Annotated in this window: 44 protein-coding genes and 1 pseudogene (2 of these 45 only partly in view); 17 read left to right on the plus strand and 28 right to left on the minus strand. The window is 72.7% G+C overall.

From position 1 onward, the window contains the following. The 3 genes in view from FH608_RS07135 to FH608_RS07145 are tightly spaced (at most 2 nt apart) and all read right to left on the minus strand, a layout consistent with a single transcriptional unit that may run on beyond the window. Positions 1 to 3054: the 5' portion of a DNA repair ATPase gene (locus tag FH608_RS07135; RefSeq protein ID WP_139629915.1), read on the minus strand. 1803 nt of this gene lie to the left of the window's left edge; the window shows 3054 of its 4857 coding nt (coding positions 1-3054); it begins with the start codon at positions 3052 to 3054; its stop codon lies beyond the left edge, outside the window. A 2-nt stretch (positions 3055 to 3056) separates the two neighbouring features. Beyond that, entirely contained in the window at positions 3057 to 5150 is a 2094-nt protein-coding gene (locus FH608_RS07140) for a flotillin family protein (RefSeq protein WP_139629565.1), read from the minus strand. Beyond that, a complete protein-coding gene (locus FH608_RS07145) occupies positions 5150 to 5701 on the minus strand; it encodes a hypothetical protein (RefSeq protein ID WP_139629566.1) in 552 nt (183 codons plus the stop codon). Before FH608_RS07145 ends, FH608_RS07140 begins: the two co-directional genes overlap by 1 nt. Positions 5702 to 5831: 130 nt before the next feature. Here FH608_RS07145 and FH608_RS07150 point away from each other — a divergent pair, with 130 nt between their 5' ends. Next, positions 5832 to 6758 (plus strand): NADP-dependent oxidoreductase, encoded by a 927-nt coding sequence (locus FH608_RS07150; RefSeq protein ID WP_226899095.1) that lies wholly within the window; start codon positions 5832 to 5834, stop codon positions 6756 to 6758. 31 nt (positions 6759 to 6789) lie between these two features. Here FH608_RS07150 and FH608_RS07155 read toward each other — a convergent pair whose 3' ends face one another. From FH608_RS07155 to FH608_RS07165, 3 genes are read right to left on the minus strand one after another with little or no spacing between them, the layout of a single operon-like run. Further along, positions 6790 to 7704 carry an aminoglycoside phosphotransferase family protein gene (locus FH608_RS07155; RefSeq protein WP_139629567.1) on the minus strand — a complete coding sequence of 305 codons (915 nt, stop codon included), beginning with the start codon at positions 7702 to 7704 and terminating at the stop codon, positions 6790 to 6792. 2 nt (positions 7705 to 7706) lie between these two features. Next, the gene (locus FH608_RS07160; protein WP_139629568.1) at positions 7707 to 8585 is read right to left on the minus strand and encodes a 1,4-dihydroxy-2-naphthoyl-CoA synthase; all 879 of its coding nucleotides are present in this window, start codon (positions 8583 to 8585) and stop codon (positions 7707 to 7709) included. A gap of 10 nt (positions 8586 to 8595) precedes the next feature. Continuing rightward, entirely contained in the window at positions 8596 to 9108 is a 513-nt protein-coding gene (locus FH608_RS07165) for a PadR family transcriptional regulator (RefSeq protein WP_139629569.1), read from the minus strand. 75 nt (positions 9109 to 9183) lie between these two features. Between FH608_RS07165 and FH608_RS07170 the strand changes: the two genes are divergently transcribed. After that, entirely contained in the window at positions 9184 to 9738 is a 555-nt protein-coding gene (locus FH608_RS07170) for a DUF3159 domain-containing protein (RefSeq protein WP_139629570.1), read from the plus strand. Here FH608_RS07170 and FH608_RS07175 read toward each other — a convergent pair. Continuing rightward, positions 9731 to 10063, minus strand: coding sequence for an ArsR/SmtB family transcription factor (locus tag FH608_RS07175; protein ID WP_043615149.1), 333 nt, complete (start codon positions 10061 to 10063; stop codon positions 9731 to 9733). The two genes, FH608_RS07170 and FH608_RS07175, sit on opposite strands and share 8 nt — an antisense overlap. Positions 10064 to 10150: 87 nt before the next feature. Here FH608_RS07175 and FH608_RS07180 point away from each other — a divergent pair, with 87 nt between their 5' ends. Beyond that, complete coding sequence (locus FH608_RS07180) at positions 10151 to 10324, plus strand: DUF3073 domain-containing protein (RefSeq protein WP_139629571.1); 174 nt, start codon at positions 10151 to 10153, stop codon at positions 10322 to 10324. On the opposite strand, the gene FH608_RS07185 is transcribed toward FH608_RS07180, so the two are convergent. Next, positions 10287 to 11555, minus strand: coding sequence for a cytochrome P450 (locus tag FH608_RS07185; protein WP_193318275.1), 1269 nt, complete (start codon positions 11553 to 11555; stop codon positions 10287 to 10289). The two genes, FH608_RS07180 and FH608_RS07185, sit on opposite strands and share 38 nt — an antisense overlap. A 64-nt stretch (positions 11556 to 11619) precedes the next feature. Between FH608_RS07185 and FH608_RS07190 the strand changes: the two genes are divergently transcribed. Continuing rightward, positions 11620 to 12216 carry a TetR/AcrR family transcriptional regulator gene (locus FH608_RS07190; protein ID WP_193318276.1) on the plus strand — a complete coding sequence of 199 codons (597 nt, stop codon included), beginning with the start codon at positions 11620 to 11622 and terminating at the stop codon, positions 12214 to 12216. A 57-nt stretch (positions 12217 to 12273) separates the two neighbouring features. On the opposite strand, the gene FH608_RS07195 is transcribed toward FH608_RS07190, so the two are convergent. From FH608_RS07195 to FH608_RS07210, 4 genes are all read right to left on the minus strand, one after another. Then, a complete protein-coding gene (locus FH608_RS07195) occupies positions 12274 to 13680 on the minus strand; it encodes an LCP family protein (RefSeq protein WP_139629574.1) in 1407 nt (468 codons plus the stop codon). Between the two features lie 11 nt (positions 13681 to 13691). Further along, positions 13692 to 14495 (minus strand): zinc ribbon domain-containing protein, encoded by an 804-nt coding sequence (locus FH608_RS07200; RefSeq protein WP_139629575.1) that lies wholly within the window; start codon positions 14493 to 14495, stop codon positions 13692 to 13694. 217 nt (positions 14496 to 14712) lie between these two features. Beyond that, the gene (locus FH608_RS07205; protein ID WP_139629576.1) at positions 14713 to 15372 is read right to left on the minus strand and encodes a response regulator; all 660 of its coding nucleotides are present in this window, start codon (positions 15370 to 15372) and stop codon (positions 14713 to 14715) included. Further along, positions 15369 to 16565: a sensor histidine kinase gene (locus FH608_RS07210; RefSeq protein ID WP_139629577.1), complete on the minus strand. Its 1197-nt coding sequence runs from the start codon at positions 16563 to 16565 to the stop codon at positions 15369 to 15371. Before FH608_RS07210 ends, FH608_RS07205 begins: the two co-directional genes overlap by 4 nt. Positions 16566 to 16759: 194 nt before the next feature. Between FH608_RS07210 and FH608_RS07215 the strand changes: the two genes are divergently transcribed. Genes FH608_RS07215 through FH608_RS07225 form a run of 3 tightly spaced genes read left to right on the plus strand, consistent with a single transcriptional unit; the run spans position 16760 to position 20501 of the window. Beyond that, positions 16760 to 17770 (plus strand): carboxymuconolactone decarboxylase family protein, encoded by a 1011-nt coding sequence (locus tag FH608_RS07215; protein WP_139629578.1) that lies wholly within the window; start codon positions 16760 to 16762, stop codon positions 17768 to 17770. Beyond that, complete coding sequence (locus FH608_RS07220) at positions 17767 to 18156, plus strand: hypothetical protein (RefSeq protein WP_139629579.1); 390 nt, start codon at positions 17767 to 17769, stop codon at positions 18154 to 18156. The genes FH608_RS07215 and FH608_RS07220 overlap by 4 nt, the downstream gene beginning before the upstream one ends. 59 nt (positions 18157 to 18215) lie before the next feature. Beyond that, on the plus strand, positions 18216 to 20501 hold the full coding sequence (locus FH608_RS07225) for a xanthine dehydrogenase family protein molybdopterin-binding subunit (RefSeq protein WP_139629580.1): 2286 nt from the start codon (positions 18216 to 18218) through the stop codon (positions 20499 to 20501). A gap of 45 nt (positions 20502 to 20546) precedes the next feature. Here FH608_RS07225 and FH608_RS51310 read toward each other — a convergent pair whose 3' ends face one another. Continuing rightward, positions 20547 to 20717 carry a hypothetical protein gene (locus FH608_RS51310; protein WP_193318277.1) on the minus strand — a complete coding sequence of 57 codons (171 nt, stop codon included), beginning with the start codon at positions 20715 to 20717 and terminating at the stop codon, positions 20547 to 20549. Between the two features lie 204 nt (positions 20718 to 20921). Between FH608_RS51310 and FH608_RS07230 the strand changes: the two genes are divergently transcribed. After that, positions 20922 to 21389, plus strand: a complete 468-nt coding sequence (locus FH608_RS07230) for an ATP-binding protein (protein WP_193318278.1) — start codon at positions 20922 to 20924, stop codon at positions 21387 to 21389. Here the strand turns inward: FH608_RS07230 and FH608_RS07235 are convergent, their stop codons facing one another. Next, positions 21390 to 22802 (minus strand): MFS transporter, encoded by a 1413-nt coding sequence (locus FH608_RS07235; protein WP_139629582.1) that lies wholly within the window; start codon positions 22800 to 22802, stop codon positions 21390 to 21392. Between the two features lie 85 nt (positions 22803 to 22887). Here FH608_RS07235 and FH608_RS07240 point away from each other — a divergent pair, with 85 nt between their 5' ends. The 5 genes from FH608_RS07240 (at position 22888) to FH608_RS07260 (ending at position 28910) form a co-directional block, all read left to right on the plus strand. Continuing rightward, positions 22888 to 23868 carry an Lrp/AsnC family transcriptional regulator gene (locus FH608_RS07240; protein WP_139629583.1) on the plus strand — a complete coding sequence of 327 codons (981 nt, stop codon included), beginning with the start codon at positions 22888 to 22890 and terminating at the stop codon, positions 23866 to 23868. 114 nt (positions 23869 to 23982) lie between these two features. Further along, positions 23983 to 26133 carry a polysaccharide lyase 8 family protein gene (locus tag FH608_RS07245; protein ID WP_226899097.1) on the plus strand — a complete coding sequence of 717 codons (2151 nt, stop codon included), beginning with the start codon at positions 23983 to 23985 and terminating at the stop codon, positions 26131 to 26133. 120 nt (positions 26134 to 26253) lie between these two features. Then, positions 26254 to 27360, plus strand: a complete 1107-nt coding sequence (locus FH608_RS07250; protein WP_226899099.1) for a DUF418 domain-containing protein — start codon at positions 26254 to 26256, stop codon at positions 27358 to 27360. A 90-nt stretch (positions 27361 to 27450) separates the two neighbouring features. After that, positions 27451 to 28080 (plus strand): DUF7711 family protein, encoded by a 630-nt coding sequence (locus tag FH608_RS07255; RefSeq protein WP_139629585.1) that lies wholly within the window; start codon positions 27451 to 27453, stop codon positions 28078 to 28080. 122 nt (positions 28081 to 28202) lie between these two features. Beyond that, on the plus strand, positions 28203 to 28910 hold the full coding sequence (locus tag FH608_RS07260; RefSeq protein ID WP_139629586.1) for a DUF4097 family beta strand repeat-containing protein: 708 nt from the start codon (positions 28203 to 28205) through the stop codon (positions 28908 to 28910). A 314-nt stretch (positions 28911 to 29224) separates the two neighbouring features. Here the strand turns inward: FH608_RS07260 and FH608_RS07265 are convergent, their stop codons facing one another. The 3 genes from FH608_RS07265 to FH608_RS07275 all read right to left on the minus strand — a co-directional run bounded on the left by FH608_RS07265 (position 29225) and on the right by FH608_RS07275 (position 34007). After that, the gene (locus tag FH608_RS07265) at positions 29225 to 31591 is read right to left on the minus strand and encodes an ExeM/NucH family extracellular endonuclease (RefSeq protein WP_139629587.1); all 2367 of its coding nucleotides are present in this window, start codon (positions 31589 to 31591) and stop codon (positions 29225 to 29227) included. Between the two features lie 111 nt (positions 31592 to 31702). Beyond that, positions 31703 to 32917 (minus strand): hypothetical protein, encoded by a 1215-nt coding sequence (locus FH608_RS07270; protein ID WP_139629588.1) that lies wholly within the window; start codon positions 32915 to 32917, stop codon positions 31703 to 31705. Position 32918: 1 nt separating this feature from the next. Next, positions 32919 to 34007: a HesA/MoeB/ThiF family protein gene (locus tag FH608_RS07275; RefSeq protein ID WP_139629589.1), complete on the minus strand. Its 1089-nt coding sequence runs from the start codon at positions 34005 to 34007 to the stop codon at positions 32919 to 32921. Between the two features lie 289 nt (positions 34008 to 34296). On the opposite strand from FH608_RS07275, the gene FH608_RS07280 reads away from it, so the two are divergent. The 3 genes from FH608_RS07280 (at position 34297) to FH608_RS07290 (ending at position 39479) form a co-directional block, all read left to right on the plus strand. After that, a complete protein-coding gene (locus FH608_RS07280) occupies positions 34297 to 37560 on the plus strand; it encodes an AfsR/SARP family transcriptional regulator (RefSeq protein ID WP_193318279.1) in 3264 nt (1087 codons plus the stop codon). A 69-nt stretch (positions 37561 to 37629) separates the two neighbouring features. Then, a complete protein-coding gene (locus FH608_RS07285) occupies positions 37630 to 38652 on the plus strand; it encodes an ATP-binding cassette domain-containing protein (protein ID WP_139629591.1) in 1023 nt (340 codons plus the stop codon). After that, the gene (locus tag FH608_RS07290) at positions 38649 to 39479 is read left to right on the plus strand and encodes an ABC transporter permease (protein ID WP_139629592.1); all 831 of its coding nucleotides are present in this window, start codon (positions 38649 to 38651) and stop codon (positions 39477 to 39479) included. Before FH608_RS07285 ends, FH608_RS07290 begins: the two co-directional genes overlap by 4 nt. A gap of 1689 nt (positions 39480 to 41168) precedes the next feature. On the opposite strand, the pseudogene FH608_RS52475 reads toward FH608_RS07290, so the two are convergent. The 6 genes and pseudogenes from FH608_RS52475 to FH608_RS07320 all read right to left on the minus strand — a co-directional run. Then, positions 41169 to 42539 (minus strand): annotated as a pseudogene (locus FH608_RS52475) (ATP-binding protein); the annotation flags it as partial. Between the two features lie 103 nt (positions 42540 to 42642). After that, positions 42643 to 43749, minus strand: coding sequence for a serine hydrolase domain-containing protein (locus FH608_RS07300; RefSeq protein ID WP_193318280.1), 1107 nt, complete (start codon positions 43747 to 43749; stop codon positions 42643 to 42645). 87 nt (positions 43750 to 43836) lie between these two features. Then, positions 43837 to 44481 carry a response regulator gene (locus FH608_RS07305; protein ID WP_139629593.1) on the minus strand — a complete coding sequence of 215 codons (645 nt, stop codon included), beginning with the start codon at positions 44479 to 44481 and terminating at the stop codon, positions 43837 to 43839. Continuing rightward, positions 44472 to 45557: a sensor histidine kinase gene (locus tag FH608_RS07310; RefSeq protein ID WP_139629594.1), complete on the minus strand. Its 1086-nt coding sequence runs from the start codon at positions 45555 to 45557 to the stop codon at positions 44472 to 44474. The genes FH608_RS07305 and FH608_RS07310 overlap by 10 nt, the downstream gene beginning before the upstream one ends. 121 nt (positions 45558 to 45678) lie before the next feature. Continuing rightward, positions 45679 to 48387 carry an exo-rhamnogalacturonan lyase family protein gene (locus FH608_RS07315; protein WP_226899100.1) on the minus strand — a complete coding sequence of 903 codons (2709 nt, stop codon included), beginning with the start codon at positions 48385 to 48387 and terminating at the stop codon, positions 45679 to 45681. Positions 48388 to 48452: 65 nt separating this feature from the next. After that, positions 48453 to 50291 carry a rhamnogalacturonan lyase family protein gene (locus FH608_RS07320; RefSeq protein WP_193318281.1) on the minus strand — a complete coding sequence of 613 codons (1839 nt, stop codon included), beginning with the start codon at positions 50289 to 50291 and terminating at the stop codon, positions 48453 to 48455. Between the two features lie 275 nt (positions 50292 to 50566). Between FH608_RS07320 and FH608_RS07325 the strand changes: the two genes are divergently transcribed. Further along, complete coding sequence (locus FH608_RS07325; protein ID WP_139629595.1) at positions 50567 to 51631, plus strand: LacI family DNA-binding transcriptional regulator; 1065 nt, start codon at positions 50567 to 50569, stop codon at positions 51629 to 51631. An 82-nt stretch (positions 51632 to 51713) separates the two neighbouring features. Here FH608_RS07325 and FH608_RS07330 read toward each other — a convergent pair whose 3' ends face one another. From FH608_RS07330 to FH608_RS07350, 5 genes are all read right to left on the minus strand, one after another. Further along, positions 51714 to 52652 carry an aldo/keto reductase gene (locus tag FH608_RS07330; RefSeq protein WP_139629596.1) on the minus strand — a complete coding sequence of 313 codons (939 nt, stop codon included), beginning with the start codon at positions 52650 to 52652 and terminating at the stop codon, positions 51714 to 51716. Positions 52653 to 52657: 5 nt separating this feature from the next. Then, positions 52658 to 53437 (minus strand): sulfotransferase family protein, encoded by a 780-nt coding sequence (locus tag FH608_RS07335; protein WP_226899102.1) that lies wholly within the window; start codon positions 53435 to 53437, stop codon positions 52658 to 52660. Positions 53438 to 53713: 276 nt separating this feature from the next. Further along, complete coding sequence (locus FH608_RS07340; RefSeq protein ID WP_226899104.1) at positions 53714 to 55438, minus strand: ABC transporter ATP-binding protein; 1725 nt, start codon at positions 55436 to 55438, stop codon at positions 53714 to 53716. A 1-nt stretch (position 55439) separates the two neighbouring features. Next, the gene (locus FH608_RS07345) at positions 55440 to 57272 is read right to left on the minus strand and encodes an ABC transporter ATP-binding protein (protein ID WP_226899106.1); all 1833 of its coding nucleotides are present in this window, start codon (positions 57270 to 57272) and stop codon (positions 55440 to 55442) included. A 34-nt stretch (positions 57273 to 57306) separates the two neighbouring features. Beyond that, positions 57307 to 57671: the final stretch of an ABC transporter ATP-binding protein gene (locus FH608_RS07350; protein WP_139629599.1), read on the minus strand. It continues 409 nt past the right edge of the window; 365 of the gene's 774 nt are visible here — the last part of the coding sequence; its start codon lies off the right edge, out of view; it ends in the stop codon at positions 57307 to 57309.

The following is a 57671-nucleotide window of genomic DNA, read 5'->3' on the forward strand; positions in this document are numbered from 1 at the left end:
GGCGTCCAGCTCGGTGGCGAGGGCGGACAGGGCCGGGGTGGGGCCGAAGACGGCGCGGGCGCGGACCAGGGACACGGCCCGGGTGGCGAATGTTTTACGTGAAACGTCGTCCACCCCGAACGCCCAGAACAGCTGGGCCGCCGCCCGTACCTCGGCCGGGTACCGCAGCAACCCGGCTCCCGACCGCAGCCGCACCAGCACGTCCAGGATGGCGGCGGCGTCGTGGTCGTGGACGCCACGCTCGTACCCCTCGTCGTAGCGCGACGAGGCGGCCTGCTGTACGACGTCCTGGAGCGGGACCCCGGCGGGCAGCGAGTCGAGGAGCGAGGCGGCCAGGTGTTCGGCGCGGTAGACCTCGGGCGTCTCCGAGACGAGCAGCTGGTCCCAGAAGGGCCGGGTGTCGGAGAAGGAGGCGGGCACCGGCGCGCGGTAGTCGGTCCCGGTGATCGCGAAGGACATCCCCTGGTCGTGAGGCACCAGCGTCAAATCGATGGGCTGGGTGTTGACGGCGAAGCGGTGGTGGCCGAGCCGTAGCGTCTCGCCGCCGTCGGAGAAGAGATCGAGCCGGTCCCGCAGGGCCCGGAGCGCCTCCTGCTGGGCGGACTTGACGCGCCCTTCCAGCTCCTCGGCCCGTACGGCGTCGCCGACCGAGCGGAGCTCCCCGGCGGCCGAGCGCACCTTGGCGACCATCGGGTCGGTCGCGAAGTAGGTGTTGACGTCGTCCAGCGACTCGAGCGAGCGCAGGCGGCGGGTGATGCCGCCCAGGATGCGCTCGGCGGAGGCGAAGACCCGGTCGGCGCGCCGGGCCAGGGCGTCGAGCTGCGACTGCTTGCGGGCCGAGAACGCCTCGTAGACGTCGTCCCGCTTGGCGGACAGCTGCGCGGCGAAGTCGTCGAACTCGCCGAAGCGCGACTCCAGCGTCTCCAGCTGAAGCATCAGCCGCCCGAGCTGGTCGTCGCACTCGGCGGGGGTGCCTGCCATGGCGAGCGCGCCGGTGATGGCCTGGCCGAGCAGCGCGAACTCGGCGGCGAACGCGGCCCGGCCCTCGGAGCCGAGCAGGTCCCGCCGCCGCCCGTCCAGGATGGCCCGCGCCCGGTTCACGCCGCCCAGGACCTCGGCGATCCGGCCGAGGATGGAGGTGCGTACGGTGGCGTCGGCGATGTCCAGGGAGCCGACGACCTCGGTCACCACCTCCAGCCCCTCGGCCTGCTCGGCCAGCCGCTCGGCGACGGGGGCGGCCTCGGCGACCGTGCCGATCGCGGCGGCGGAGGCGGCCAGCTCCTCGACGGCCGCGTGGTATCCGGTGAACGCGTCCGCCCCCTGCAGGAACGCGACGGCCCGCCGCCCCACGGACGCCTGCTCCTCCGCCACGGAGGCGGCCAGCGCGTCCAGGGCGGCCAGGTCGATGTAGCGGGTCTCGCGCATCGTCACCAGCCGGCCCTGGGCGCGGCGGAGCGTGGCGAGCAGGGTGACCCAGGCGTCCGCGGTGACGGGGTCGTCGGCGCGGGCCCGGCGTACCAGCTGGCCGGTCTCCTCGGAGGCGGTGGCGAGCGCGTCGGCGGCCTGCCGGGTGAGCTGCTCGACGTTCTCGTACTCGTCCAGCACCTGCTCGGCCGTGGCCCGCACGTCGGAAAGCGGCCCGACCAGGCCGTGCTCCCCGAGCCAGTGGTAGGAGTCGAACGCCCGCGTGCAGGCGGCGATCAGCCCCTCGAACGTCCCGGCGGACGGCGCCATCTCCTCGACCATCCGCGACACGGACAGGCAGTCGGAGATGCCGCGCACCAGCTCGGCGTTGCCGATGCGCTCCAGCGGGCCGGTCCCGGCGGGCTGGGCGGCGGCGTACGTGTCGGAGACGTACGGCGTCTGCCAGACCTGCATCGGGTGCACCCGGGTCGGCTCGTCGGAGGTCGCGCGGAAGACCACCATCGTGCCGTCGTCGAACAGCGAGTAGCCGTGACAGACGATGGGGTTGGCGACCTCCTTCCTGATCACGTTGTACGGCAGCAGCAGCGAGCGCCCGTCGCCCCTGGCATGGAAGACGTACAGGACGTCCTCGCCGTTGGGGGAGCGGACCACCCGCTCGAACTCCAGGTCCGTCACGTCCGTGTCGAACGTCTTGCTGGCGCCGGTGGTCAGGTAGTAGCCGCCGGGGAAGATCAGGCCCTGGTCCTCGGGCAGGCGCTGGCACGCCTGCCCGATGCCGTCGAGCCTGTCGACGGCCTTGGTGCGGGTGTTGAAGACCAGGTGGCGCCGGTCGCTCTCCTTGTACGGCCTGATCCGCATGAGGATGAGCGGCCCCACCCTGGCGTACTCGACGTCGGCGTCGGCCAGGCTCTGCAGCGGCTCGGTGACCGGCTCGGAGTAGATGCCGGCGCCGGTCTCCGTGTTGTTCTCGATCTTGATGGTGAGGTCGCCGCCGACCGTCTCGACGAACACCTCGTCCTCGATCGAGATGTGCGGGTGCCGGCCGAGCACGTGGTCGTCGCGCGTGGTGGGCGTCCACTCGAAGTCGTGGGACGGGGGGAAGACGTGGTCACGCTCACCCCTGTTATCCAGATATTTCGGGACTCCGGCGTTGTCGACCGCCCACCGCAGCACCCGCTGGTCGCCCGGACCCGTCTGGAACACCGCCAGCAGCTTGCCCTCGACCCGCCTGAGCTGCTGCAGCCTGGTCTCCTTGTAGTACCGGTACAGCTCGGCGAAGTCCTTCCTGAACGCCGGGTCCTCCAGCGTCTCCAGCTTGTCGGCGTCGAACCTGAACGCGTCGCCGTCCCTGGAGAACCGGTGCACCGCGAACACGTCCGCCACCGCCGTCTCCGGCTTGAGCCCGATGAAGACGTTGTAGCCGAAGAGCATCACGTCGCCCAGGGAGACGGTGTCCCTGGGGACGCAGTTGTTCTCGGTACGGATCCGCTCGGTGCCCAGCAGGCGCAGCTCGGCGCCGCCGAAGACCTTCAGCCGCTCGGCGTTGAGCCGTTCGGCGGCCTCCGTCAGGGCCTTGGCCTGCGCCTGGAGCCGGTTCCTGAGGACCTCGTACGTCCCGGCTTCCAGCATGCTCACTTGGCTCCGGCCAGCGCGGCCACCGGGGAGTCGGCGACGCCCAGCCTGCGGGCGGTCTCCAGCAGCTCGCCGAGCGCCGTCGCCTGCGGGCCGCCGTCCTGGATGAGCCGCAGCAGCAGGGCGGAGACGGTCAGGTTCTTGAGGTCCTCGGTACGCACGCCGCCGACCACGCTCGCCAGGTCGGCCGCCAGGCTGGCCGAGCCGTTCACGTACGGCGAGACCAGCTTGCCCGCCACCTCGGAGTGGTCCACGAAGCCGTCGACCACCTTCCCGGCGGTGATGGAGCCGACGACCTTGTCGAAGAACATCGTGTCGCCGCCGACGATGTCGATGTTGGCCTTGGAGAGGCCGGCGGCCAGCACGCTCGCCTGCGACTCCGCGACCTGGCGGGACACGTCGATGTGCTTGAGCCTGATCTCCTTGTCGGCCTCCAGGCGCAGGCGGTACTCCTCGTGCTCCCTGCTGGCCTCGTCCAGCGCCGCCATCGCGGCCGCCTTCTCGGTGAGGCCCTCGGCCTCGGCCTTCAGCTTCTCGCCCACCGCCGAGGCGGCGGCCAGCGCCATGGCCTGCTCGCCCTCGGCCCGCGCCCTGAGCCGGTCGCCCTCGACCAGCGCCATCGCCTTGGCGCCCTCGGCCTCGGCGGCCAGCCGCTCCTTCAAAGCCAGCGCCTCCGCGCGGCCAACCTTCTCGATGGCCTCGGCGTCGCGCTCCCTGACCTGCACCTGCGCGAGGCCTTCCGCGGCGGACTCGGCCTGGACGCCCTCGGCCAGCCGGATCTTGGCGCGGGTGTCCAGCTCGGCGGCCTGCTGCCGGGCCTCGGCGAGCGCCAGCTCCTCGCGGGCCCTGAACTTGGACGCGGCCTCCGCCGCCTCGGCCGCCTTGATGTCCTTGACCAGGTTCTCCTGGGCCTCGGCCTCGGCGGCGATGATCACGGTCTGGCGGGTGCGCTCGGCCTCCTCGACCGCGCGCAGCCGCTTGATGCTCTCCTCCTGCTCGGCCACGGTCCTGTCGACCGCGATGCGCTCCCGGATGACCTCGGCGATGGCCCGCTTCTCGGTCTCGACCTCCTTGTCCTTGGCGATGCGGGACAGCTCGGTCTCCCGCTCGCGGGAGATGACCTCCAGCACGCGGTCCTTCTCGATGCGCTCGCTCTCGATGGCGATCACGCGCTCGCGGTTCTTCTCGGCGACGGCGACCTCGCGGGCGCGGTTCTCGTTCTGGACCCCGATCTGCTCGTCGGCCTTGATGCTGGCCGTCTGCGCGCGCAGCCGCTCCTCGGCCTGCACGCGGGCGATCTCCGCCTCCTCGCGGGCCTTGACGGTCTCGATCTCCCGCCGCTGCTTGAGCTCGGCGTCGGCCTGGCGGCGCTGCAGCTCCAGGATCGCCTCGCGGGCGTCCACGTTCTGGCGGGTGATCTCCTTCTCCTCGTTGCGCTGGAACTCGTTCGTGCGCACGTGCTCGATCGCCGTCAGCTCGGTGATCTTGCGGATGCCCTGGGCGTCGAGGATGTTGCTCTTGTCGAGCTGCAGCAGCGCCGTCTGCTCCAGGTAGTCGATGGCGGCGTCCTCGAGGCTGTAGCCGTTCAGGTCGGTGCCGATGAGCCGGACGATCTGGTCCCTGAACTCGTCGCGCTTCGTGTAGAGGTCGACGAAGTCGAGCTGCTTGCCGGCCGTCTTGAGCGCCTCGGAGAACTTCGCGTTGAACAGCTCCTGCAGCGTCGTCTCGTCGCTGGCGCGCGCGGTGCCGATGGCCTGGGCGACCTTGATGACGTCCTCGGCGGTCTTGTTCACGCGGACGAAGAACGTGATCTTGATGTCGGCCCTGATGTTGTCCCGGCAGATCAGGCCCTCGCGGCCGGTCCGCTCGATCTCGATGGTCTTGACCGAGATGTCCATGATCTCGGCCTTGTGGACCACCGGGAGGACCACGGCGCCGGTGAACGTCACGTCCACCTTGTTGACCTTGGAGACGATCAGCGCCTTGCCCTGTTCCACCTTACGGAAAAGGCGGCCGATGACGACGAGCAGGCCGATGACGATGACCAGGATGACGGCGAGGAATACGCCGAAACCGGTGGAGATGACTTCCATCAATGCTCACTTTCGTAGGGCATGACCCAGAAGAATTCGCCGGATTTGTCGTACTCGAAGATGAGTGCGTTCTCGCCGCGCGCCAGCCGGTCCTGCCCGGTCGTGCGAACCTGCACGATCGCGGACGAGCCGTCGGCGGCGGTGATCTCGGCCTGACCGAAGTCGGGCGTGGCCGTACCGGTACGGATCACGCACATCTGGCCGACGAAGTCGCCACGCGAGTGGCGATCACCTTCGGGGAACAGCCGGCGCAGCGGAACCAGCAGGCCACGGGTGACCAGCCAGGCCCCGCCCAGGGCGGCGAAAGGGACGGCGATCAGCAGGCCGCCACTCGCCACGACACTGCCGATCAGGCAGAGCAACCAGGCCAGCGCGATGAGCAGCGAGAGCGCGATCCCGGCGGGGACTCCCCCGAGGCCCAGCCAGGCGGCGTCGTCTTCCAGCTCCAAGAGCCCGGTGATCACGGCCACCCAATAGCCGATGACCACCACGAGAACGAAAGTGAAAATGACTGTCGGAAAGCTCAGTGCAGTGTTGAAGAACTCGGTCATCCCGCCTCGTGTGCCGATCCCCCGTGGACGTCCTGACGGACTCTATACAGATAAAGAGTGAGTAAAGCGGAAAGTTCCCGAAATCTACAGACTTGACCTCAAGTTCGGTTGAGAGAGCAGCCTTGGGGCCATGAGCGAAGTGATGAGAGCGGCCGCCTTCGCCGAGGCGGGCGGCCCCGAGGTGTTGAAGGTCATGGAGCTGCCCGCGCCGCAGGCGGGCCAGGGACAGGTACGGGTGCGGGTGCGCGCGGCCGGCGTGCAGCCGTTCGACACGGCCGTCCGCGCGGGGTGGCTGCCGCCGTACCTGCCCGAGATGCCCTTCCCGCGCATCCCGGGCAACGAGTTCGCGGGCGTGGTCGACCAGGTGGGCGCGGGGGTCACCGGGGTGTCGGCGGGCGACGAGGTGCTCGGGTTCTCGGCGCTGCACTCGTACGCCGAGTACGTCGTGGTCCCGGCGACGGACGTGGCGCCCAAGCCGCCGGGCCTGCCGTGGGAGGCGGCCGGCGGGCTGACCGCGGGCGTGCAGACCGCCGAGCTCGCGATCGACGGGCTCGGCCTGGCGGACGGCGAGACGCTCCTCGTGCACGCCGCGGCCGGGGCGGTGGGCACGGCGGCGGTGCAGATCGCCAGGCGGCGCGGGGCCACCGTGATCGGCACCGCCCGCGAGGCCAACCACGACTACCTGCGCGACCTCGGCGCCGTTCCGGTGGAGTACGGCGAGGGGCTGGCCGACCGGGTGCGGGAGCTCGCGCCCGGAGGCGTGGACGCGGCACTTGACGGGGCCGGCGGGCACGCCCTGGAGGTCTCGATCGAGCTGGTCAAGGACCGCCGGCGGATCATCACGATGGTCGAGCACGCGAAGGCGCCCGGGCTGGGCGTCCAGGTGGTACAGGGCGTGCGCACCAGCGAGCGGCTCGGGCGCTACGCCGCCCTGGTCGCCGCGGGTGCCTTCGCGTGGCCGGTGCGCAGGGCGTACGCGCTGGAGGACGCGGCTCAGGCGCACCGGGAGGTCGAGGCCCGCCACGGCCAGGGCAAGATCGTCCTCCGGGTCCCGTGACGCGCGGCCCGCGGCCCCCAGCCCACGGCCTTCAGGCGCGCCGGCGTACCGCCTCGGCGATGGTGAGGTCGATCTCCTTGAGCCTGCTCTCGCCGTCCTCGACGTCCCACAGGGCGTTCTGGAGCACCCGGCCGAGCGTCCACCCGGCCGCCCGCCGGCGGTCGAGACCGAGCCGGTCGGTCATGAAGTCGAAGCGCCGCAGCACCCCGCGCGTCACGTCGCCGGTGGCCACCACGGCGTCCCACCGGTTGTGCAGCGCCGGCCACAGGTCGAAGCCCGGGTCGCCGGCCAGCGGCTTGGGGTCGATGCTCAGCCACGGCTCCCGGCCGGCGGCCAGCACGTTGTCGTAGTGCAGGTCCCAGTGCAGCAGCCGGTCGCCGGGCTCGTGGACGAGCTCGGCGACGGCCGCCGCGCACCAGGACGTCCAGCGGCGGTCGCGCTCGCGCGGCAGGCTCTTCAGCGCCTGGTCGACGCCGTCCAGCATGGCCTGGGCGATGTCGCCCAGCCGGCGCATCCCTTCCGGTGCCGGGTGGGCGACCAGGCGGGCGAGCAGGTCGGTGAGGATGCCCAGCGCCTCCATGTCGTCGGGCAGGCTCGACAGCGACCGGTCGGCCTCCAGCCGCTCCAGCAGCAGGGTGCCGGTCGCGGGGTCGGAGTCGAGCAGCAGCACGGATCCGTCGCCCGCCCAGGCGCGCAGCCCCGGCTCCTCGGTGGCGTTCTCGTCGGTGACGGGCTGGAGCTTGAGCGCGGCCTTCGTGCCGTCCGCGCGAACGACGGGCAGCACCAGGGACACCACGCCGTGCCGGGGCTCGCCGTCGAGCCGCAGCCCCCACGCCTCCAGGTAGCGCTCGGCCAGTGCGGGCAGCCCGGCCGACCAGGCGCGCCCGGCCTCGCCGTCGTACTTCACGTGCGACTCGGTCAGAGCCGCGGGCACCGTGATCCGCACGTCTAGAAGTGCCAGGGGTACGGCGACCAGTCGGGCGAGCGCTTCTCCAGGAACGAGTCGCGCCCCTCGGCCGCCTCGTCGGTCATGTAGGCGAGGCGCGTCGCCTCGCCGGCGAACACCTGCTGCCCGACCAGCCCGTCGTCGACCGCGTTGAAGGCGAACTTGAGCATGCGCTGCGCCGTCGGCGACTTGCCGTTGACCTTGCGCGCCCACTCCAGGGCGGTCGCCTCCAGCTCGTCGTGCGGGACGACCGCGTTGACCATGCCCATGCGGTGGGCGTCGGCCGCGGTGTAGGTCTCGCCGAGGAAGAAGATCTCGCGGGCGAACTTCTGGCCGACCTGCCGCGCGAGGTAGGCCGAGCCGAAGCCGCCGTCGAAGCTGGCCACGTCGGCGTCGGTCTGCTTGAAGCGGGCGTGCTCGGCGCTGGCCAGCGTGAGGTCCGCCACGACGTGCAGGCTGTGGCCGCCGCCCGCGGCCCAGCCCGGCACCACGCAGATCACGATCTTGGGCATGAAGCGGATGAGCCGCTGCACCTCAAGGATGTGCAGGCGGCCCGTGGACGGCGAGCCGTCGGCGTACTGGTAGCCGTCCTTGCCCCTGATGCGCTGGTCGCCGCCCGAGCAGAAGGCCCAGCCGCCGTCCTTGGGCGAGGGGCCGTTGCCGGTGAGCAGCACGCACCCGACGTCGGTGCTCTGCCTGGCGTGGTCGAGCGCGCGGTAGAGCTCGTCGACGGTCTGCGGCCGGAACGCGTTGCGCACCTCGGGGCGGTCGAACGCGATGCGGACCGTGCCGTGGTCGACCGCCCGGTGGTAGGTGATGTCGGTGAAGTCGAATCCCTCGACCGATCGCCACGCCTTGGGATCGAACAGCTCGGAGACCATGGGGCAGAGCCTAACGGATCTGGCCCTCCGCCCATTCGGCCCACTCCAGTTGGGCCTTGCCCAGGCGCAGGCCGTATTCGAGGGTGATGCGCCCGTGCACCGACAGGTTGTCCTCGCGCTCCCTGAGGAAGCCCCGGACGCCCTCCAGGTTCTCCAGGCGCTCGCGGACCAGCTCGGCCTGGTGGCGGAGGTAGGCGCGGGCCTGGTCGGGGGAGACCTGGGCGAGGAAGAAGACCCGCAGCAGCATGTCGCTGCGCGTGACCCTGGTCGGCTCGACCTCGGTGATCCAGCGGCGCAGCTCGGCCAGGCCCTCCTCGGTGATCGCGTATTCCTTGCGGCCGCGCGGGCCCTCCGCCGACACGTCCACCAGCCCCGCCTCGGCCAGCTTGCCGAGCTCGCCGTAGAGCTGGCTCTGGGTGGCCGGCCAGACGTTGGACAGCGAGATCTCGAACATCTTCATCAGGTCGTATCCGCTGGCGGGTTCCTCGGAGAGCAGTCCCAGCACGGCATGTCGAAGGCTCATATTCCTATGTTGACATATCTCCATAGGAAGTTCTACCTTCGACCTGTCACCATAGGAATGTGAAAGGTCGCCTCCATGCCCGGTCTGCTCGGCTTCCTGCCCTGGATCCTCTACGCGGTCATCGCCACCGGCGACGAGTGGCGCTGGGGCGCCATCACCGGTCTGGTCATCGCCCTCGTCCTGGTCGCCCTCGACCGGCGGGCGGGCAAGACCTGGGACATGATGGTGATCGAGACCAGCGCGGCGCTGTTCTTCGCCTGCCTCACGGTCCTGTCACTGGCCGCGCCGCACTCGCCGCTCACCCCGTACGGGCCTGCGCTGGTCAACGTCTGGCTGGCGGGCACGGCGTGGGGCTCGATGGCCATCCGCAGGCCGTTCACGCTGGGCATCGCGCGCACGATGGCGCCGAAGGAGGTCTGGGAGACCCCGCAGTTCTACCGCGTCAACGCGGTCATCACGGCGGTCTGGGCGGTGGCCTTCACCATCGCCGCGATCTCCCTGACCATTGTGCTCAATGTCTCACCCCACGCGACGACGCTGGTCATCGCCATCAAGGTGCTCTCGTTCGTCCTGCCTGCGGTCTTCACCGCGTGGTACCCCAAGCATGTGCGGCGGGCTCTCGCTAGGTGACCTCCGCTCGTAGCTCAGCGAGCAGTTCGCCCTGGTCGGCGAGCATGTCGGTGAGGATGCGGCGAGCGGCGCCGAGCAGGTCGGCCAGCTCGGGGGTGGCCAGCGTGTAGACGACGGTGCTGCCCTCGCGGATGGCGCTCACGATCCCGGCCCTGCGCAGGACGGCGAGCTGCTGGGAGAGGCTCGAGGCCTCGATGTCGATCTGGGCCAGCAGATCCCTGACGGGGAGTGGCCCTTCCTGGAGTAGCTCCAACACTCGGATGCGAGCGGGGTGGCCGAGCGTTCGGAAGAAGTCGGCCTTGGCCTGGTAGACCTCCACGTGCATATAGCCCAGACTAATCCAGCGCAGTTGCATAATTCTTCAAGTCGTAACGTTGTTGGATAGCATGACAGCGGGGACTAGGGAGTAGCCATGGGCCGAGGAAGAGCCAAGGCGAAGCAGACGAAGGTCGCTCGCCAGCTGAAGTACACCAACCACCACATCGACTACGACAGGCTCCGCGAGGAGTTGGGCGCCGACTCGCGGGGGGCGGAGGAGATCTCCCCGCCTAGCGCGTCCGAGCAGGAGTCCGAGCGCGCGCAATGACGCGGGTCAGTCTGGCGGGCGAGAGGGTGACGTTCTTGAGCCGCCTGGCCTCCGGCGCCTGATCGGGCGCCGCGAGCTCCAGGCGGTGCAGCACCTCCTGGATGATGACCCGCATCTCCAGCAGGGCCAGTTGAGCGCCGACGCAGAAGCGCCGACCGCCGCCGAACGGCATCCAGGCCCTGCTCTGGGGCCCGTCGAGGAAGCGCTCCGGGCGGAACTCCCCAGGCTCGGGGAAGGCGGCGGGGTCGTGGTGCACGAGCGGGATGAACGGCCCCGCGAGCCATCCGGCCGGCACCTCGTACGGGCCGAGCTGGAGCGGCTCGCCCAGCATCCGCGGCGCCTCATAGACGACGGGCCTGATCCGCAGCACCTCCTTGACCACCGCTTCGAGATACGCCTCGTCGTCCGGCAGCCGGTCGAGAACCTCAGGGGTGCGCAGCAGGCGCTCGAACGCCCACGCCAGGCCGGTGGCGGTGGTCTCGTGACCGGCGATGAGCATGGTGATCAGCTCGTCGCGGATCTCCTGGTCGGCCAGCTCGGTCTCCAGCAGGCGGCCGAGCATGTCGGTGCCGCCCGGCTCGCCCCGGCGGCGGCGGATCTCGTCGAACAGGATCGCGTCCACCTCGGCGCGGCGCCGTACGAACCGGGCCTCCTTCCCGAACGGCAGCCCGCGCAGCCGCTCGGGGAGCAGGGCGACCAGGACGGAGCCGCCGTCCTCGATCAGGCCGGGGAGCAGCCGGTGCAATTGTGCGACGCGTCCGGCGTCGCTGATGCCGAAGATCAGCCTGATGATGATCTCCAGCGTGATCTCCTGCATCCGGTCCCGTAGCGCGAACGGCCGGTCCAGCGGCCAGGTCGCGATCTTGGCGGCGGCTATGGCCGCGATGTCGTCCCGGTAGCCGGCCACCTGCTTGGCGCGGAGCGGCGGGTTGAGCAGCTTGCGGTGCCGCCACCAGGGATCGCCGTCGAGCGTGAGCACCGAGTGCGCGCCCACCATGTGCTCCAGGAAGTCGCGCCGGGCCGCTCCCGCCTGCCCGCCGCTCTGGTCGGTCCTGAAGACCTGCTCGGCCAGTTCCCCGGTGGCGACGTAGACCTCGGGCGGGATGCCGGTGAAGCGCACCGTGAAGACCGGCCCGTACCTGCGGTGCAGGCGTTCGAGCATGCCCGGGGCGTCGCGGGTGAACCACGCGGTCTGCAGGGGCGAGGGAAGTCTCGGACCTGGAGGGATCATTGTCGCTTCCTCTGTAGATGTACGTACGTCATAGACGCTTGTATACATCTGTAGCATGGATCTCGTGGCGCGAACAGAGGCCGGTGGATACCGGGAGAGACTGCTGGCGGGAGCGGTGGCCTGCCTGCAGGAGAAGGGCTACGCCCGCACGACGGCCCGCGACCTGGTCGCCGCCTCGGGCACCAACCTGGCCTCCATCGGCTACCACTTCGGCGGCAAGGACGCCCTGCTCCACGAGGCCCTGGCCGACTTCTTCGAGCGGTGGATCGCCCGGGTCGAGCGCACGATGTTCGCCACGGAGCCGGCCGGGCCCAGGGAGATCCTGGAGCGCGCCATGGTGGAGCTGGTCGACGTGTTCGAGGAGCTGCGGCCCGAGCTCGTGCTCTTCGTCGAGGCCTACCCGGCGGCGCTGCGGGAGACGGCGCTGCGGGAGCGCCTCGCCGAGGCGTACGCCCGGTGCCGCACCGTGGGGGGCGACATGGTGCGCCGCGCCCTCGCCCAGCTCGACGTGGAGCCGCCGACGGCGCCCGAGGTCATCGTCTCGGTGCTGGTGGCCATCACCGACGGGCTGCTGCTGCAGTGGCTCCTCGACCCGGCCGCCACCCCGGACGCCCACCAGGTCGTGGACGCCCTCGCCGCCCTCTCGGCCCTTCTGGCGTGACCTCACGGCCTCACGTCACGGGCCGTTCCGCACCACCGCTGGTCGGTGTGGTGGGGGTCAGGAGGCGCAGGTGTCGTGGGTGGCGTCGAAGCCCTTGATGGACTCCGTGTCGTCGGCCCGCAACGCCTTCAGGCCCTTCCAGTCGTCCCCGATCACCAGCACCAGCCGGCTCGTGCGGGCGGCAGGAAGCTCGCGGGTCGTCGCCGACAGCAGGTCGTGGGTGAGCGTCGGCACGCGGGTCTCGCCGCTGGGCCCGTACAGCACGGTGGTTCTGCGCTGCGGCTTGCGGGCCGTGTCGCCGACCTTGGCGATGTGGTAGCCGCGCTGCTCCAGCAGGGCCGCCACCTGCGTGCCGAGGCCGCTGCGCCAGGTGCCGTTGCGCAGCTCCACCTGGATCTTCGTGCGCCCCACCTTGGCCTGCCCGCCCTTGACGCCCTCGACGCTCTGGTCCCTGGCGACGATCTGGAAGAGCCGCCCGGCCTGCGGCTGCACCCACTCGACGCGCCCCGGCTGGGCGAGCGAGTAGTGCCACGGGGTGGTGATGAAGCGGATCCGGCCGATGTCGAGGCCCTGGAGGCTGGTCGCGAGGTCCTTCATGACGCCGAGCGTCAGGCCGCGGTCGGTGGTCACCGCCTTGGTGCCCGCGTCGAGGATGCCGACCAGCTTGGCCGGGTCGGTGAGCGTCTCGCCGCTCACGACCTTCTTCACCATCGACGCGATGAACATCTGCTGCCGCTGGATGCGCCCGATGTCGGAACCGTCGCCCATGCTGTAGCGGGCGCGTACGTAGCCGAGCGCCTGCTCGCCGTCGAGCGTCTGCCGCCCGGCGGGCAGGTGCAGCAGCGCCTTCTTGTCGTTCACCGGCTCGGGCAGGCAGACCTCGACGCCGCCCACGGCGTTCACCATGCTCTTGAAGCCGGTGAAGTCGACCTTCACGAAGTGGTCGATGCGGATGTGGGTGAGCGACTCGATCGTCTTCCAGGTGCAGGCGATGCCGCCGGAGTTGAACGACTCGTTGATCATGCCGAGGTGCGGCCGCTGGCCGGGCAGGCCGCCGGTGGCGCGGCAGGCGGGCAGTTGCACGAGGGAGTCGCGCGGGAAGCTGACGACCATCGCGTTGTCCCGCTTGGACGACACGTGGACCAGCATGATCGTGTCGGTGCGCTCGCCCGCGATGTGGTGGCCGTACCTGGCGTTCTTGCCGTCGCGCTGGTCGGAGCCGACGACCAGGATGTTCATGGCGGTGCCCGCGACCTTGGGCGGGCGGGTGGCGCCGAGGTCGTCGTCGGTGACGTCGACGTGCTTGACGTTGGCGTTGAGTTTCGCCAGGACGCCCACGGCGATGCCCGCGACCAGGAGGACGGCGGTCACGGCGACCGCGACGATCCAGCGCAGCCAGCGGCGGCCACGCCGTGGTGACGCGCTCGGCTCGGATGGGGGCGCGTCGACTAGCCCGCTGCTCACGTGACTGCTTCCTATTCCTTGCCCATAGTTGGGCGGGGATGGATGTTTCGCTCTCCGCACTGGCAGAGGTGCTGAGTGCTGGAGTCCTGGTCCGGCAGTCTGGACCGATGGCGATCGGCACGTTCCCGCAAGAGCTGTCTGACCCGCGTATGCGGGGTGTGCCGGGTGATGTCGGGATCACCGTCTCTACGCAGGATGTCGATCGCTGCGGCATGGTCTGCTTGCCACACGGCCCCGCACCCGGTGCAGTGAAGCCGGTCCCCTTTACGGACACCGAGGATGTCCGTAAAGGGAATGACTTGCGACGTATAGGCGGCGTTGACCAGCCGCACCGCAGAACCTCTGCGGTCCGACACAGCATGCAGCGCTTCGGCGGTGACACCTTTGGTCCACGCCGCCAAGCGCCGGTTAGTGTTCTTGCCCAGCTTCTTACGGCTGGAGAACGTCTTGGTGAGGTCTTCGGCCACGATCACGCCGGCCTTGTCGGCGACGGCGTGCACGGCCTGGAAGGTGATGTCGCGGATCCGACACTCCCACGCGGTGGAGCGGCGCTCCCGCTTGAGAGTGCCGAGGTCGTGGTCGCGGATGCGCTGAGCTTTGGCCCGATCGCCGCGCTGCTCGGCTTGCTCGGCGACGCTGCGGAGCTTGGCGCGCCGGTCGCGGATCGTGCGATCCCCGACTCCGGCACCGGCGGTGGAGCCGTACAGGCGCCAGACCAGGGACCGCACCCGGCCCAGGCGGATGGCCTGTTCTTCGAGCCGGGCGTACTTGCCATGGTTGAGGTTCCTGGAGTAGGCGATGCGAGTGACCTTCACCGGCCACCACCGGCGAATTTGCCCTTGAGGGCCTTCTCGTACTTGCGCAACCCGTACAGCCTCCCGAAGGAAGGGCCGAGTGCCGCCGCCCATGGGCGAAGAGCCTCGCCGCACCGATCTCAGCCGTTGAACGTGCCAGAGTGTACTCAGTCGGCCACGCTCGCGCCCGGCGAACCAGGTCAGCCGGGCGGGTCCGCGCGAAACAGCCCCGTGCGGATCAGTTCCGGCGCGGGGTGACGAGGCCCGACTCGTACGCGAAGACCACGAGCTGCGCCCGGTCGCGCGCGCCCAGCTTGGTCATGGCCCTGCTGACGTGCGTCTTCGCGGTGGTCGGGCTGATCACCATGTGCGCGGCGATCTCGTCGTTGGACATGCCGCGGGCCACCAGGGCGGTCACCTCGCGCTCGCGGTTGGTGAGCACGTCGAGGCCCTCGGGCTCCGGCGCGGGGCGGCGGGCCACGTACTCGCCGATCAGGCGGCGGGTGATGGCCGGCGAGAGCAGCGCGTCGCCGCGGGCCGCGACCCTGACGCCCTGCAGCAGGTCGGCGGGCTCGGTGTCCTTGACCAGGAACCCGCCCGCGCCCGCCCTGAGCGCGTTGAAGACGTACTCATCGAGCCCGTAGTTGGTGAGGATCACGACGTGGACCTCGCTCAGCCGCTCGTCGGCCGCGATGCGCCTGGTCGCCTCGATGCCGTCCATCACCGGCATCTGCACGTCGACCAGCGCCACGTCCGGCAGGTGCTCCAGGGCGAGGGCGATGGCCTGCTCGCCGTTCGCGGCCTCGGCCACCACCTCGATGTCGTCCTCGGCCTCCAGCAGGGCGCGGAAGCCGCCCCGGATGAGCGCCTGGTCGTCCACCAGCAGCACGCGGATCACGCCGATTCCCCCACCGGGAGCCCCGCCGGCAGGCCGGCCGGTGGCTCGGCGCTGACGGGGAGCCGCGCGCTGACCGTGAAGCCGCCCTCCGGGCGGGGCTCGGCCAGCAGCCGGCCGCCGAGCGCCGTGACGCGCTCGCGCATGCCGAGCAGCCCCACCCCGGGCACGGGCGGGTCGTCCCTGGTCGCCGGCCCGTCGTCGTCGACCCGCACGACCAGTTCCTCCTCGCCGTAGTCCACCCGCACCGTCGCCGCCGCGCCGCCGGCGTGCCTGGAGACGTTGGTGAGCGCCTCCTGGACGATCCGGTACGCGGCCCGGTCCACCTCGGGCGGCAGCTGCCGGCGTACCCCCGAGATCGTCACCGTGGCGGACAGCCCGGTCGAGCACGCCCGCTCCACCAGGTCGTCGAGCCGGTCGAGGCCGCTGGCGGAGGGCTCGGAGCCGGGCTCCGGCTGGTCGGAGTCGCGCAGCACCTCCAGCGTGGCGCGCAACTCGCGCATGGCGTCGCCGCTGGCCTCCTGGATGGCGAGCAGCGCGGCGGGCACCTCGTCGCCGCGCTTGCGCGCCAGGTGCACGGCCACCCCGGCCTGCACCTTGATGATGGAGATGCTGTGGGTGAGCGAGTCGTGCAGCTCCCTGGCGATCCTGAGCCGCTCCTCGCCCGCGCGGCGGCGCGCGGCCTCCTCGCGGGTGCGCTCGGCCTCGGCGGCCCGCTGCTCGGCCTGCTCGACGTACGCCTGCCGGTGCCGGGCCACGGTGGCCATCACCCCCGACGCGACGAACCAGCCGACCAGCAGCGTCGTCTGCTGGACGAGGTCCTGGGGGCTCTGCCCGGTGGCGGTGGCGAGCTTCGCGGCCAGGCCGCCGCCCAGGAAGGCCGCGCTCGCCAGCGCGGGCAGCAGCCGGTGGCCCGCGCGTACCGCCCCGAAGACCGACACCATCACGGGGAAGCCGGCCGGCGGGCCCGGGTCGGTGTGCGCCGAGTAGACCAGCATGCAGGCCGTGCTGACCAGCAGCGACACCAGGGGCGCCCGCCGCCAGGCGACGAGGGAGAGCGCGCCGATCAGGACGGCGGCGATGTCGAGCGCACCCGCCTTCGGGTCGACCAGCGCGGTGACCAGGAGCATGCCGGTCACCGCGACGGCCAGGGCGCCGTCGAGGACGATCGGCGGCCATCCGCGCAGAGAGGTCATTCCGCCAGACTAGAACCTCCGCCCGGACCAGGTCTTCGGCGGTTCGGCGTAATTCGGCGCTACTTCCCCGGGAGTAGTCCGCGCGGGGGTGCTTCCGGGGCGGTAGGCGGGAGAGCCCTCCCTGGCACGACGACCGCGGCGCGGACGGCGAGCACGATGTCGATTATGGACACGATCCGACGCAGGAGCCGGTGATGGCCGGCCAGTTCCGTTATGTCACCCCGGTGGAGCCGCAGGGCGCGACCGGGCTGGTCGCCCGGGTCTACGCGCAGCTCGCGAACGACTTCGGCATGGCCCGCATGGCCGTCTTCCTGACCCTGTCGCCCGCCGAGGAGGTGCTCGCGGCGACCTGGGCCACGCTGCGCGAGTCGCTGCTGGCCGGCGACGAGCCCAGGACCGCCAAGGAGGTCGTGGCGCTGGGGGTGTCGATGGCCAACCGGTGCCCGTTCTGCGTGGCCGCGCACACGACGCTGCTGCACGCGACGGGCGACCACCGGCTGGCAGAGACCATCGCCGCCGGCGGCACGCCCGCCGATCCCCGGCACGCCGAGCTGCTGGCCTGGGCCAGGACGGGGCGCGTGGCGGCGTCCGTCGGGGCCGAGCACATCGGCACGGCGCTGATCTTCCACTTCATCAACCGCATGGCCTCGGCGCTGCTCACCGAGAACCTGCTCCCCGGGAACCTGCAGAACTCCCGCCTGGTCAGGAGCGTGGGCGGCCGGGTCATGTCGCGTACGGTGCGCAGGCCGCTGCCGCCCGGCGCGAGCCTGCCGCTGGTCGCGGGCCTGCCCGCGCTGCCCGAGCCCTCCTGGGGCGCGGGCACGGCCGCCGGCGCCGCCTACGCCGTGTTGCGCGCGGTCGCGGGGGCCGGCGCGCACCTGCTGGGGGAGGCCGCCCGCGCCGCCGTGACGAGCGCGGTCGCGGCCTGGGACGGCGAGCACCCGCCGATGGGCCGGGCCTGGCTGGACGGCCCGCTCGCCGGGGTGCCCGCCGCCGAGCGGCCGGGCGCAGCCCTCGCCCTGCTGGCGGCGCTGGCGCCGTACCGGGTGACGGACGCCGACGTGGCCGCCTGGCGCGGTTCCAGGCCGGACGAGGACCTGGTACGGCTCTGCGCCTTCGGCGCCATCACCGCCACGGAACGCATGGAGGCGTTCATCACCGGCCGCGCGGCGGCCGCGCACGCGAAGCCGGGAGGTCGGTCATGACGGTGCGGGACGCGTACGCCGCCAGGCCCGCGATCTGGCCCATGCAGGCGCTCAGGATGGTGGCCGCCATGCATGTCGCCGCGCTGCTGCTCCAGGCTGTGACGGCGGGGATGCTGATGTCCGCGCCCGGCGGCTCGACGTCGCACTTCGCCTCCGGCATCGCCCTGGCCGTGGTCGGGGTGGCGCACGTCGCCGTGGCGCTCATGGTCAGGCCGCCCGGGGGCGGGCGCGCACGGTACGTCGTCCCGCCGGCGGTGCTGCTGGCGATGACCGCGGTGGCGGGGGTCCTCGGGGTGCTCGGGGTGACGGCCGTGCACGTGCCGATGGGCGTCATGATGTTCGGCGGCGGCGTCGCGCAACTCGGCCGCGTCATGTCCCGGCCCTGACGCCACACCCTCGTCGAGGGACGTCGACAGGGCGGTGGGGCGCGCTCAGAATCGAGAGCATGGGTGAGCCTTACGTCGGCGCCAGGACGCCGCGACGGGAAGACGCCAGGCTGCTGACCGGACGGGGCAGGTACGTCGGGGCGGTGCGGCTGCCCGGGACTGTCCACGCGTACGTGGTGCGCAGCCCCGTCGCCCACGGCCGGCTGGTCGGCTGCGACGCCAAGCAGGCCTGGGCGGTCGAGGGCGTGCTCGACGTCATCACCCCCTCCGACGCGCCCGACCTGCGCCTGCCCTGCGTCAGCCTGTCACCCGACCAGCGCATGACGTCGTACCGGGTGCTGGACGACGCCGTCAGGTACGCGGGCCAGCCCCTCGCGGTCGTCGTGGCCCGCACGCCCGAGGCCGCCAGGGACGCCGCCGAGCTGGTCGACCTCGCGCTGGACGAGTTCCCCGCCGCGGTCGGGGCGGAGCGGGCGATGGAGGAGGGGGCGCCGCTGCTGTACCCGGAGTGGGGCACGAACGTGGCCACCGACTTCACGCTGGGCGACGCGGACTGCGCCTCCTACGTCGAGGCGGCCGAGCACGTCGTCGAGATGACGTTCACGATGGGCCGGGTCTCGCCGTACCCCATGGAGCCGCGCGGCGTGGTGGCCGCGTACGCCGACGACGAGCTGACCGTGCACATCTCCTCGCAGGCGCCCCACCACGTGCGCGAGCACCTGGCGGAGGCGTTCGGGCTCTCCCACGACCGGGTACGCGTCATCAGCCGCGACACGGGCGGCGGGTTCGGCGGCAAGGAGCACGTCTATCCCGACGAGGCGCTCGTCTGCCTGGCCGCGATGCGCCTGGGCCGCCCGGTGAGCTGGTCGGAGTCGCCGGGCGACCGGCTGTTCGCGACGCTGCCGGCGCGGGCCGCCGTGCACCGGGCGCGGCTGGCGCTCGACGCGGACGGGCGGTTCGTGGCCCTGCACGCCGACGTGCTCGGCGACCTGGGCGCGCACCCGTCGAACGTGGGCGCGTCGACGTTCGCGGTGACGGCCACGCTGCTGCCGGGGCCCTACCGGTTCGACCGGGTCGCGGCCCGCGTGCGCGGCGTCGTCACCACCACCACGCCGACCGGTTCCTACCGCGGCTTCGGCCAGCCGGAGGCCGCCCTGACCAGGGAGCGGCTGATCGACGAGGCGGCCCGCCGGCTGGGCGTGGACCGGGTCGAGCTGCGGCTGCGCAACATGCTCGGGCCGGACGACCTGCCGTACACGACGCGCGTCTACCAGCCGTACGACTCGGGCGACTACCCGGGCGCGCTGCGGGCGCTGCGCGACCTGGTCACGCCCGTCGAGAAGGACGACGGGCGCCGGCGCGGCATCGGCTACTCCTGCCACGTCGAGTCCACCGGCATGGGGCCCTCGATGGACCTGAAGGCCACCGCCATCCAGGCGGGCGGCTACGAGACGGTCGTGCTGCGGATGGAGCAGGACGCGTCCGTGGTCGTGTCGTCCGGCGTGGTGTCGATCGGCCAGGGCATCGAGACGGCGCTGGCCCAGCTCGCGGCCGACCGGGTGGGCGTGCCGATCGAGCGCGTACGCGTCGCGCTGGGCGACACCGCGGCCACCCCGTACTCGTCGATCGGGTCGATCGCGAGCCGCTCGCTGGCGGTCGGCGGCGGGGCGCTCACCCGGGCCGCCGAGCGGCTGCGCGGCAGGCTCGTGGCCCTGGCGGCGCACCGGCTGGAGGCGTCCCCCGACGACCTGGAGCTGGCCGAGGGCGTGGTCAGGGTGAAGGGCGACCCGGCGGCCTCGATCTCCCTGCGCGACCTGGCCACGTCGGCCTGGCGCGGCTGGGACCTCCCGGAGGGCGTCCCGCCCGGCCTGGAGGAGCGCGTCAGCTACGACCCGGCCGCCTACACCTTCGCCTACGGGGCGCATGCCGCCGCCGTGGCCGTCGATCCGGAGACCGGGGCCGTCGAGGTGGAGCGCTACTGGGTGGTCAACGACGCCGGCGTGCTGGTCAACCCGGCCGTGGTCGAGGGCCAGATCCGCGGCGGCGTGGTGCAGGGCATCGGCATGGCGCTGACCGAGGAGATCGTCTACACCCCCGAGGGCCAGCCCATCACCGACTACCTGCTGCCCACCACGCGCGAGGTGCCGGACATCGAGGTCGTGATGCCGCAGACGCCGTCGCCGCTGACGCCGGGTGGCATGAAGGGCGCCGGGGAGGCCGGGACGATTGGGCCCCCGGCCGCCATCGCCAACGCGGTCGCCGACGCCCTCCCCGAGATCGCCGGCCGGATCACCGACGTCCCCCTGACGCCGGACCGCATCTGGTCGCTGCTGTCGGCCCGCTGACGCCCTGCCCCTGCCCTCCCGGCCCCTTCGTTCAGGACTTCCGTCTCAGATCAGGTCCTTAAGCTCCTTGCCGGCCTCTGACAGCGCCTGCTCCAGCGCCCTCATCCCGGCGGGCTTCGGTTCGGGAAGCGCCGGTGCGCGCCTGTCCCGGCGGCGCCCGGCCTCGGGCCGCGGCTGGGTGTCCTGCTCGCGCGAATGGTCGTCAGCACTGCTCATGGCACAGCACATACCCGTCGTTTCGGGCGCGGAATAAAAGAAATCGCGATATCTCGCCGAAGATTCGACCCAAAAGCCTTTTGCGTGCGTACACGTTTCGACAGCCGCCGTACGCCGACCCATAGGCAGGTCCTCTTGTTGAGTGAAACGCGCATCCGCCGTCCCCCGGCCGGGGAAGCCCGGGAACCACAGGAAAGAGATGCCATGACCACGCTGCGACCGGCTCGCCCGAGCGGGATGCGGTTCGTGTGGCCTCTGTGCGACGACGCCCAGACGGTCCGTCACGGGCGTGCGATCATCCGTCGCGAACTGGCGGCGCTCTCCCTCGGCGCGGAACTCGTCGACGACGCCGTCCTCATGGTGAGCGAACTGATCACCAACGCCCTCCTGTACGGCGACGGCCCGTACGAGCTGGCCCTGCACATCGACACCAAGGAGATCATGTGCGTGGTCGTCGACGGCAGTCCGCTGCTGCCCCGGCCGTCGCCGCCGGACCCGGGGTCCGAGCACGGGCGCGGGCTGCGCATCATCGCCAGGCTCTCCGACGGCTTCTACGGCTGCCACCCCCAGCGCTACGTCACCTGCCCGGGGCGGGTCGGCAAGGCCACCTGGTTCGCGCTGCCGCGGAGCGGGACGCAGGGGAACGTGGTGCCGCTCCGGGCGGGGATTTGATCATCGCGCGTCCACGGAGATCCGGCGGCTGCCCCGAGGGGTCGCCGCGGGCCTGCCCGTACGGACGGCCGCCAGCACCAGCAGCCCCGCGACCAGGCCCGTGGCGGCGCTCGCCCGGTAGACCTCGTTCAGCGCCGCGTACGGCGCCAGGTCTCCCTGGTACAGGATGCCGAGCACGGCGATGCCGAGCGCGTACCCGAGCTGCCTGACCGTGTTGACCGCGCCCGCCGCCATGCCCGCGCGGTGCGGCGGCGCGTACGCCATGGCGGCGGAGCTGAACGACGGGATGGCCAGCCCCACGCCGACGCCCACCACGACCAGGCCGGGGGCGAGCGCGGTCCAGGACGAGTCGTGGCCGAGCGTGCCCTGGAGGAACCCGCCGGCGCCGATCAGCAGCAGCCCGCCGCCGACGGCCGCCCTGGGAGTCAGGCGGGGGAGCAGGCGGGAGGCGGCGACCGAGGTCAGCAGGGAGGTCAGGGCCATCGGCGACAGCGCGAGCCCCGCCATCACGGGGCCGAGCCGGAGGTCCTGCTGCAGCCAGAGCGAGGTGAAGGCCAGGCAGGCGAACGCGGCGGGCATGAGGAGGGCGGCGCCCGCCATGATGCCGCTGAACGACCGGTTCGCGAACAACCGCAGGTCGAGCATGGGGTGGTCGCTGCGCGTCTCGGCGACGGCGAAGGCGGCGAGCGCCACCGCCGCCGCGGCCAGCGGCACCAGCGTCCGCGGCGAGGCCCAGCCGTGCTGCCCCACCTCGATGAGCCCGTACGTGAGCGCGCCCGCGGCCACCGTGAACGTGACCATGCCCGGCCAGTCGAGCCGGCTCCTGCCCGGCAGGCGCGACTCGCCGACCGTGCGCGCGGTGAGCCAGAGGGCGGCCGCGCTGATGGGCAGGTTCACCAGGAAGATGGCGCGCCAGTGCAGGTGCTCGGTGAGCAGGCCGCCGAGCACGGGCGCGATGGCCGCGGCGGCCCCGTTGACGCCGCCCCACACGCCGAACGCGATCCCGCGCTGCCTGCCCTGGTAGGTGGAGCTGACCAGCGCGAGGGTCGTGGCCATCATGGCGGCGGCGCTCGCGCCCTGGAACACGCGGGCGGTCAGCAGCACGCCGCCGTTCGGCGCCAGCCCGCAGGCGAGCGAGGCCAGCGCGAACACGGCCAGCGCCCACAGGTACACCTTGCGCCGCCCCACGTGGTCGGCGATTGATCCGGCGGCCAGCAGCAGGGCGGCCAGGGCCAGCGCGTAGCCGTCCAGCAGCCACTGGACGCCGGTGAAGGTCATGTGGAGATCGGCGGAGATGCCCGGCAGGGCGACCATGACGATGGTCACGTCGACGAGGAGCATGAACGCGCCCGTGGAGGCGGCGACCAGGGGCCACCAGCGGGCCGTCGCCGTCGGCTCGGAGATCTGTGTCATGGGGACCACGGTCGTGCCCGGGTGCGGGTATCCGCCAGTCGTGGTGTGGATTCTGGTGGTTTTCCGTATCGGTTAACCTCATCTGGTGGAAAACATCGAGCTCGACGAGGTCGATCGGGGGCTGCTGCACGCGCTGCAGGTCGACGGGCGGGCCTCGTTCAGCCGCGTCGGCGAGGTGCTCGGCGTGTCCGACCAGCGGGTGGCCCGCCGCTACCGGCGGCTGCGCGCCACCGGCGCGGCCCGGGTCGTGGGGGTCGTGGACGGGCGGCGGCTCGGCTACGAGTCGTGGGCGATCCGGCTGCGCTGCACGCCCGACGCGGCGGTCCCGATCGCCGAGGCGCTCGCGCGGCGGCCCGACACGTCGTGGGTCACCCTGCTGTCCGGCGGCACGGAAATCTCCTGCGGGACGCTCCAGCGCACCGCTCAGGACCGCGAGTCGCTGTTGCTCAGCAAGCTGGGGCGGACCAACCGGGTGCTGTCGGTCACGGCACACCGGAGGCTGCACACGTTCGTCGGCGGGCGGGTCGGCTGGGCGGGGCTGGCCGTCCTGTCACCCGAGCAGGTGGCGCACCTGGAGGCGGGCAGCGCGTTCGCCCGGCGCGGCGGTGGCGGGCCGGTCACGCTGGGGCCGGGTGACGACGCCCTGCTGGAGGAGCTGTCGCGCGACGGCCGCGCCGGCTACGCGGACCTGGCGGCGGCGACGGGCTGGTCGGAGTCGACGGTCCGGCGGCGCATGGAGCAGCTGTGCGCGGCCGGGGTGCTCTTCTTCGACTTCGACGTGCTGCCCACGCTGCTGGGCTACGGGGTGGAGGCGCAGCTGTGGATGTCGGTGCCGCCCGCCGAGCTGGACGCGACCGGGCGGGCGCTGGCCGGCCATCCGGAGATCGCGTTCGCGGGCGCGACGACCGGGCCCGCCAACCTGACGGCCAGCCTGGTGTGCCGCGACGACGAGGCGTTCTACCGCTACCTGACCGAGAGCCTGGGCGCCCTGCCCGCGATCAGGCACCTCGAGACGGCGCCGGTCATCAGGACCGTCAAGCGCGCGGGCGCCGTCCTGCCCCTGTGACGGCCGTCCTGCCCCTGTGGCGGCCGGCCGCCACGGGGGCACGGCGGGCGCGACGGACCGGCGGGCGGCCGTCCGGCGGGCGCGGTCATGAGTGGTCGGCCCGATAATCGAGGCGTGCACCGGCCAACCAGGCGCTCGCTTCTCCGGCTCGGCGGCGTGACCGCGGCCGGGGCGCTCGGCGCGCTGGTGCCCGCCACGGCGGCCAGGACGCCCGACGACACCTTCGTGCGATTACGCCGCCGCTGGCGCGAGGTGACGGCGGGGCCGGGATACGACCCGGCGGTGGAGCCGTACCGGACCTGGCTGGCCCGGCTGGGCCGCACGGCGGCGCGCCTTCGCGACACCATGGCGCCCGCCCGCACGTCGCTCTGGCCGGACGAGCCGTTCCCGTCGTTCGCGGCGACGCCCCGGCGGTTGCGGACCATGGCGCACGCGTACGCGCTGGAAGGCACCGGCCTGGCCGGCGACCCCGCGCTGGCGGCGGCCGTCGCGGCGGGCGTGGACCACTACCGGCGGCACGTGTACGCGGCGGGCGCCGACCCGGCGGGCAACTGGTGGCACTGGCAGATCGGCGTGCCGAAGGCGCTGCTCGACGCGGCCGTGCTGGCCGGCCTGCCGGAGCCGCCCGGCGCGGCGCTGTGCGACGCGGTCGACCACTTCGTCCCCGAGGGCCGGCTCGGCGGCTACGACGGCACCAGCACCGCCGCCAACCGCGTGGACCTGTGCGTGGTCATGCTGCTGCGCGCCATGCTCGGGTCCGACCACGGCAAGGCCGCGCTGGCGGCCTCCGCGCTCGCGCCGGTGTTCCGGCTGGTGGGCGACGGCGACGGCTTCTACCGGGACGGGTCGTTCGTCCAGCACACGTACGTGCCCTACCAGGGCGGTTACGGGGTGACGCTGCTGTCGGGGCTGGCGGCGCTGCTCGCGGTGCTCAGGGGCTCGCCGTGGGAGGTGTCCGGCCGGACCGTGTACGACATGGTGGAGCGGTCGTTCGCGCCCTTCGTCCTGGACGGCGCCTGCATGGACCTGGTGCGCGGCAGGGGGATCGGCAGGAAGGCGTTCGGCGACCACGACAAGGGGCGGGAGATCGCCGCGGCGGTCCTGCTGCTGGGGGAGAGCGCCCCGGCCGCCGAACGGGCCCGCTGGCACGCCCTGGTCAAGGGCTGGGCGGCGCGTGACACGTACCGGCCGATGATGGAGCACCCCGATCCCGCGTTCCACGCCCGGCTGGCCGCGGTCGTGCGGGACGACGGCGTGCCCGCGGCGCCCGAGCCGGTCGGGCACCGGCTGCTGCCGATGAGCGCCAGGGCCGTGCACCGACGGCCGGGCTGGTGCGCGGCGCTCAGCATGGCGTCCTCCCGGATCGGCCACTACGAGCACGGCAACGGCGAGAACCTGCGCGGCTGGCACACCGGCTCCGGCATGCTCTACTGGTGGGCCGAGGGCCACGGCGACCACTACTCCGACGCGTTCTGGCCCACCGTGGACCCCTACCGGCTGCCCGGCACGACCGTCTCCACGCTCAGGTTGCCCGACGGCGCGGGTGCCGCCTGGGGCGACACCTGCCCGCCCGGGCGCTGGGTCGGCGGGGCCACCGACGGCACGTACGCGACCGTCGGCCAGCACCTGAACGGGCTGGAGAGCACGATGGAGGCGTTCAAGTCATGGTTCTTCCTCGACGACGCCGTGCTCTGCCTCGGCGCGGGCATCACGGCGCGCGACGGCGTGGCCGTCGAGACGATCGTGGACAACCGCAGGACCGGCGCGCCGCTCACCACCGGTGACGGCTGGGCGCACCTGGAGGGCCACGGCGGTTACGTCGTGCGCGGGCCGCTGCGCACCACGCGCGAGCGCCGCACCGGCGGTGGCGTGACCCGCGACTACGTGACGCTCTGGCTGGACCACGGGGTCGATCCGCGTTCGGCCGGGTACGCGTACCTGCTGCTGCCGGGCACGAGCCTGGAGAAGACCCGGCGCAGGGCCGCCGAGCCCGGCTTCGCGCGCGTGCTGGCCAACACCGCGCGGCTCCAGGCCGTCCACGTGCCCTCGCTGGGGATCACCGCGGCCAACTTCTGGAACGCGGGGAGCGCGGGCGGGTTGAGCGCCTCGGCGCCGTGCGCGGTGCTGGCGCGCGGGGGCGCGCTGACCGTGTCGGATCCGCGGCGCGACCTCGACGAGCTGGCCGTGACGTGGGCGGGGACGACGTACGAGGTGCCGCGGCCCGGCGCCCGGGAGGGCGCCTCGACGACGATCGACCTCGCGTGAGGTGCCCAGCCCTCCGCCCCCGGAAGGTTCGGCCGGCGACGCCGTACATCGATCGATGTAGGCGTCATTTGGCGCTTCGGGACGATCAGGACGGGCGTTCGCTCCAGGAGCCTTGAACGTGTGACACGACGCATCGACGCGCTGGACGTGCTGCGTGGCGTGGCCATCATGGGCACGCTCGGCACCAACATCTGGATCTTCACCGCGCCGGGCGGGCCCGTGGACTTCCTGCGGCTCGGCGACTCGGGAGCGGTGGAGACGTTCCTGCGGTTCCTGGCCAACGGCAAGTTCCTCGGCCTGCTGACCCTGCTCTTCGGCGTCGGCCTCGAACTGCAGTACCGCAGCGCGCTGCGCAGGGGCGTGGCCTGGCCCGGCAGGTACCTCTGGCGCGCGACGCTGCTCCTCGTCGAGGGGGCGCTCCACTTCGTGCTGGTCTTCGAGTTCGACGTGCTGATGGGCTACGCGATCACCGCGATGATCGTCGCGTACGTCGTGGGCAGGAGCCGGCGAGCGGTCACCGCCTGGATGGCGGGCGCCGCCGCCGTGCACGTCGCCGTGGTGGCCCTGACCACCGCCGCGCTGATGACGGCCGGGAGCGGCGGCGACACGCTGCACTACTCGCGGCTCGGCTGGCCCGACCAGGTGGCGCTCCGCCTCCAGAACGTCGTCGTCTTCCGCATCGAGATGATCTTCATCATCCCCATGGGGATCGTGCTCTTCCTCATCGGCGCCCGCCTGCTGCGCGCCGGGGTCTTCGAGGAGCGCGGCGCGGGGCTGCGCACCAAGCTGATCGCCGTCGGCCTCGGCCTCGGCGTGCCCCTCAACCTGGCCACCTCTTTCGCGGGTCCCGCCTGGTTCGCCGTGGACCGCTATCTGGTGGCGCCGCTGGTCTCGCTGGGCCTGCTCGCGCTGATCACCTCGATCGTGCTCGGCATGCGCGGCGCGCCCGGGACGCTCCGCAGGGGGATCGCGGCCGCCGGGCGCATGTCGCTGTCGTGCTACGTCTTCCAGAACCTCGCGGCCGGCGTGCTCTGCTACGGCTGGGGGCTCGGGCTGGCCGACCGGTTCGACGGGCTGCGTCCCTGGTGGGTGCCGGTGGCGTGGGCCGGGATCTGCCTGACGTTCATGGCGCTGTCGTCGTGGTGGCTGCGCAGGTTCAGCCGGGGGCCGCTGGAGCTGGCCTGGCAGTGGGCCTACCGGGCGCCGCTCCCGGCCGGCCGGTCCTGAGCCGGTCGTGAGCCGGTCCCGAGCTGGTTACGGGCCTGTGAGGCCGGTTCCGCGAGCCCGTACGCTGGTCGGGAGCTTGGGGAGGACGGCATGCGGTACCGGCGGGCGGTGGAGCGGCTGCGGCAGCTCGCCCAGGACTGCGAGCGGACCAGGCGCGTGCCGGCGCAGGAGCCGTTCCTGCGCGCGGCCCACGTGCTCGGCGACGTGCTGGCCGGCGCGGACCCGGTCGACCGCCTGGAGGTCGTCTTCGTGCTGAACCTCCCGCCGGAGGAGGTGAGCTGGGGCGCTCAGCCGCCCGGCACCGCCTGGCTGGTGGACTTCCTGCGGCTGGACCAGGGCGGGGTGGACTACTGGTGGCGCTCCCGCCACGACCCGGTCGCGAACCACCGCATCCACGACCCCGTCCGGTTCTGGTCGCTGGACGGCCCGGACGGGGCCGTGCTCGACGCGCTCGCCGAGCGACGCTTCGACCTGGTGCGCGAGGCGCCCCGGCCCGAGGAGGAGCGCGCCGACGTCGAGGGGGAGCTGCGGACCGCGCTGGAGCACCTGCGTGCCGTACGCGACTCGTACTGGGACCGCCAGTGGCGCAGGAAGCACCGCGGCCTGGCCCGCCATCCCGAGCACCACCTGTGGGAGGCCGTCCAGGGCTATTTGGACCTGCTCGACCTGTCGTCCGACCGCCCCGAGGCCGTCCACCCGGAGCGTGACGGGAACGCCTGACGGGTGCCTGGCCGCCGACGCCGTGGCGCTCGACCGGGTGAACCCCCGCCCGGGGTGCCCTCAGGGATGATTCAGGGAACTCCCCGACGTCGTGGACGTCCGGAAGGATCAGACTTGGCGCCATGGGGATGACGAGAGCGGGCATGATCGCGGGGGGACTCGCGCTGGCGGCGGTGCTGACGGGCTGCGGCCTGGCCGGCCCGCTCGACGAGCAGAGCACGTCGTACGACGTGACCGACAAGGTGGCGGCGCTGCGGGTGGAGCAGACCGACTCCGGCTCCATCCAGGTGGTCGAGTCCGACCGCACCGGCGTCCGGGTGACCGAGCTGCTCAGCTGGCGCAAGAACAAGCCGGAGACCAGCCACAAGGTCGAGGGCGACACGCTGGCCCTGTCGTACAAGTGCCCCGGCACCTGGGGGCCGGGCAGTATCGCCAGGTCCTGCGACGTCAGCTACGAGATCGAGGTGCCCAAGGGGCTCCGCGTGGAGGTGGCCTCCGACTCCGGGGAGCTGACGCTGAAGGGGCTGACCGGCGAGGTGCGGGCCCGCAGCGACTCCGGGGCGATCCGGGCGGAGGGGCTGACGGCCGGCCAGGTCATGATGGAGACCGACTCGGGCGACATCGAGCTGGCCTTCGGCGGGGCGCCGGACAAGGTCGTGACCTCCTCGGACTCGGGCTCCATCTCGATCCGGGTGCCGGAGGGGCCGTACAACGTGGTGGCCACGACGGACTCGGGCGGCAAGGCGATCTCGGTGGACACCGACGCCTCGGCCGCCCGGCGCATCGAGCTGTCGACCGACTCCGGGAACGTGGAGGTCGCCGCCGCGTGACGAAGGGGTGGCAGGGGATCTCCGCACCTGGCCGCGACCGCTGAGGCGGCCTCCCGGGGACGGTCGCGGATCATCGCGCTCGACGTCGTCCGCGGCTTCGCGCTCTGCGGGATCCTGCTCGCCCACGTCAAACCGATCGCCAACGCCGGCGCCCTGGTCCTGCGGGACGCCCCGGAGACCACTGCGCGGTCACCGCCACGGCCCCATGGAGTGGCTCTGGCGCTGGGCCACCTGGCTGCGCCGCCCGGCGATGCGGTTGCAGGGTGCGCGGGCCGCGGCGACGGCCCGCGCACGGTTCTCAGCTGCGCACGGTCTCAGAGCCGCAGGCCCACCAGCAGCGGGTCGTGGTCGGAGGAGCGGAAGGCGCCCGGCGCGTACAGGTAGGGCGGGTTGAACTCGGTGTTGTAGTCCATGAACCGGCCCTCGTCCGCGTTGACGTGCCAGATGGTCGCGCCGGTCACCATCCTGCGCGCGCCCCTGTCGACCAGCACGTGGTCGAGCTCGCCCGAGCGGCCGTCGAAGACGTAGCTGTAGCGGTCGTCCTTCTTGACGTACCTCTTGCTCAGGCTGGTCAGCCCGGCGTCCTCGAAGGCGTGGATCGGGTCCTCCTCGCCGTAGGAGTTGATGTCGCCGAGGACGAGCGTGTTCTCCAACCGGAGGTCGTCCATCAGGGCGAGCACGGCCTGCGCCTGCTTGACGCGCTTGGCGTTGTAGCAGCCCTGCCCGTCGCCCTGGTCGGCGTCGTCACCGGAGGCCGTCCCGTCGCCGTCCGTGCAGCCCTTCGACTTGAAGTGGTTCACCATCACCGTGAAGGTCCGCCCGCCGTGCCCGGCCCGGCCGAACGTCTGCACCAGCGGCGGCCGGTTGAAGATCGGGTCGGACGACGACCGCGCGGGACCGATCGGGGTGACCTTGCCGGGCTGGTAGATCAGCGCGGTCTGGATGAGGTCGGTGCCCGGGCCGGGGTGGGTGATCGCCCGGTACGTGCCGGCGCCCGCCTTGGCGTTGAGCGCGTCGACCAGGGCGCCCAGCGCCACGTCGTCGTTGCGCTCGACCTCCATCAGCCCGGCCACGGCGGGGTCGAGCGTCGTGATGGTGGCGACCAGCTTGGCGAGCTGGCGGTCCCGCTCCTCCGCCGTGTCGGCGCCGCGCGACCCGAGCGTGGTGAACCAGTTGAGCGTGTTGAGGCTGGCCACCCGCACGTCGCCGCCGACCCGCTCGGGGCGGGCCGGGCGCGGGTTCTCGGCCCTGAAGACCACGGGCCGGGTCGGCTGGACGCGGTAGACGTCGAATCCGTACGAGAGGACGCCGGTCAGGTCCTTCACCTCGTCACCGATGCGGACCGTGTCCGAGCCCTCGCTGTGGTACGGCAGGGTGGGCGGGTTCTGCGCGTTCGAGCCGTCGTCGAGCAGGATGGTGCGCCGCGCGTCCTTCTCGACGTCGACGCCCTTGCGGTCGGTCGGCTGCCACAGCCGGCCGCCCTCCGAGAGGGTGATCTCGCCGTACCGGCCCAGGTTGTAGATCTCCGAGACGGTGAGCCTGTGGCTGAACGTGACGAGCATGCCCTCGTAGCGTTCCAGGGTGATCCCCTTCTTGAGGGGCAGCTTCACCTTGGCCGGCCTGATGGCGCCGGTTCCGCAGACGTTGACGGCGGTGGCCGGCGAGATCTCGGTGAGGCCGTTGTACTCGATCACCTTGCCGGAGACGAGCACCCGGTCACCGGCCTTGACCGGCGAGGAGGAGTACACGAACAGGCCCTCCGAGGTCGCCGGGTCCCTGTCCGGTACGGGTGACTGCAGGTAGAAGCCACCGAGCCCGCCCGAGCCCTGGAAGGAGCCGGTGACGACGCCCTCGACGCGGACGTTCTGGCCCGCGACGGGGCTGGTCTCGCCGTTGCCCTGGATCTGCGCGACGCCGTGCGTGGGCGCGGTGTCGCAGGTCTCGGCGGGCGGGTCGGTCGGGGTGGGCGTCGGTGTCGGCGTCGGCGTGGGGGTCGGGGTCGGCGAGGGGTCACCGCCGCCGCAGGGCGCCGGGGCGGTGGCGCTGTTGCGCGGCGCGGGCGCCCCCGTCGTGAAGTCGGCGGCGTTGTCGTCGGTGTCGGCGCAGCCGGCGGACCCGCGGAACGCGCCGGTGGCGTTGGTGAGCGCCGGGGCGGGCGAGCCCTCGGAGAAGTTCGCGGTGCCGTACCCGACCAGGTCGGCGATCAGCGCGGCCTGCTCCTCCGAGCAGGGCGCCGAGGAGCCGTTGCAGGCCAGCCCGTCGGCCGAGCGGACCAGCGCCACCTTGCCCGACGTGCCGCTCATGTTGACGGAGCCGACGCTGTCGGGCTGGGGCAGCGCGCCGCTGGGGGTGCTGCCGGCGGCGAGCTGCACGAGGTGGTACTGGCCGGGGGCGAGGGTGCCGGAGAGGGCGGCGCGGTTGGAGGCGAAGCTGCCGGTGCCGGTGGCGCTCGCGTACTGCACGGACCAGCCGTCCAGCGACACGGGGGCGGCGCTGCGGTTGAACAGCTCGACGTAGTCGTTGGTGAGCGGGGCGCCGGAGTTGCCGCCTCCGCCGTAGACCTGGCTGATGACCACGGTTCCCGGGGTCGCGGCCACGGAGGGTGAGGACAGGGCGGCGATCGTGCCGGCGACGACGCCGGTGGCAACGAGGATCGCTAACGCCCGGGACTTAGCACGCATGCCGGGGAGCGTAAACCGACAATCGGCCGAAAGCTCTATATAAGACGTAGGCGGGTAATGAAATTTCGCGAATTGACAGTTCGTGTCCAAGAAGGAGCGGTGGATCTGTCGTCATCGGACGATGCGGGCGGCGCGGCGGGTGTATTCCTTGACGGCCAGGGAGATCGCCAGCACCTGCGGGCCGAGCAGCAGGGCCGCGCAGAGCAGGGCGTACCAGAACCGGAGGGTGAGCGGCCCGAGGAGGAGGCCGTCCGCCGCCCACACCAGCACGGTCACGGCGACGGGCACCACGAAGAAGACGAACCAGGCCAGCACGCCCGCGAACCCGGCCAGCCACAGCCACCGGAACCAGCGGCCCGCCCGCAGGTCGGCGGGCGCGGCGCCGTCGAGCTCCGCGGCCTGCTCGGCGGTGAGGCGGCCGAACGCCCGCCGCAGCAGCAGCGTCTTGACCCGCCACAGGTTGTGGCAGCCGAGGGCGTTGACCAGCACCGCGTACAGGTCGGTGCGCAGGAAGATCATGCACTGCCAGAGCATCCCGGCCAGCTTCAGGAACACCCACACCGCGAGCGTGGCGTCCACCGCGGCCGGCGCGTGCCACCAGCCTTCCTGGATCAGCAGCCGGGCGCCCAGCAGCAGGGCGAGCAGGGTCACGTCCACCGCCATGCCGCCGAGCAGCGGGCCGTAGCGCCGGCGGCGGGGCACCGTCCACACCTGGGTGAGGTCGGTCTCAAGGACGAGCAGCATGATCCGCCGGTCCACGCCGAAGCGCGACTTGACGCCGATCGCGCGGGCCGCGAGCCAGTGCCCGCACTCGTGCAGGGCCGTCGACACCATGACGAACGGCATGAGCAGCAGGGCGCCCAGCCCGATGTCGTCGAGCAGGAACGCGTCCTGAGCCGGGCTCGGGAACAGGGACGGCGAGGTGACGAAGACGGCGACGCAGAACAGCGCGAGTGCCGCGTACGCGGTCCAGGCCACCCGGCCGAAGAAGGGCCGGGCCAGGCGGCTGCTCACCCCGGCCATCCAGTTCCGCATCTGGATGGGCGCGGTACGCACGGCCTCGCGCTCCTCGCCCGGCCGGTCCTCCACGAAGCCGAGCTCGGTCAGGGTCGCCACGAACGACGGCATGTCGACCGCCTCCCCGGCGAACGCCTCGGCCTCGGCGGCGGCCTCCTCCGCGCTCGCGCCGCGCAGCAGCGCGGAGATCACCACCCCGCCCACGGCGGGCATGGTCACGAACGTGCCCGTCCCCGGATCGCCGACCAGGACCTCGTCGCCCTCCTCCACCAGCGTCAACGGGCGCAGCGGTACGGTGGTGCCGCTCATCTCAGCTCCTGGCCAGGGCGCACGCCGGGCAGGCGGGGTCGCGGGGGAACGGCTGCCAGACCGGGATGAGCCCGTTGCGCAGGTCGAGGACGACCCGGCAGCCGGCGGCCCTGGGCGGTTCGATGCCGGTCAGGTAGCGCATGACCTCGTACGAGACCAGCGACCCGACCTGCATCGCCATCGGCCCGGTGAGCCCGTTGGCGAGCTGGAGCTCGCGGGTCAGCCGGTGGGCGACCCCGGCCGACGAGCGCTCGTCGGGGTCGGGCAGGTCCGACTGGTCGCAGCGCAGGCAGGCGCTCCTGCCCGGGTCGACGGAGAAGTAGACGAGCTGGGTACGGGTCATCCCGCCGGCGACGAGCGGCACGCCGGCGCGCAGCGCGGCCTCGTTCACCCACAGGTTGGCGTCCGGATCGCCGTCCAGGCCGCCGGCCACCACGTGGACGCCCTCGGTGAGGTCCTTGAGGTCCTCGGGGCCGGAGATCCACCGGTCGACGGCCCGTACCTCGATCCGGGGGTCGTACTCGCGTACCCATTCGGCGGCGCGATCGACCTTCGAGCGCCCGATGTCGGCGTTCCTGTACAGGAACTGGCGGGCGAAGTTGCGCGGCGCGATGTCGTCGCGGTCCACCAGCGTCAGCGCGCCGACGCCGAGCCCGGCCAGGCACTGCACCAGGGAGGATCCGCCACCGCCGGCGCCGAGCACGAGGACGTGCGAGTCGCGCAGCCGCCTGACGAACTCCGCGCGCGAGGTGTGCAGGCCGGCGAAGGAGCCGAAGAAGGTCAGGTTGGAGAAGTGCCGCTCGTCGGCGTCGGGGTCGCCCAGCCACCGCTCGTCGGCGTTCTCGACCAGGCCGAGGGAGTCCAGGCCGGCCAGCCCGTCACGCACGTCCTCGACCGTGGTGGCGAAGCCGCGCGCGGTCATCGCGGCGCTCAGTTCCTCCGCCGTGGCAGGCCCGCGGCTGAGCTCGTCGAGGAGCGCCGCTATCTGTCCTTCCGGGTCGGCCAGGGTGAACGCCTCGCGGGGGTCGTGGACCACGACGAGCTCGTCGCCGAGGGGTTCCCAGACGCACTCCTTCACCATCACACGCATCGCCACTCCAGACGCTCGACGGGACCTCGACGGGAGGAAGAGGGGACGAAGAGGACCGGGGGACGGCTCGCGCCATCCCCCGATCTGCTGAAAGGCGGCGCCTCAGGTCATGAACTGGGTCGCCTTGACGGCCTCGACCTTGCGAACCTCGATCTTCACTGGATCCACCTCCTTTCGGATGTCCTCGATCAAGGTCCTATCCGCGCCCATAAAATCCCCATATTGTCGCCATAAGGACGTCAAAAGTTTCATCGCGGGAGCTTCCGCACAGTGCATTCGGGAGGCGAAAGTGGACTTCGCCATCCTCGGACCCGTCCACGTCACCGACGCGGGACGGCCGGTGCGATTGGCGGCCAAGCCGCGCGCCGTGCTCAGCGTCCTCCTCCTCCACCCGGACGCCATCGTCTCCAGGGACCGGCTGATCGCGTCCGTCTGGGACGAGCCGCCCCGATCGGCCCTCGCCAACCTCCAGAACTACGTGTCCGTGCTGCGGCGGGCGGGCATCGAGGTGGAGCGGCAGGGGCCGGGCTACCGCCTGCGGCCCGAACCCGACCGGCTCGACCTCCTCGCCTTCGACGCCGCCGTACGGCGGGCGCGCCTGGAGTCGGCGCGCGGCGACCTGGCCAAGGCGCACCGGCTGTTCGCGCGCGCCCTGTCGCTGTGGCGCGGCCGGCCCGCCGAGGACGTGCCCCTGGCCGGGGTGGTCAACGCCCGCATCACCGAGCTGGAGGAGCGGCGGGAGAGCGCCCGGCTCGGCTGGATCGACGTGCGCCTGCGGTTCGGCCTGTACGACGAGCTCGTCGGCGAGCTGACCCCGCTGGTGGAGACCGCACCGCTCAGCGAGCGCCTGTGGCACCGGCTCATGGTGGCGCTGCACCGGGCGGGCCGGCGCGCCGAGGCGCTGGAGGCGTACCGGCGGGCGCGGTCCGTGCTCGTGGCTGAGCTGGGCGTGGAACCGGGGCAGGAGCTACGGGCGCTGCACGAGGCCATCCTGAACGACGCTCCCGTCGAACCCCCCGTCCTCTCGGGACCGATCCCGCCCGACGGCGCTTCCACCGGGTGGTCGGCGCCGATGCCGGCGGGCCCGGACGAGCACGCCCGCAGCGAACCGTGCGCGACATGCGCGACCTCGGCGACCTCCGCGCCGTCCCGGGACTCCGGGACCTCCGGACCGTCGGCGGGCTGTGGAGAGGCGTCGGCCCAGGAAACGGTCGTCGAAGGCGCATCGGCATTGGAGGCGGCCGCCGGAGGCGCATCCGCCCTGGGGACGGCCGCCGCCGAAGGAGCATCGGCTCTCGGACCGGCCGCCGAAGGGGCGTCGGCCCAGGAAACGGCCGCTGGAGGCGCGTCGGCCGCGGGTGAGCGGCCGCCGGGGGTTCCGCGCCAGGCCGGAGCCGCCGCGCAGGCCGAGACGGAGCGCCGGGAGCGGGCGTGGCAGGGCGTGTGCCTGCTCCCCGCGGACATCGCCGACTTCGTCGGCCGCGAGCCCGAGACGCGCGACATGATCGCCGCCCTGCGCCGCCCCCCGGAACGGGGTGGTACGGCGCCGGTGATCGTGGCGGTGTCCGGGCCACCGGGGGTCGGGAAGAGCACGCTGGCCGTGCACGCCGCCCACCTGGTCCGCGACCACTACCCCGACGGGCAGCTGTTCGTCCGGCTGGGCGGCGCGTCGCCGTCCCCGCGCGACCCCGCGGACCTGCTCGCCGAGCTGCTGCGGGCGCTCGGCGTGGACACCGCCGTCATGCCCGCCTCCACGGAGGAGCAGGCGGCGATGTACCGTGCCAGGCTCGCCGACCGCGCGGTCCTCGTGGTGCTCGACGACGCGGCCGGCGAGGCCCAGGTGGCGCCGCTGATCCCGGGGACGCCGAGGTCGGCGGTCGTCGTCACCTCCCGGGGGCCGCTGCCCACGCTGCCTGGCGCGGTGGCGCTCACCCTGGACGTGCCGCCGCCCGAGGACGCCCGCCACCTGCTCGCGGGCGTGGCGGGCGCCGACCGGGTGGAGAGCGACCCCGAGTCGGCGGAGGCCATCCTGCGCGCGTGCGGGCGGCTCCCGCTCGCGCTGCGCATCGCCGGGGCGCGGCTCGTGACCCGTCCCGCGTGGCCGCTGGCCGAGTTCGCCCGGCGGCTCACGGACACCTCGGCGTGCCTCAACGAGCTGCACTCGGGGCCGCTGGACGTGCGCACCACGTTCGCGATGAGCTACGCGACGCTGTCCGCGCCGGCCGGGCGGGCGTTCCGGCTGCTCGGGTCGGTCGCGGCCGACAGCGTGGCGGCGTGGGCCGTCGCCGCGCTGGCGGGCACGACCGCGCACGACGTCGACCGCGCGCTGGAGGAGCTCGCCGCCGCCGGCCTGATCACCGCGAGCGACGTCGACGCGGCGGCCCAGCCCCGCTACCGCATGCACGACCTGCTGCGGAGCTTCGCCTCCGAGCTCTTCGCCGCGGAGGAGGACGACGAGCGCCGGGAGGCGCTGCGCCGGGTGGCGGCCGAGGCGCGCGACCGGGTCACCGGCGCCGCCCGCGAGCTGCCCCTCGCCTTCGCCCCGCCGCCGCCCGGCGTCCCGGCGCGGACGCCGCCCTCGCCCTGGGACGGCGCCTGGCTGTCGGCGGAGCGTGGCCTGCTCGTCGCGGTCGTGGTGGCGGCGGCCCGCGCGGGCCTGGTGACGGCCTCGGCCGGCCTCGCTCACGCTCTGGCGCCGTTCCTCATCGTGCGCGGCTACCACGAGGACGCCGTGTCCATGCTCGACGTGGCGATCGGGGCGGCCGCGGCGGCGGGCGACGACCCCAACGAGACGCGCCTGCGGCTGCTGCGCGCCGACGCCGAGGTGGACCGCAGGCGCGCCCACACCGTCGCCGCCGAGTTCCGGCGCCTGCTGGAGCGCTGCGAGCGGGCGGACGACCTGCACTCGTCCGCGTACGCGCTGCTCGGGGTCGCCTCCACCCTGGAGGACGACCTGGGCTCCGCGCTGACCGCCGCCACCCAGGCGGCCGGCCTGTTCCTCGTGCTGGGCGACACGCACGGCCTGCTGAACGCCTGGTCCGAGGTCTCGGCGATCCAGCTCTACCTGGGCCGCTACGACGACGCCGCGATGATCTGCCGGCGCGCGCTGCCTCTCGCCGAGGGCGAGAGCATGGTCCACCGTGCCTGCTTCCTCCGTACGCTCGGCATCGCCTGCTTCGAGACCGGCCGGATCGAGGAGGCCGTCGGCCACTACCGCCTGAGCCTCGACCTCAGCCGGGAGCTGCGGTGGCATGACGGCGAGCGGATGGCGCTGCGCCGGCTGGCGGAGGCCGAGGGCGCGCTCGGCCGGTTCGACCGCGCCGCGCGCATGCTCGCCGAGTGCACGGAGATGTTCGCGCGCGCCGGTGACGTCCGCGGGGAGGCCCTGAGCGTGTACGCGATGGGCGAGGTCTGCCGGTGGCGCGGGAACGAGCGCGCGGCCCTCGACCACTTCACGGCCTGCGACGCGCTGCTCAGCCCGCGCAGCGAGCACGTCTGGTCCGCCCGCACCCGCGAGCAGATCGCCCGCTCCCGCGCCGCCCTCGGCCTGTGATCCGCGCGCCGAGTGCCGGTGAAACCGGGGCGAGGGCGCCGTGAAACCGGTGCTGCCGAGAGTGGGGCCATGAGCATCACAGAACTCGACCGCGCCGGCGGCGGCACCGCCACCGGCGGAACCGAGCCGGCCGTCCACGCAGAAGGGCTGGTCAAGGCGTTCGGCGAGCACCGTGCCGTGGACGGGATCGACCTGGACGTGCGCGCCGGGGAGATCTTCGGGGTCCTCGGGCCGAACGGCGCGGGCAAGACGACCATGCTGCGCATGCTGGCCACCCTGCTGAAGATCGACGCGGGTCGCGCCGAGATCTTCGGCGTGGACGTGGCCGGCAACCCGCACGTGATCCGGCAGCTGGTCGGCGTCACCGGACAGTACGCGTCGGTCGACGAGAACCTGACCGCCCGCGAGAACCTCTGGCTCTTCGGCCGGCTGCAGGGGATCGCCTCTCCGCGCGCCCGGCGGATCGCGACCGAGCTGCTCGGCCAGTTCGGCCTGGAGGAGGCGGCGAACAAGCCGATCTCGCAGTTCTCCGGCGGCATGCGCAGGCGCCTCGACCTGGCCGCCAGCCTGATCACCAGGCCGCCGCTGATCTTCCTCGACGAGCCGACCACCGGTCTCGACCCGCGCACCCGCGGCCAGATGTGGGACACCATCCGCGGCCTGGTCGCCGACGGCTGCACGGTGCTGCTGACCACCCAGTATCTCGACGAGGCCGACCAGCTCGCCGACCGGATCGCCGTCATCGACCACGGCCGCAAGGTGGCCGAGGGCACGCCCGACGAGCTGAAGACCGCGGTCGGCGACTCCACCCTCCAGGTGCTGCTCGCCGAGCCCCGCGAGGTGCCCGCCGCCGTGGACGTGGTCCGGCGCCTCCTCGGCTCCGACCCGGTGCTCAGCCCGGAGCAGGGCCGGCTCAACGTCGCCCTCGACCAGGCCGACCTGGCCGCCGACGTGCTGATCGCGCTGCGTACCGCCGGGATCTCGATCACGTCGGTGAACGTGGCCAAGCCCAGCCTGGACGAGGTGTTCCTGGCCCTGACCGGCCACGAGGCCGACGGCGACGACGAGGACGTGAAGGAGGTCACCCGATGAGCACCATGACCGTACGTGGGACCGTACGGGCCGCCGACCGGGTGTCGGCCGCCCGGCGGCGCGTCTCCATGGGGGAGACGCTGAGCCAGACGATGACGATGGCGTGGCGGGCGCTCAAGAAGATGGTCCGCAACCCGGAGCAGTTCGTCGACGTGGCGCTGCAGCCGATCCTGTTCACCGCGATGTTCGCGTTCATCTTCGGCGGCGCGATCGCCGGTGACGTGCAGAGCTACCTCCCGCTGATGATCCCCGGCATCCTCGCCCAGACCGTGCTGACGACCTGCATGGCCACCGGCACGCAGCTGCGCGAGGACATGGAGAAGGGGGTCTTCGACCGGTTCAAGTCGCTGCCGATCGCCCGGATCGCGCCGCTCGCCGGGCCGATGGTGGCCGACCTGCTGCGCTACACGATCGCGGCGACGCTGACCTTCGGCATGGGCCTCGCGATCGGCTATCGCCCCGGCGGGGGAGTGCTCGGCGTGCTCGGCGCGATCCTGCTGTCGGTCGTCACGGGCTGGTCGCTGGCGTGGGTCTTCACCTGGGTCGGCACGATCGCCCGGAGCGCCCAGGCCGTGCAGGGCATCTCCATGATGATCATGTTCCCGCTGACCTTCCTGTCGAACGCGTTCGTCCCCGTCGAGAGCCTGCCCGACTGGCTCGCGGCGTTCGTGCGGGTCAATCCGGTCTCACACCTGGTCACGGCCGCCCGCGACCTGGCCAACAGCACGCTCGTCACCAGCGAGGTGGCCTGGACGATGCTGGCCTGCCTGGTCGTCATCGTGATCTTCGCGCCGCTGGCCGTACGCAGTTACAAGCGGCACATGTGAGCCCGTGCCGCCCGCCTTCCCGGCCAGCCGCCGTGCCTCTCCGAGCAGGTCAGGGCCGCGCCGGTCGCCGTACTCCGCGCGTACGGCGGCGAGCGCGCCCGGCGCGGCCCGCTCGGCGTGCGGCTCGATCCGCTCGAAGGCCAGGCTGGGCGCGGCGCGGTTGTACGCGAACCGCTCGGCCAGCACCAGCAGCCTGACCGCGTCGTCCGGAGCCATGGCCCCGCGCAGCAGCCCCCAGCTCCCGAGCGCGAAGAGCAGGGAGCCGCACACCGGGTAGTCGAGCAGCGGGCTGCAGTCGACCAGCAGGTCGGAAGCCCGGGTCGTGGCGCAGAAGAGCTGCAGCTCCTCGCCGTACCGCAGGTCCGCCGGCCCCGCGTGGTGGGCGTGCGCCGTCAGGCAGACCGCCTCCGTGAGGACCACCCACGGCTCGAACCCCGTCAGCTCCACCCCCGGCATGCGCAGCTCGCGGGCGCGCTCGACGGCCCGGCGGTAGTGCCCGAGCGCGGCGGCCGCCTCGCCGCGCGCGAGGGCGAGTTCGGCGTCGCACAACGGGACGACCGCCAGCCCGCCCAGCACCGCCTCGCCGTCGTTGATCCGGTTGATCTCCACCAGCTCGGCCTCCGCGGTCGCGTAGTCGCCCTCGGCGAGCGCGGCGAACAGCACGATCGAGTGCAGCTGCGTCGCGTCGTCCGTGGCGCCGAGCCGCCTCATGACGGGAAGCGCGGTGCGCGCGTGGCCGACGGCGGAGCGGTGGTCGCCGAGCTGCATGAACAGCCCGGCCAGCTCGGTGTGCAGGATCGCCGCCGCCCACGGCCCGTCGGCCTCGTCCAGCAGCGCCAGCGCCCGCTCGGCCGCCGTGACCGCCCCCGCCAGGTCTCCCGCGTTCTCCAGGACGTGGACCATCATCTGACCGGCCGCCAGCACCACGTCACGATCGTCGCTCTCGCACAGCTTCTGGAGCGTCCCGTGCAGTCGGTCGCCCTGGGACGGGTCGCAGGCGAGCACCACCGTGACCATCGCGGTGATCCGGGGGTCCGTCGTGTCACGGTGGGGGAGCCTGCGGAGCAGGTCGCGCTGCGCCGTGTTGTGGCTGTCGTCGGCGACCATCGTGTTCATGAGCGCGATCAGCGCGGACGCCCGCGCCAGCTCCTCCAGCTCGGGCGGCGGCTGCCAGCCGGTCACCGCCTCGTCGAACGCGTCCCTGAGCGCGATGATCCTGAGGTGGTCGCCGCGGATGGACCACAGCGCGCCCACGCCCGCCAGCAGCTGCACCGCCGTGGCGGGGTCGGACTCGCCGAGCGCGCGGCGGAGCAGGTCGGCCAGGTTGATCTCCTCGGCCCGCAGCGCGTCGGCCGCCGCGTACTGGTCGGGGGTGAAGAGCATGGAGACGTTCGTCCAGGCGTACTCCGTCGCCCAGGCCAGCAGCGCGGCCCGCGCGGGCGCCTCCTCGCCGGCCTCCTCCAGCCGCATCCGGCCGAACTCCCTGACGGTCTCCAGCATCCGGTAGCGAAGGCCGTAGCGCGTCTCGCGGACGCTCAGCAGCGACTGCTCGGTCAGCGCGTGCACGGCGAGCAGCGCGTCGGGGCCCAGCACGTGCTCGGCGGCGGCCAGCGTGAACCCGTCGCCGAACAGCGACAGCCACCGCAGGGCCCGCCGCTCGGGCTCCTCCAGCAGGTTCCACGACCAGTCGATCACCGACAGCAGCGTCCTGTGCCGGTCGGGGGCGGTGCGGTTGCCGCCGCGCAGCAGGGCGAACCGGTCCGCCAGGCGCCGCGCGATCTCGTCCACCGACATCACCCGCACCTTGGCCGCGGCCAGCTCGATCGCGAGCGGCAGCCCGTCGAGGCGGGCGACGATCTCGCCGACCACCTCGTCGTCGATCCGCACGCCGGGCCTGGCCGCCGTGGCGCGCTGGCGGAACAGCTCCAGCGCGTCGCCGGCGTCCAGCTCGCCGAGGAGGTAGACCCGTTCGGCCGGGATCGACAAGGGGGCGCGGGAGGTGGTGAGCACCCGCAGATCGCGGGTGGTCGCGGTGAGGAAGGCCGCCAGGTCGGCGACGGCCTCGATCACGTGCTCGCAGTTGTCGAGGATCAGCAGCGAGGGCGCCTGGTCGAGGTGCTGGGCGATCCGGGCGCGGATGTCGGATCGCTGCTCGGGCGTCAGCGTACGGCGCCCGCTGACGGAGTCGCGCACCCCCAGGGCCGAGCCCACCTCGCCCACCACGCCCTCGGGCGAGGAGACGCCGACGAGCTCCACGAAGTGCGCGACGGGCTGGGCGGCGTTCCTGCCGACGACGTGGGCCAGCCGCGTCTTGCCCAGCCCGCCCGGGCCGATGACCGAGACGACCCGGCTGGTCTGCAGCAGCCCATGCACGGCGCGGATGTCGGCGTCGCGGCCGAGCAGCGAGGAGCCGTCGAACAGCAGGCCCGCGCGTACGGGCCGGTCCGCGGCGACCAGCCCGGCGTGCACGCGGGCGAGCTCCGGCCCCGGGTCGGCGCCGAGACGGTCGGCGAGGTCCGCGCGGTAGCGCGCGTAGCGCTCCAGCGCCGCGGCGGCGCCCCGTACGGCGGCTTCGCTGCGCAGCAGGCAGGCGAGCAGCTCCTCGTCGTGCGGACGCTCGGCCGCGGCCTCCTCCAGCAGCGGCAGCGCGCCCTCGTGATCGCCGCTCCTGGAGCGCGCGACGGCCGACAGGCGGCGCGCCTCGGCCAGCCGCCCGGCGGCGGCGGCCCGCAGGTCGGCCAGCGGCCCCGCGGAGGCTTCCAGCCCGCCGGCCGCGAGAGCCAGGGCCTCCTCGGCCCGGCGCAGCGCGAGGGCCACGTCGTCCTTGCCCAGCGCGGCCCGCGCCTGCTCGACCAGCGCGCCGAGCAGCAGCGCGTCGACCTGCTCGTCGGGAACCCCGAGCCGGTAGCCGCGCGCGGTGCGCACCACGGCGTCGGCGGAGGTCGCGGCCCGGGTGCGCGAGACGACCACCTGCAGCGCCTTGGTGGGATTGGCCGGCGCTCCGCCGGGCCACAGCTCCTCGACCAGGCGCTCGTCACCGGCTCCCGCCCGTCCGTGCATGGCGAGCACCGCCAGCAGGGTCTGCGGGCGATCGCCGATCACCCGCCCGCCTCGCCAGCGGACGCCGTCGAGCAGGATCAGCGCGGGGGCCACGTCACCCAGCTTACGGACGACTCGTACGATCTGGGCTATTGCCGGCCGACCCGCAGAACACCTTGACCGCCAGGCCCATGACCTCCTCGGTGGACGGGTTGCGCGTCGAGGGGTTGATCGACAGGGTCAGCGACCTGCCGGAGTCGGAGCGGAACGAGAACGTCAGGTAGCCGATCAGCTCGCCGCTGTGCCCCCACACCCGGCCGCACGGCAGCGTGTACGCCTGCAGCCCGAGCCCGTAGTCGAACCCGACCCCCGTCTTGACCGTCGTACGCATCGCCCGTAGGGACGACTCGCTGATCAGCTTGCCCCCGAGCAGCGCCGACATGAACCGCTCCAGGTCCGGTGCGGTCGAGATCATCTCTCCGGCCGCCCAGTCCAGCGAGGGGTTCATCCGGGTCGCGTCGACCAGTTCGGGCATCGGCTCGTACCCCTTGGCGTGCGGCGACGGCACCCCTGCCCGGTCGCCCGGCACCACCGTGTGGCGCAGCTTCAGCGGACGCAGGATGCGGCGGGTGACCTCCTCGCCGTAGGGATTGCCGGTCACCTTCTCCACCAGCAGCCCGAGCACCACGTAGTTGGTGTTGGAGTAGTGCCACGCGCCGTTGTCGGGAAGCTCCTTGGCGAAGGCCACCTTGAGCAGCTCGCGCGGCTCGTACGAGCGGAAGCGGGCCTTGCCCCGCCAGCGGTTGGTGGAGTAACCGGGCTCGCTCATGTAGTCGTACAGGTGACTGCTGTGGTCGAGGAGCGCGCGGACGGTGATCCGCTCGCCGCCGGGCACCAGGCCGGGCAGGTGCTCGTCGATGGGGTCGTCGAGCCGCACCTTGCCCTCGTCCACGAGCTGGAGCACCACGGTCGCGACGAACGTCTTGGTGACGCTGCCGATCCGGAAGTATCCGCCGGGCGAGGGCCGCCCGCCGCGCTCGATGTCGCGCACGCCCGCGGCGCCCGACCAGGTGTGGCCGTGGCCGTCGGAGACCCGCGCCAGGGCGGCCGTCGCCGCGCCGCCCGCCACGATCTTCTCCAGGTCGTCCCGTACGTCCACGCGTGCGTCCACGCCCTGGCCGCCCGCCGCCACAGCGGCCGCCACCAGCACGTTCATCATCGTCTGCATCATGGGCTCGACGCTACGGAGATCGGCTCCGCGGCGGAATGCGGTGCTCCGCCCACCTCACCTGCGGGAAACCACAGCCTTGAGAACCGCTCAGGAGCCCAGGTAGCGCAGCACGGCGAGGACCCGGCGGCTGTAGCCGGTGGTGTGCGACAGCGCGAGCTTGTCGAACAGGGCGTTGACGTGCTTCTCCACCGCGCTCTGCGACACGTGCAGGGACTGGGCGATCGAGGCGTTGGTCAGGCCCTGCGCCATGAGCTCCAGCACCTGGCGCTCGCGGGCGGTGAGCCGGCCCAGCGGGTCGGCGTGGGTGGTGCGGGCGAGGAGCTGGCGCACCACCTCGGGATCGAAGGCCGTCCCGCCCGCGCCCACCCGCTCCAGCGCGTCCAGGAAGTCGCCGACCTGGGCCACCCTGTCCTTGAGCAGGTAGCCGACGCCGTCGATGCTGCCGCTCATCAGCTCCGTCGCGTACTTCTTCTCGACGTACTGCGACAGCACCAGCACCTTGACCTCCGGCCAGCGCCGCCGGATCTCCAGGGCGGCGCGCAGGCCCTCGTCGGTGTGGGTGGGCGGCATCCGCACGTCGACCACCACCGCGTCGGGCCTGTCGCCGGTCACCGCCGCCAGCAGCGCGTCGGCGTCGCCCACCGCGGCCGGAACGTCGTGACCTTCCTCCTTCAGCAGCCGCACCAGGCCCTCGCGCAGCAGGGCGGAGTCCTCGGCCAGCATCACCCGCACGGCAGCTCCGCTTCTATCATGCTCGGCCCGCCGGGCGGGCTGGTCACGGTGAACCGGCCGTCCAGCGCGGCCACCCGCCGCGCCAGACCGGTCAGCCCGCCTCCGGTGGCATCGGCCCCGCCCATGCCGTCGTCCTCCACGCGCACGACGACCATGCTGCCCTGCCGGCGCACGTCCATGGTGACGAGGGTGGCCCGGGAGTGCTTGGCCGCGTTCGTCACCGCCTCGCTGGCCACGAAGTACGCGGCGGCCTCCACCGCCGCCGGTGGCCGCTCCGGCAGGTCGCAGGTCACCTTGACCGCGACCGCCGCCCGCTCGGCCACCCCGGCCAGCGCCTCCGGCAGCCCGTGCGCGTCCAGCCCCGACGGGTAGACCCGCCAGGCCACCTCGCGCAGCTCCACCAGCGCCTGCTGGGCCTGCTCGTGCAGCTGCTCCACCAGCTCGGGGCGGCCCCGGCGGGCGCGTCCCGCGAGCATGGACAGCGCCACCAGCCGCTGCTGCACGCCGTCGTGGAGGTCGCGCTCGATGCGCCGCCGTTCGGCGTCGACCGCCGCCACCACCCCGGCACGGCTCTCGGTCAGCTCGCTGATGCGCCGCCGGAGCGCCTCGGTCGGGTCGGGGGCGAGCAGGCGTACGGCGAGGCGCCGCTCCAGCGCGTCCACCCCCACCAGGCCGGACAGGTCCAGGAAGAGCAGGACGAGGCCGCCCAGGAGGAAGTAGGCCAGCAGCGGCAGGGTGGGCAGCATGCCGTCGAACGCCTCACCCCGGATCCACGACCAGAGCAGCCTGACCGCCACGCCGATGCCGATCACCAGCAGCAGCACCACCAGACCGCCCAGCAGCCCCACGGGCGCCCGGGCGGCCAGATAGCGCCGCTCGCCTCCCTCGCTCCGGCCCGGGAGGTCCAGCCGAAGCCGCCAGAGCTCCAGCGCCGTCAGCCGTCCGGCCGCGACCCGTACCGCCGGACGGTCCGCGAACGGCAGCGTCACCAGCACGAACAGCAGGCCCGCGAGGGCGGTGACCGCACCGGCGGTCACCGCCCCGACGAGCCGCAGCCCTCTGACCACGAGCCGCATGCCGGCTTGTGTGCCGCTCACCCCTGCCGCCGTTCCGTCATGTCTCCGAGATTAGGAATGTTCAGGTTATGTCGGCCATGGGGTGTACGGCCGGTTCAGGGGTGCGGGAAACCACAGCCCGTCAGATGTGGTCCCCGACGAGGGCGAGGCACTGGAAGACGGCCAGGCCGTACTGGGCGCTGGCGTTCGTCGACAGGTCCGCCTCGTCGACCGGGTTGAGCACGGCGGACCCCTCGACGCGCGTGGAGGCGAACGAGTGGTTCTCGGGGTAACCTGCGTGCCCGGTGCGCAGCTCCTGCCAGGCCCGCCTGGCCAGGGTCTCGTCGTTCAGCTGCGTGGCCGCGTAGGCGGTGGCCCGCGAGTAGGCCTGGCGGAGGTTGAGGTTGCCCCAGCTCGCTCCGGTGACCTCCTGCTGCTCCTCCTTGGTGGCGTTGTAGAGGCGGCAGAACTCCACCCACTTCGCCTTCACGGCCTCGTCGTCGATCAGGCCGAGCAGCTCGGTCATGACCTCGATCAGCCCGAAGACGGAGCTGAGGCTGCCGATGCTCACCGTCTTCTCCGTCATCGGCGCGAAGCGGCCGTCGGCCAGGTTGTACGTCACGTCGGCCTGCACCCAGCCGTTGGGCAGCGCGGCGATCGTGGTGGCGCCGTTGACCAGCTTCGTCCGCGCGATCGGGTCGCCGCCCCGCTCCCACTCCGCCAGCCAGGCCATGGCGAGGGCGCCCCAGTCGGTGGTCTGGCCGACTCCGAGCGCCTTCGGGTCGGGCTCGAACGCGCCGTCGCGCAGCTTGCGGATGGGGTCGAGCACGAGGAAGCTCCTGTCGGAGTCGACCAGGTCGTGCAGCACGTCGCCGATGCGCTCGTCGGCGGTCAGGAAGTAGTAGAAGCGCTTGTAGCCGGCGTTGCTGATGCGCACCTGCTTGGCGCTGTCGGCCCAGTGCATGATGCCGTGCCGGGTGCCCAGGCCGCGCCACTTGCCGATGTGGTACATGTCGACCTCGCTGGTGTGGCGGGTCATCGCCTCGGCGAAGCGGAACGCCTTGGCGTCCCCCGTGCGCAGGTAGTGGTACCAGAGCCAGAGATCCGTGGACAGCTCGGAGTTGTCCCACGCGTAGCCGCCCACGTCGTAGCGCCACACGTGCCGGTCGCCGTCGTAGGTGTGCATGATGTCGCCGTAGTCCCAGAAGCCGTACCACGAGCGCTGGTCGACCTGCTCGCGGTGGTACTTGTGCATGAGGTCAACGTTGTCCTCCAACGCGGCCTTCGCCGGGACCGAGCGGTCGACCGGCGCCCAGGAGCCGAACACCCCGGCCGCGTGGTTGTGCTGCGGCGGGCTGGCCAGCAGCGGCGGGGTGGCGTTGGCGGCGGCGAGCCCGGCGTAGCGCTCGGCCTCCGGGGTCGCCTCCAGTGCCCAGAAGGTCAGCTCGGTGGTGCGGGCGACGCCGTACGGGGTGCCGAAACCGGGCTCGTAGTCCTCGTACGTGATCTCCAGGGCGTCCAGCTGCTCGGGGTAGGTGTCCTGCCCCAAGCCGTCGTGGTAGAAGCGCAGGTCCATCGCGCCGGCCCGGGGCGACCACATCCACACCGTGGCCGTGGCCTCGTCGCCGGCCGCGCCGGTGATCTCCAGCTCGGTCGGGTGCAGCTGCCAGAAGTTCCGCATGCCGAACGCCAGCCCGCCGGTCGGGCCGCCCACGTAGGCGAGGCCGGAGGCGCGCCGGCCGCCGTCCACGCGGACCCACGAGTGGCCGTCCCCGGTGCGCTTGTGGATCTCGAAGCCGTGGGCGTTGAGCTGGCTCAGCCGGTAGTCGCCCCAGGCCGGGATCCAGTGCAGGCGCGTGGTGACGCGCTGGTCCCAGGTGGCCGGGTCGGGGGTGGCCCTGCCCTCGTACTGGGCCTGCCGGACGGCCTGGCCGGGGTCGCGCCGCAGGCCGGTGATGCCGCGCACGGCCTCGGCGAGCACGCCGTCGCCCTCGCCGGCGAACCGGATGTGCCGGTCGTGCGGCTCGCCGCGCATCGGCACCGTGAACTCGACGCCGAGACCGTTGATGAAGTCCTTGTTCTCGTTGCCGTCGAAGACGAAGCTGTGGACGACGCGGACGGCGTCCGAGCCGGCGTACAGGTAGAAGCGCACCGTGAACGGCAGCCACTCGCGCCGTCCCCTCCTGTGCTTGCCCTCCACCTTGACCACGGCCCGCACGGGGCCGTCCTGCTCGACCTTCACGGAGGAGACGCGGCCGGTGAACGACTCGCTCCTGCCGGGCTCCTCCGGCTTGTCCTGGCGGGAGGCGACCAGACGGCCGTCCTTGGCGATGACGGTCTCGCCCCGGGCGATGGACGTGATGACGTGCTCGCCGGAGCGCGGGAACACCACGGTGATCACGCCGGTGTCGACGGTGGTCTTCCCGCCCTCGCTCGTGACGGTGACGGGCGCCGACGGCTGGGCCGCCGTGCCGGCGCTCAGGCGGTACGTCTCGGCGCGCGGGCCGGCGGTGCTGACGGCGTGCGCGGTCCACTTCACCGACCCGTCCGGCCACCAGCCGATCGGCCACGACTGCACCGGCACCTGCGCGCCCGCGTCCGTGGTCAGAGAGAACTGCTGGTCGGGGGCGAACGCGCCGCGCGGCCAGGGCACGCCCCAGGTGGTGCCGCCGGTCAGCTCGGCGGGGGTGCCGCCGTCGACCCAGCGCAGCGGGACCGGGTCATGACCGCTCAGGCCGGCGAGCGTGGGCGCGGCCTGGGCGGCGGCCGGGCTGGCGCCGCGGACGGCCAGTGCGGCCGCGGCGGCCCCGGCGGTGGTGGTGAGCATGGTACGTCGGCTGATGTGAGCCACGATGAGAACTCCTCGCGAGCGAGAGGGAAAGCGCTTACCCAGGAGGGTCGGGAAATGCCGGGAGGTCAGCTTCCGGCGTAGGAGATGTCGGGACGGGGCGGCCGGGACATGCCGTCGCCCAGGTAGTAGTCGACGTGGTGGTCCTGCAGGTAGCCCTTGACGGTCATGTCGTTGCGGTAGGCCGGGTTGTGGGCCAGCGTGTAGAGCCGGGTGTCCGTCGGCCGGTCCGTGGTGAAGATGACCAGCTCGTCGTAGGTGGACGTGGTCATCACGACCTCCTCGCGCCAGTCGCCGAAGATGTCGCCGATCAGCGCCGGATACTGGGTGCCGCTGTTGGCAGCGCCGTAGTGCCAGGTGGTGACCAGCCGTGACACGCCCCCGGTGGCCGGGTCCCACTTCTCGATCTTGCCGTCGTTGAACAGCTCCATGCCGAGGTCGCCGTCCCAGAACACGCCGAGGTGCGGCCACGGCCCGGTGGCCTGGGTGAGCGTGTCGGTGCGCGCGTTGTAGACCCCGTCGAAGGACCACACCTCCATGCCCGGGTAGCGCGGGTCGATGTCGCCCGCCATGCCGCGCCCGACGTCGCCGACGCCGTCCCGGACGTGCTTCCAGAGCATGCCGCCGTCGCCGGCGGCGTAGTAGTACTCGCGCAGGCCGCTGGGGTTGTCCTGCTGCACGCCGTACCCCTCCAGGCCGGGCCGGCGGGGGTCCATGTCCGCGATGTGGAACCGGTCGCCGTGCACGACGCCCTGGCCGGCCAGCGAGTAGCGCAGCGTGCCGTCGCCGTTGAGCACGAACCCGATCTCGGCGATCTCGTCCTTGCCGTCCTGGTCCACGTCGATGATGCGGGTGTTGTGCCCGTCGGCGTGCGGCGCGTCGCCGCGCTTCCACTTCCACTGCCGGGTCAGGGCGCCGCCGTCGAAGCGCCAGGCGGTGTACATGAGGTTGAAGTCGCCGTCGTCCTGGCGGTTCTTCATGTACGCCACCAGGCTCGGCGTGACCCCGTCGAGGTAGCCGACGCCGAAGCGGGCGTACATCGGGCCGTCGGGCCGGTAGTCGGTGGGCACCTGGGCCGTGGCGCGGGCCGCTCCCGTGCGGCCGTCGAGGATGGCGATGTACTGGTGGATGTCGTCCTCATGGGTGAAGGTGGTCCCGTCGCCGAAGGTGACCCCGTTGGCGATCCGCACCGCGACCTCGGACCGGCCGTCGCCGTCGAGGTCGTAGACGGTGACGCCGTCCCAGTGGCCCACGTCGATGGTGGCCGGGCCGCCCTCGATGTTGTCCTGGTCCGTGCTGTTCCGGCCCATGTCCACCCGCCACAGGAACGTCCCGTCACCGCGGTAGGCCTCGATCGCCTGCGGGCTGGTCTGCCGGTCGACCACGTAGTCGTACTCGCCGTCCCCGTCCAGGTCGCCCACCCAGACGAACTTCACCGGCCCGCCGGGCCGCAGCGGGACGCGGACGACGGGCTCGGTGGCGTGGTTCGCGGTCAACGTGAACGCGGTGCTCGGCGGCTGCTCGGCGCCGTTGACCACCGGGCGGACGCGGTAGCTGTTGGACCTGCTCAGATCGGCCGTGGCGTCGGTGAAGTTCGTGCCGCCGGTCAGCACGGAGGAGTTGAGCCTGACGTACGAGCCGCCCGCGGTGGAGCGGTAGACGTTGAACCCGATGCCGTCCGGGTCCAGGCCCAGCAGCCGCCAGGAGACCAGGACGTCGGTGCCGCTGGAGCGCACCGCCACGACCCCGCGGCCGAGACGTTCCATCGGGCGTGCGGTCGCGAGCGCCGCTCCGGCGGAGGCCGGGGCGCTCGCGGCGGCGGGCGGCGCGACCAGCGCCGTGCAGGCGAGCAGGAGGGCCGAGGCGGTGACGGCGGCGCGATGCGGGGGTCGGCGTCGATGGGGCATGGGGAGTCTCCTTGTCACGTGGGGGGATCCGGTCGCCGGTCCCGAGGCCGGCGTGCCGGGGCGTGCTGTGCGGAGGAGAGATCTCGTTCGGATGTTTAACCGTTTACACAGCCGTCATGGGACCATGGACGAGGAATGAAGTCAAGGTTGACTCTTCGGATATGGCATGATTCCGTATGCGTTTACGGGTGGAGGGCCCGGCTTCGCGATCCACATGCGTGCGGCCGCGCACTCCTCCGCTGTGCAAGCGGTTACGTAGGTCTACAGGAGGTCGGATGCCGCGACGGGCCACGCCCGAGGACGACCGCCCTCGCCCCTCGACCATCCGCGACGTGGCCAGGCGTGCCGGGGTCTCGGTCGCCACCGTCTCCCGCGTCCTGACCGGCAGCCACCCGAGCGCGCCCGCCACGCGCAGCAAGGTCATGCGGGCGGTGCGGGAGCTCGACTACGTGGCCAACGCGCACGCCCGAGGGCTGGCGGGCGTGCGTCCCAAGAGCGTGGCGATCGTCGTCAACTCCGTCGTCTCCCCGCACTACGCCCACGTCGCCCAGGGCGTGCAGGACCAGGCCGTACGCGAAGGGCGGCTGTGCATCGTCGGCACCACCGGCGGCGACCCCGAGCGGGAACTGGCCACGGTCCAGCTCATGCGCGAGGAGCACGCCGAAGCCGTCATCCTGGTCGGCAACATCGTCGCCGACGGCGCCTACCGCGAACGCATGGCCGGCTACGCCCGCGCGCTCGCCCTGGCCGGCTCCCAGCTCGTGCTCTGCGGCCGGCCGCCGCTCGGCGACGACGTGCCGGCCATCGTGGTCCAGTACGACAACACCGGCGGCGCCCACGCCATCACCAGCCACCTGCTCTCGGCCGGCCACCGACGCATCCTGTTCCTGGGCCGCCGCGACGGCTACACCACCCCCGAGAGCCGCATCGCCGGCTACCGGCAGGCGCTGGCCGCCCACCGCGTCCCCCACGACCCGGCCCTGGAGGTCGAGGGCGCCATGAAACGCGACGAGGGCTACCGCATGATGCGCGAGCGCCTGGCCGACGGCCCGCGCGACTTCACCGCCGTCTTCGCCGTCAACGACGAGATCGCCGCCGGGGCGCGCCAGGCGCTGCGCGAGCAGGGCCTGCGCGTTCCCCGCGACGTCTCGCTGGCCGGCTTCGACGACCTCGCACCGGCCGCCGACATCGGCCTGACCACCGTGCACGTGCCGCACGAGGAACTGGGCCGCACCGCCGTACGCCTCGCGCTGGAGAGCGCGACGCCCGGCACCGCCCGGCACCTCACGCTCGGCACCCACATCGTCGTCCGCGACTCCGTCCAGCCCCACGTCGGCTGACGCGGAGGTTCGAGTCCGTCTCTACGTTCGGCTGAGGGCGAGGTTCGCCCGCCCGCGCGTCCGGCTGGCGGGGAGGTTCGCGTCAGTCGTCGAGGGTGGAGGGCGGCGTTCCCAGGGCGTCCAGGGCGGGCCAGAACTCGTCGGGGATCGGCGTCCTGAGCAGCTTGTCGAGCTGCGCGATCCGCTCGGGCCGGCCGACGCCGACCACCGTGGAGTGGACCAGCGGGCTGCGCAGCGAGAACCGGAGCGCGACGGCGGGGAGGTCGACGGACCAGCGCGCGCACAGCTCGCGGGCGCGCTCGACCCAGGCCAGCAGCTCTGGCGGGGCCTCGCGGTAGGCGTACCGGGTGCCGGTGCCGGCGAGCAGCCCGCCGCCGAACGGCGCGGCGTTGAAGACGCCCATGCCGCGCTCGGCCGCCTCCGCGATCAGGGGCTCGGCGCGCCGGTCGACGAGGGTGTAGCGGTTGTGGGTGAGCAGCACGTCGAAGGCGCCGCTGGTCACGTACCGGGTCATCAGCGGGAGGTCGCCGGCGGCGATGCCGATGGCGCCGACCAGGCCCTGCTCGCGCAGCTCCGTCATGCCCTCCACCGCCCCGCCGGGCGCGAAGGCCTCCTCGACGGTGATGGTGTAGGGGTCGTGCAGGTGCAGGAGCGGCAGCCGGTCCAGCCCGAGCCGCGCCGTGCTCTCCTCGAAGGACCGCCAGACGCGGTCCCGGTCGAAGCGCCCGGTTCCCGGCTCGGCGTCGGCCTTGGTGACGATGTGGTGGCCCGCCGGCAGCCCGTGCTCCGCGACGGCCCGCCCGAGGGCGGTCTCGCTGCGGCCTCCGGCGTAGTTGTTGGAGGTGTCGATGACCGCGTGCGGAGCCGCCAGCAGCGTGCGGGCGAGTTCCGCCGACTCCGGCGCCGGCGTGCCGTCCGGCTGGGCGGGGTTGCCGAGCGTCGAGGTGCCGAGGCTGATCGCGGTGACCGGAAGGCCGGTGCGGCCGAGGGGACGCGCGTGGTCGTCATGGGGGAAGGGCATGGCGTTCAGCGGTAGTCCCAGCTCTTGGCGTACTTGGCGAGCTTCGGCGACAGGCCGGCGTTGTCGAAGGTGCGGGCGGTCTGGATCCGGCCGGACTTGATGTTGTCACTGCGGTCGCCCAGATTGGGGACGAACCGCTCCTGCTGGTGCCTGCCGTACTCGAGCATGCCCGGCTCCCAGTCCACGCCCAGGTACGCGCAGATCTCGCGGGTGACCCGCTCGGGCTCGGCGGTCAGGTCCTCGTACCGCACCGACAGGCCGTCGAGGGTGCGGCGGGCCTCTTCCAGCGGCTTGAAGTACTTCAGCGCGGTCGCCTCCAGCGACTCCTGGGTGGCGGTGTTGCTCTTGCGGTTCGCCAGCGAGGAGACCACGCCCATGGGGTGGCGCAGCATGAAGAGGAACTTGGCGTTCGGCCAGACGTACTTCAGCCGCTCCCAGATGAAGACGTTGCCGGGGGTCTTGTCGACCACGATGTCCTTGCCGCTGCGCCGCAGCTCCAGATGGAGGATGCGGTCCCACATCACGTGCTCCAGCTCCACCTGGTCGAGCCCGAGCTCCTGCATGGACGTCTCGGAGAAGCCGGGGGTCAGCTGCACCTCGATGGTGCGCAGGTGCAGCTCGTGCGGTGCGTGGATGCGGGAATGGCTGTTGAGCAGCATGCGCAGCAGCGTCGAGCCGGAACGCACCGGCGCGATCACGAAGACGGGGCTGTCCACCAGTCGCGGAACGCTGGGGAAGGAGTAGTCGACCACCTGCGTACGCTTGGGAGGTCGCCGGACCGCCACGGAGGAGCTGCTCCCCTCCGCCGCCTTCATCTCCCGCGGTGGACGTAGCGCCTCGCGCAGTAGTCGTGCCCGTCGTTTAAAGCCCTTGGTTACGACTCCCATGCGCGACTTTCTTAACCTTTCACCCCCGTAGTCCCCGTCTCACAGATGCGAGTGGCAGGAGCCACACCGGAATACTGTCACATGTTTGGATAAACGTGGCATAAAGGAGAGATTGCTGATCCGTCAGTTCCGAAGATGTGGCGCCGGTGGCGCCGCTGACGCGCCTCCCGCAGATCAGCGGGCCACGGCCAGGCGGTAGCCCTCGTCGGTGGCGAGGAGGTTGCGGTGCGTGTCCTCCGCGGTGATGACGCCGTCGTCCAGGACGAGAACCCGGTCGGCGGCGTCCAAGAGGGCCGGGCTGCTGGTGATCACCACGGTGGTGCGGCCCCGGCGCATCTCCGCGAGGTTGCGCGCGATGAGCTGCTCGGTCACCGCGTCGACCGCCGTGGTCGGGTCGTGCAGGACGAGGACGTCGGCGCCGGCGGCGAGGGCGCGCGCCAGGGACAGCCGCTGGCGCTGCCCGCCGGAGAGGTTCGCGCCGCGGTCGCGGACGCCGTGGTCGAGTCCTTCGCGGTGGAGGGCCACCACGTCGGTCAGCATGGACGCCTCGACGGCCTCGGCGACCAGCCGGCTCGTGCCCGACGGGTCGATGTTCGTGCGCAGGGTGCCCGCGAAGATCTCCCCCTCGTACGGGTTCACCAGCAGGTGCTCGCGGACCGCCTCGATCGGCAGGTCCGCGATCTCGCGCCCGCCGATCCGCACCACCCCCTCGTACGCGCCGGGCGGGACGTTCACGGCCAGGATCGACGCCAGGTCGGCCGCCGCGCGCGGCTGGTAGGCGGCGACCGCCACGAACTCGCCCGCGGAGACCTGGAACTTCAGCTCGCGCAGCGCCCCGTACCGGACGCCGTCGACCTCGAGGTCCCCGCTCGCCGGCGGGCGCTCCCGCCCCGGGGTCATCACCGGCGGCGCGGCCAGCACCAGGGTCATCCGCTCCGCCGAGGCGCGCGCGACCATCACGTACTTGGGCAGCTCCGAGAAGAGCTTGAGCGGTTCCATGATGAACTGCGCCAGCCCCACCGCCATGACGAGCTGGCCGATGGTGATCTGGCCGTGGAAGGCGAACCAGCCCGCCGTCAGGGTCACGGCGGTGGCGAGCGCCGCGTTGAGCGCCAGCGTGGTGCCCGCGTACGCGCCGTTCACCCTGGCGACGGCGATCGCCTGGCTCTTCGCCTCCGTGCTGAGCCTCCGGTAGGACAGGAACGCGGCGTGGTTGCCGCCGAAGCCGTGCAGCGGCCGCAGGCCGATGATCAGGTCGGCGACCTTCGCGCCCGCTCGCGCCACGCGGGCCTGCTGCTCGCGGGTGCCGGTGCCGATCCGCTTCGACAGCACGCTCAGGATCGACAGGATCGCGGCGGTGCCCGCGATCACCAGCAGGCCGAGCCGGAGGTCGGCCATGCCCAGCGTGACCGCCGTGATCAGCACCGCGACCAGCGAGCTGATCAGCAGCGGCACCACCTCGATGATGTCGGCGGTCTGGTCGGCGTCCTCAGTGGCGACGGTCAGGATCTCGCCGGACTGGAGATCGACGTCCCTGGCCACCGGCTGGAGCCCGCAGGCCGCGACCAGCACCCGCCAGCGGTGCGCCTCCGTCGTGTTGGCCTTCTGCAGGATGCGCATCCCGAACCGCCACGACAGCGAGACGGTCGTGATGATCAGGGCCAGCGCGGCGATCGACAGGGCGAGCGAGCCGAGGCTCCGGTCCCGCATCGTGTGCTCCACGATGAGGCCGAGCGCGATGGGGAAGGCGGTCTCTCCCGCCTGGTACATGCCCATGAGGACGGTGCCCCGGGCCATCGCGCCGAGGTTGCGCCGCAGCGCGGTCCGGAGGATGCCCGAGCCCGTGTGGAGCCCCGGTGCCTCCGGCGCGGGCTCGCGGACCGGTCTCGTCAACCGCACGTCAGCCACCCTCCCGCCAGGCCCGCCAGAACCGCGCGTACCGGCCGCCCAGCGCCACCAGCTCCTCGTGGGTTCCCAGCTCCACGACGCGTCCCGCGTCCAGCACGGCGATCCGGTCCGCGGCCATCGCCTGCGTCAGCCGGTGCGCCACCAGCAGCGTGGTACGGCCTCGGTACGTGGCCCGCACGGCCCGCTCCAGCTCGGCGGCGCCCTGGCTGCCCGCCTCCGCGGTCGACTCGTCGAGCACCACCACCGGCGACCGGCCCAGCACCAGCCGGGCCAGGGCGATCTGGGCGACCTTGGTGACGTCCAGGCGCTCACCGCCCTCGCCCACCGTGGTGTCCAGCCCGCCGGGCAGCGCCGCCACCCACCGGTCCGCGCCGACCGTGCGCAGCGCGTCCATCAGCTCGGCGTCGGTCGCGTCCGGCGCGGCCAGCCGCAGGTCGCCGGAGAGCGGGCCGGAGAACACGTGCGTCTCCTGCGTCAGGATGCTCACCAGGGCCCGCGCCCCGGCCTCGTCCAGCTCCGCGAGGTCCGTGGACCCGATGCGCACCGATCCGGCGTCCGGGGTGCCGATGCCCGCGACCAGCGCGGCCAGGGTGGTCTTGCCCGCACCCGTCGCGCCCACCAGCGCGAGCGAACCGCCGGCCGGGATCGCCAGGTCGACGTCCCGGAGGGCCGGCTCCTCGGCGCCGGGGTAGGTGAACGTCAACCCCTCGATCGTGACCGGGTACGGCGTGACGCCCCCGGCCACGGCACCGCCCACCGGCGCAGCTACGGCGCCACCCACCGGACGGCCGTCCACGGACGCGGTGGTGCTGCCGACCAGCCGGCCCTCCGCCGCCTCGCCCAGCGCCCCGACCAGCCGGGTCAGGCTCGCGCCCGACTTCTGCGCCTCGTCGAAGGTGAACATGATCGAGCCCAGCGGGTTGAAGAGCCGGTGGAACAGCAGCGGGGCCGCCGACACCTCGCCCAGCGTGGCGGCATCGGCCTCCAGCAGCGCGTACCCCACCACGATGATCAGGACCAGCCCGACGAACTCGGCGCGGTTCTCCCTGCCGACGAACCGCCCGAAGAGCCGGAACACCTCGATGCCGAGATCGCGCACCCGCCACGACTCGCCGGTGACCCTCTCGCGGAAGGCGGATTCGAGGCGGTACGCCCGGACCGTGTCGATCCCGTTCAGGCCACTGATCAGGGCCTGCGCCCGGTCGGCCTGCGCCACCCGCTGCCTCCGGTAGAGCGGGGCGGACCGGGGGAGATACCAGCGCAGGGCCAGCGCGTACGCGGGCAGCGCGCCGGCGCCCGCCAGCCCGAGCCGCCAGTCCAGGCCGAACATGCCGGCCGTGGCGATGGCGACCAGCACCCCCGCCGAGAGGATCGTGGGGACGGCCGTGCGGATGCCCTTGGACAGCACGGCCACGTCGTCACCGACCCTGGACAGCACGTCGCCCCGGCCGACCTGCTCGATGCGCGCGCTCGGCATCGCCAGCACCGCCCGGACGGCGCCCTCCCGCAGCCGGGCGAGCAGGTCCGTGCCGAGCCGCCCGATGAGGTACGTGGACGCCGCGGCGGCCGGCACGCCGAGCAGCGCGGCGCCCACCATCAGCGCGCCGACCGTGACCAGGATCGACTGCGATTCGCCGGCGACCACCCCGTCGACCACCCGGCCGAGCAGGAGCACCGGCAGCACCTCGAGCGCCGCCCCGGCCACCGTGGCGAGCACGGTGGCGCCCGTCAGCCATGGCACCGTCCGGCAGTGCGCGGCGACCCAGCGGACGGCCTCGCGCCCGGTCGCCGTGCGCAGGGCGGCGCGGGCGCCGGTGGCGCTCACCTGTGTCTCCTCTTCAGCGCGTTTCCCGGCCATCTCAGGACGGCACCACCATCGGCGTGCCGGCGACCGGGTCGGGAACCACGACGCAGGCGAGGCCGAAGACCTTCTCGACCAGCTCGGCGGTGATCACCGCGGCCGGGACCCCCTCGGCGACGACGGCCCCGTCCGCCATCGCGATGACGTGGTCGCTGAAGCGGCAGGCGAGGTTGAGGTCGTGCAGGACGGCCACGATGGTCTTGCCGGATTCGGCGTTCAGCTTGCGCAGCAGCCGCAGCAGCTCCACCTGGTGGTTGATGTCCAGGTAGGTCGTGGGCTCGTCGAGGAGCAGCAGGTCGGTGTCCTGGGCGAGCGCCATCGCCACCCAGACGCGCTGCCGCTGGCCGCCGGAGAGCTGCCGCA

Origin of the sequence: Nonomuraea phyllanthi (genome assembly GCF_006334985.2) — a bacterium.
GTDB lineage: Bacteria > Actinomycetota > Actinomycetes > Streptosporangiales > Streptosporangiaceae > Nonomuraea > Nonomuraea phyllanthi.

What these genes read in the sequence shown, in the direction of transcription:
- FH608_RS07140 (WP_139629565.1), bottom strand. Translation starts at nt 5,150, where the DNA reads ATGGAAGTCATCTCCACCGGTTTCGGCGTATTCCTCGCCGTCATCCTG.
- FH608_RS07145 (WP_139629566.1), bottom strand. Translation starts at nt 5,701, where the DNA reads ATGACCGAGTTCTTCAACACTGCACTGAGCTTTCCGACAGTCATTTTC.
- FH608_RS07150 (WP_226899095.1), top strand. Translation starts at nt 5,832, where the DNA reads ATGAGCGAAGTGATGAGAGCGGCCGCCTTCGCCGAGGCGGGCGGCCCC.
- FH608_RS07160 (WP_139629568.1), bottom strand. Translation starts at nt 8,585, where the DNA reads ATGGTCTCCGAGCTGTTCGATCCCAAGGCGTGGCGATCGGTCGAGGGA.
- FH608_RS07165 (WP_139629569.1), bottom strand. Translation starts at nt 9,108, where the DNA reads ATGAGCCTTCGACATGCCGTGCTGGGACTGCTCTCCGAGGAACCCGCC.
- FH608_RS07170 (WP_139629570.1), top strand. Translation starts at nt 9,184, where the DNA reads ATGCCCGGTCTGCTCGGCTTCCTGCCCTGGATCCTCTACGCGGTCATC.
- FH608_RS07175 (WP_043615149.1), bottom strand. Translation starts at nt 10,063, where the DNA reads ATGCACGTGGAGGTCTACCAGGCCAAGGCCGACTTCTTCCGAACGCTC.
- FH608_RS07180 (WP_139629571.1), top strand. Translation starts at nt 10,151, where the DNA reads ATGGGCCGAGGAAGAGCCAAGGCGAAGCAGACGAAGGTCGCTCGCCAG.
- FH608_RS07185 (WP_193318275.1), bottom strand. Translation starts at nt 11,555, where the DNA reads ATGATCCCTCCAGGTCCGAGACTTCCCTCGCCCCTGCAGACCGCGTGG.
- FH608_RS07210 (WP_139629577.1), bottom strand. Translation starts at nt 16,565, where the DNA reads ATGACCTCTCTGCGCGGATGGCCGCCGATCGTCCTCGACGGCGCCCTG.
- FH608_RS07215 (WP_139629578.1), top strand. Translation starts at nt 16,760, where the DNA reads ATGGCCGGCCAGTTCCGTTATGTCACCCCGGTGGAGCCGCAGGGCGCG.
- FH608_RS07220 (WP_139629579.1), top strand. Translation starts at nt 17,767, where the DNA reads ATGACGGTGCGGGACGCGTACGCCGCCAGGCCCGCGATCTGGCCCATG.
- FH608_RS07225 (WP_139629580.1), top strand. Translation starts at nt 18,216, where the DNA reads ATGGGTGAGCCTTACGTCGGCGCCAGGACGCCGCGACGGGAAGACGCC.
- FH608_RS51310 (WP_193318277.1), bottom strand. Translation starts at nt 20,717, where the DNA reads ATGAGCAGTGCTGACGACCATTCGCGCGAGCAGGACACCCAGCCGCGG.
- FH608_RS07230 (WP_193318278.1), top strand. Translation starts at nt 20,922, where the DNA reads ATGACCACGCTGCGACCGGCTCGCCCGAGCGGGATGCGGTTCGTGTGG.
- FH608_RS07235 (WP_139629582.1), bottom strand. Translation starts at nt 22,802, where the DNA reads ATGACACAGATCTCCGAGCCGACGGCGACGGCCCGCTGGTGGCCCCTG.
- FH608_RS07255 (WP_139629585.1), top strand. Translation starts at nt 27,451, where the DNA reads ATGCGGTACCGGCGGGCGGTGGAGCGGCTGCGGCAGCTCGCCCAGGAC.
- FH608_RS07260 (WP_139629586.1), top strand. Translation starts at nt 28,203, where the DNA reads ATGGGGATGACGAGAGCGGGCATGATCGCGGGGGGACTCGCGCTGGCG.
- FH608_RS07265 (WP_139629587.1), bottom strand. Translation starts at nt 31,591, where the DNA reads ATGCGTGCTAAGTCCCGGGCGTTAGCGATCCTCGTTGCCACCGGCGTC.
- FH608_RS07270 (WP_139629588.1), bottom strand. Translation starts at nt 32,917, where the DNA reads ATGAGCGGCACCACCGTACCGCTGCGCCCGTTGACGCTGGTGGAGGAG.
- FH608_RS07275 (WP_139629589.1), bottom strand. Translation starts at nt 34,007, where the DNA reads ATGCGTGTGATGGTGAAGGAGTGCGTCTGGGAACCCCTCGGCGACGAG.
- FH608_RS07285 (WP_139629591.1), top strand. Translation starts at nt 37,630, where the DNA reads ATGAGCATCACAGAACTCGACCGCGCCGGCGGCGGCACCGCCACCGGC.
- FH608_RS07290 (WP_139629592.1), top strand. Translation starts at nt 38,649, where the DNA reads ATGAGCACCATGACCGTACGTGGGACCGTACGGGCCGCCGACCGGGTG.
- FH608_RS07300 (WP_193318280.1), bottom strand. Translation starts at nt 43,749, where the DNA reads ATGATGCAGACGATGATGAACGTGCTGGTGGCGGCCGCTGTGGCGGCG.
- FH608_RS07310 (WP_139629594.1), bottom strand. Translation starts at nt 45,557, where the DNA reads ATGCGGCTCGTGGTCAGAGGGCTGCGGCTCGTCGGGGCGGTGACCGCC.
- FH608_RS07320 (WP_193318281.1), bottom strand. Translation starts at nt 50,291, where the DNA reads ATGCCCCATCGACGCCGACCCCCGCATCGCGCCGCCGTCACCGCCTCG.
- FH608_RS07325 (WP_139629595.1), top strand. Translation starts at nt 50,567, where the DNA reads ATGCCGCGACGGGCCACGCCCGAGGACGACCGCCCTCGCCCCTCGACC.
- FH608_RS07330 (WP_139629596.1), bottom strand. Translation starts at nt 52,652, where the DNA reads ATGCCCTTCCCCCATGACGACCACGCGCGTCCCCTCGGCCGCACCGGC.